Here is a 55,631-nt window from a genome sequence, read left to right as displayed (position 1 = left end):
TGACCGTCGACCGTCTAGGGTTTCAGGTATGGACAGGCGCATCTTCGGCATCGAGAACGAGTACGGCGTGACCTGCACGTTCCGCGGCCAGCGGCGGCTGAGCCCGGACGAGGTGGCCCGCTATCTCTTCCGCAAGGTCGTGAGCTGGGGCCGCAGCTCGAACGTGTTCCTCAGGAACGGCGCGAGGCTCTACCTCGACGTCGGCTCCCACCCCGAGTACGCCACGCCCGAGTGCGACGACGTGATCTCGGTCGTCACCCACGACAAGGCGGGGGAGCGGATCCTGGAGGGGCTGCTCCTCGACGCCGAGCAGCGGCTGCACGACGAGGGCATCGCCGGCGACATCTACCTGTTCAAGAACAACACCGACTCGGCCGGAAACTCCTACGGCTGCCACGAGAACTACATGGTCAGCCGCGCCGGGGAGTTCTCCAAGCTCGCCGACGTGCTCATCCCGTTCCTGGTCACCCGCCAGCTGATCGTCGGCGCCGGCAAGGTCACCCACACCCCTCGGGGCGCCGGGTTCGCGGTCTCGCAGCGCGCCGAGCACATCTGGGAGGGCGTCTCGTCGGCGACGACGCGGTCCCGGCCGATCATCAACACCCGCGACGAGCCGCACGCGGACGCCGAGAAGTACCGGCGACTCCACGTCATCGTCGGTGACTCGAACATGTCCGAGACCACCACGATGCTCAAGATCGCGAGCTGCCACCTGGTGCTGCGGATGATCGAGGAGGGCGTCGTCATGCGGGACATGACGATGGAGAACCCGATCCGCGCCATCCGCGAGATCGCCCACGACCTCACCGGCCGGCGCAAGGTGCGGCTGGCCAACGGCCGCGAGGCCAGCGCCCTGGACATCCAGAACGAATACCTCTCCAAGGCGCGCGAGTTCGTCGACCGCCGCGAGATCACCGACCCGACCATGATCGCCGCCCTCGACCTGTGGGAGCGCGGCCTGAAGGCGATCGAGTCCGACGACCTCTCCCTGGTCGACCGCGAGATCGACTGGGTGATCAAGTGGAAGCTGATCGACCGCTACCGCGCCAAGCATGGCCTTCCGCTGGGCCACGCGCGGGTCGCCCAGCTCGACCTCGCCTACCACGACATCCACCGCAACCGCGGCCTCTACTACCTGCTGGAGAAGAAGGGCGCGGTCAAGCGCGCGACCACCGACCTGAAGATCTTCGAGGCCAAGTCGGTGCCGCCGCAGACCACCCGCGCCCGGCTCCGTGGCGAGTTCATCAAGAAGGCGCAGGAGCGCCGCCGCGACTTCACCGTCGACTGGGTCCACCTCAAGCTCAACGACCAGGCCCAGCGCACCGTGCTGTGCAAGGACCCGCTCAAGGCGTACGACGAGCGCGTCCAGCGGCTCATCGACGGGATGTGAGGACCAACCGCCTCGAAACACTGTGGGGTGGCTTCGCTGCGGGGTAACCACCGGGCGGATATGGTGTCCTCCGCTGTCGTCTGTCTCCATTTCACGTCACGAAGGTTTGCACTGTGCCCACTGCTCCTCGGCCTCGTCTGCGCCACGCGCTGAGCGCGCTGGCCGTCACCCTGCTCATCCCGGCTCTGGTCGCCTGCGGCGGCGAGGAGAAGACGGGGTACGGCGACGAGACCGTCTCCGGCTTCGACGGCGTCACGGTCTCGGCCGCGGTCGACAAGGCGCCCACGCTGAAGTGGGAGTCCGCGATCGCCTATCCCAAGGACCCCAAGGTCAAGACGCTGACCGAGGGCAAGGGTGAGGAGATCCCGGAGGGCCGCGGCGTCTTCGCCAAGATCTACATCGGCAACGCCACCACCCTGGACAAGGAGTGGGCCTACGAGAGCCAGGCCCCCGAGGGTGAGGAGCTCCCGGCCGAGAAGCCGTGGAGCACCATCCTGAAGGGCGCCAAGGTCGGCGACCGGATCGAGGCCATCGTCGGCTCGGCCGACCTGCTCGGCGAAGGCGGCAACCCGCAGATGGGCATCGGCAACCACGACACCCTGCTGGTCGTCGTCGACGTGGTGAAGCCCGCCGCCGACAAGACGCCGAAGGACGTCGACGCCTCCGAGCTCCCGAAGGTCGTCGAGAAGAACGGCAAGCCGACCGGGTTCGACTTCACCGGCATCGCCAAGCCGAAGGCCGACGACGGGCTCAAGCGGGCCATCGTCACCGAGGGCGACGGCGAGGAGATCACCACCGACCAGACGGTCACCGCCAACTACCTCGGCATGACCTACGGCGCCAAGAAGCCCTTCGACGAGAGCTTCAGCAAGGAGGCCGTGCCGTTCGCCCTCAACCAGGTGGTCGCGGGCTGGACCAACGGCCTGGAGGGCGTCAAGGTCGGCAGCCGTGTTCTGCTGCAGATCCCGCCGGAGCTGGGCTACGGTGCAGAGGAGAAGCCGGGCCAGGGCGGCACGCCGGGGATCCCGGCCAACAGCACGCTCTACTTCGTCATCGACGTCGTCAAGGCCGAAGACACCCCGGCGCCGCAGTAGAAGAGTCTCTAGGGGGAGAACACCGTGGCGGCGGGTAAGACCGAGCGGTTGATGAACCTGCTCATCATGCTGCTCGTGCAGCGTGACAACGTGTCGAAGGAGCGGATCCGTGAGGTCCTCTACCCGTCGTCGCACGGTGAGGCGTTCGAGAAGATGTTCGAGCGCGACAAGGAGGAGCTGCGCAGCCTCGGTGTGCCGATCGAGACCGGGGTGATCGACTCCTTCTTCGAGGACGAGATCGGCTACCGGGTCAGCCCCGAGCAGTTCGCGCTGCCGCCGATCACCCTCGAGGCCGACGAGCTCGCCGTGGTCGCCCTGGCCACCAAGGTCTGGGAGAACGCCTCGATGGCGGAGGCGACCACGGAGGCCGTACGCAAGCTCAACGCCGCCGGGCTCGAGACCGACGTCTCGGCGCTGGAGATCGTGCAGCCGCGGCTGGCTGCGGAGGAGGGCTCCTTCGACGTCTTCGTGGCCGCCACCCAGGACCGGCAGGTGGTCGAGTTCGACTACCGCGGGTCACGGGCGGCCGAGCCGTCCCACCGGCGGCTGCAGCCGTGGGGCGTGGTGCGCTACTCGGGCCGTTGGTACGCCGTCGGCCACGACGTCGACCGCGACGACACCCGCATCTTCCGGCTCTCCCGCGTCCTGGGGGAGGCTCGGGCGGTCGGCGAGTTCGACGCCTTCGAGGTGCCGGCCGAGGTCGACGTACGCGATATCGCACGGACTTTGGCGCCGGCACCGCCCACCGGGAAGGCGGTCCTGCTGCTGCGGCAGGGGAGCGGCTACACCCTCCGCCGGGCGGCCGACTCCACCGAGTCCGGGGTGACCGGACCCGACGGCAGCGACGACTGGGACCGCGTGGTGCTGACCCGGGTGCCCGCCGACCTGGTCGGAGCGGTGCTGGGCCACGGCCCCGACGCCTACGTCGAGGAGCCCGAGGACCTCCGCCGCGAGGTCGGTACGCGGCTGGAGCAGCTGGTGGCGCGCCTGGACGGAGCCGCACGATGAGCGCGACGGGTGCGTCAGGCGCGACGGGTGCCAAGGGGCAGGTCGGGCGGCTGCTGACGCTGGTGCCCTACCTCTACTCCCAAGCGGACGACGTACGCCTCGACAAGGCGGCTGCCGACCTCGGTGTCGAGGAGAAGCAGCTGGTCAAGGACCTGCAGGTGCTCTTCATGTGCGGCCTGCCCGGTGGCTACCCCGACGACCTGATCGACGTCGACATCGACGCGCTGACCGAGCCCGACGGCGACCGGGTCATCCGGATCTCCAACGCCGACTACCTCGATCGCCAGCTGCGGCTGACCCCGATCGAGGCCACGGCCGTGATCGTCGCGCTGCGTGCGCTGCGGGGAGGCGCGGTGGCCGCCGAGACCAAGGAGGTCGTCGACCGTACGCTGGCGAAGCTCGAGCAGGCGGCCGCCGAGGGCGCCGCCGCGAGCGTCGACCCCGGCGAGGAGCTGGTCGACACCTCGCTCGTCCAGATCCACGCCGCGATCGCGACCGCGATCGACCAGGGCCGTCAGGTACGCATCGACTACTGGGTGCCGGCGCGCGACGAGGAGTCCTCACGGGTCATCGATCCACGCGCGCTGGTCTCGATCCGCGACATCGAGTACCTCGACGCCTGGTGCCACACCGCCGAGGCGCCGCGCAGCTTCCGCCTCGACCGGATCAGGGGCGCCGAGGTGCTCGACACCCCGGTGGCCACCGACCCCGAGGACGGCGCGAGCGCCGAGGACGCGGCCGGGTTGCTGGAGCGTACGGACTACGGCACGGTCGTCCGGGTGCGGCTGGCTCCCGAGGCCCGCTGGGTCGGTGAATACTATTCGGTGATCGACCCGGTCGAGCTGCCCGACGGCGGGCTCGAGGTGGGGCTGCGGGTCTACGATCAGCGCTGGCTGACCCGCTTCCTGCTCCGGCTGGCGCCCTTCGCCGAGGTCCTCGACGAGCAAACGTTCACCGAATCGTTTGCGGCGACTGCACGGCTGGCTCTCGGCCTGTACCGTTCGGACGCGTAGACTTCTGACGTTCCCCCTAAGACGTAGATGAGGTAGTTCATGTTCACTCCATTGATCGGTATGCCGCAGGGAGCCGAGTGGCTCATCATCTTGGCGATCGTGATCCTCGTCTTCGGCGCTGCCAAGCTTCCTGAGCTCGCCCGCGGCACCGGTCAGGCGCTGCGCATCTTCAAGACCGAGACCAAGGGCCTGCGCGACGAGGACGAGAAGGAGAAGGGCGACAAGGCCGAGAAGCCGGCCGAGCTCACTGCCTCCGAGCAGGAGCGGATCGCCGAGCTCGAGCGTCGTGAGGCCGAGATCAAGGCCGAGCGCGAGCGCCTCTCCGGCAACTGAGGCCGACCTTGTCCATCGCCGGTGTTGTCGCGATCTTCCGCGGCACCCCCAAGCACCCCATCGGCGACGACGGCCGGATGGCGCTCTCCGACCACCTGCGTGAGCTCCGCGCGCGGGTGATCAAGGCATCCCTGGCCCTGGTCGTCGGGTTCGTCGTCGCGCTGTTCTTCTTCGAGCAGCTCTTCAACCTGGTCATGGACCCCTACCTCCAGGCCGTCAAGATGATGGACCAGGAGGGCGGTGCCGCCTCGCTGAGCTCCGTCAACGGCGCCGCGGGCGGCTTCATGCTCTACCTGAAGCTGTGCGGCCTGGCGGCGTTCATCGGCACCGCGCCGATCTGGCTCTACCAGATCTGGGCGTTCCTGATGCCCGGTCTGCACCCGCATGAGAAGAAGATGTCGAGGATCTTCGTGGCCGTCGCCGGCCCGCTGTTCCTCCTCGGTGTCCTGCTCGGCTACCTCACCCTGCCCAAGGGTCTGGAGATCCTGTTCGCCTTCGTCCCCGACGGCCTGACGAACATCGTCGAGTTCAGCGAGTACCTCAGCTTCCTGAGCCGTACGCTGCTGGTCTTCGGCATCGCCTTCGAGATCCCGGTCTTCGTGATCCTGCTCAACCGGATCGGCGTCCTGCCCGGTGCCGCCCTGGGCAAGTACCGCGCCTGGATCATCGTCGGCTCCTTCGTCTTCGCCGCCGTCGCGACCCCGTCGGGTGACCCGTTCACGATGACGATCATGGCCGGCCCGATGGTCGTCCTCTTCGGGATCTCCGAGGTCATCGCCCGGGCGCACGACAAGCGCAAGGCCAGCAAGCGCAAGGACATGATCGGGGATCCTGACGTCCCGTCGGTGATCTGACCACTAGTCTTCACCGGGTGACGCGTCAGATCGCCCTGCTCGCCAACCCCACCGCCGGCCGTGGCCACGCCGACCAGATCCTCGATGCGGTCACCGCGAGGCTGGCCGCCTCGGGGGCAGTCGTCGAGCACCTGATCGGCGACGACGCCGAGCACGCTCTCGAGCTGGCCCGGAAGGCGGCCGCCGATGGGGTCGACACAGTGGTGACCCTCGGCGGCGACGGCATGGTCCACGTCGCGGTCCAGGCGCTGGCCGAGACCGAGGTCAGCCTCGGCGTCGTCCCGCTCGGGACCGGCAACGACTTCGCGCGTGCGCTCGGGATCCCGGCCGGAGACCCGCTCGCCGCCGCCGACGTGGTCGTACGCAACCACTCCCGCCGCATCGACTTGGGCCGAACTGGCGAGACCTGGTTCGCCACCGTCCTGGCCGCCGGGTTCGACGCAGCCGTCAACGAGCGGGCCAACGCGATGAGGTGGCCCCACGGCGACCTCCGCTACACGCTCGCCGCGCTGTCGGTGATCCGCAGCTGGACGCCGGTGCCCTACCGGCTCGAGATCGAGGACGCGACCGGCGCGACCACGGTCCGCGAGCAGGAGGCGATGCTGCTGGCGATCGCCAACACCGAGTCCTACGGGGGAGGTCTGCGGATCGCGGCGGACTGCGACCCCGCCGACGGCCTGCTTGACGCCATCCTCATCAAGCCGGTCTCGCGGATGGAGTTCCTGCGCGTCTTCCCGGGCGTACGCCAGGCCAAGCACCTCACGCATCCGGCTTTCGAGCGCATCCGTGCGCGCCGGATCAAGGCCTCCGCCCCCGGCGTGATCGCCTACAGCGACGGCGAGCGCCTCGGGCCGCTGCCGCTCGACGTCGAGTGCGTCCCTTCCGCTCTCGGCGTACTGGTGCCGCCGCGCGACTGACTGTCGGTGTCGGTCGATAGGCTCGGCACCATGGACGCCTCGCCAGCGGAGAAGTACGCCGCTTTCAAGCGTGACAAGGACTACCCCGTCTTCCGGGACTTTGCCTCGCTCTACGACTTCGGGCTCGACGACTTCCAGGTCGAGGCGTGCAAGCAGATCGAGGAGGGCAAGGGCGTCCTGGTCGCCGCGCCGACCGGGTCGGGCAAGACGATCGTGGGTGAGTTCGCCATCCACCTGGCTCTCGCGACCGGCCGCAAGGCGTTCTACACGACCCCGATCAAGGCGCTCTCCAACCAGAAGTACAACGACCTGGTCAAGCGCTACGGTCCGGATCAGGTCGGCCTGCTGACCGGCGACAACGTCGTCAATGGCGAGGCGCCGGTCGTGGTGATGACCACCGAGGTGCTGCGCAACATGCTCTACGCGGGCTCCCACACCCTGATGGGTCTCGGGTTCGTGGTCATGGACGAGGTCCACTACCTCGCCGACCGCTCCCGCGGCGCGGTCTGGGAGGAGGTCATCATCCACCTGCCCGAGTCGGTCTCCGTCGTCTCGCTGAGCGCGACCGTCTCCAACGCCGAGGAGTTCGGCGAGTGGCTCACCACGGTGCGCGGTGAGACCACCACGATCATCGAGGAGAAGCGGCCGGTGCCGCTCTACCAGCACGTGATGGCGGGCCGGCGGATCATGGACCTGTTCGCCTCCTCCGACGTCGACGCTGCGGCCGGGTTCGTCAAGGAGGGCGCCCCGGTCAACGGCGAGCTGATGAAGCTGGCGCGCGACGACTGGGCGGCCGGACGGATGACCGACCGGCGTACGCCCAAGGACAAGCGCAAGGGCAACGGCAACCGGCGCGTGGGCAACGGGCGTCGCGTCTGGATCCCGTCGCGCGTGGAGGTCATCACAGCCCTGCAGCGCGACAACCTGCTCCCCGCGATCAACTTCGTCTTCTCCCGGGTCGGCTGCGACGCCGCGGTCGGCCAGTGCATCCAGGCCAACCTGCGGCTGACCACGCCCGACGAGCGCGACGAGATCTTCGCCTACGTCGAGGAGGCCTGCGCCGACCTGCCCGACGAGGACCGCCACGTCCTCGGCTACCACGACTGGATCGACGGGCTCTCCCGCGGTGTCGCCGCCCACCACGCCGGGCTGCTGCCGGCGTTCAAGCAGGTCGTCGAGGAGCTGTTCCTGCGCGGCCTGGTGAAGGCCGTCTTCGCCACCGAGACGCTCGCGCTGGGCATCAACATGCCCGCCCGCACGGTGGTCATCGAGAAGCTCTCGAAGTGGAACGGCGAGGCCCACGTCAACCTCTCGCCGGGGGAGTACACCCAGCTCGTCGGCCGCGCCGGCCGTCGCGGCCTCGACGTCGAGGGCCACGGCGTCGTGCTCTGGCAGCAGGGGCTCAACCCGCGTGAGCTCGCCGGTCTCGCCTCGACGCGCACCTATCCGCTGCGGTCGAGCTTCAAGCCGTCGTACAACATGGCGGTCAACCTGGTGCACCAGTTCGGCCGGGCGCGCTCGCGCGAACTGCTGGAGCAGTCGTTCGCCCAGTTCCAGGCCGACAAGGCGGTCGTCGGGCTGGCCCGGCAGGTGCGCAAGGCGGAGGACGCGCTCGAGGGCTACCAGGAGGCTGCGACCTGCGACCGCGGCGACTTCATGGAGTACGCCGCGATCCGCCGCAAGATCTCCGACGTCGAGAAGTCCTCCTCCCGCGAGCGGCGTGCCGACCGCCGCGACGAGATCATCGAGTCGCTCTCGAAGCTGAAGATCGGCGACGTGATCGACGTGCCGACCGGCAAGTTCGCCGGCTACGCGGTCATCGTCGACCCGGGCTTCGACCCCGACGGCCCGCGTCCCTACGTGATCACCCAGGACCGGCAGGCCCGGCGCCTGGCGATGATGGACTTCAACGTGCCGATCGTCGCCCAGACCCGGCTGCGGGTGCCGAAGTCGTTCAACGGCCGCAACCCGCAGATGCGCCGCGACATGGCCTCTCGGCTGCGGGAGAAGACCCGCGACCTGCGTCCGGTGCCCTACGAGGGTTCGCCGACCGCTCGCAAGGAGCGCAAGAGCTCGGTGGAGACCCAGATCTCCGAGCTGCGGCGCGAGCTGAAGATGCATCCCTGCCACGACTGCCCCGACCGCGAGGACCACGCCCGCTGGGCCGAACGCTGGTTCAAGCTCTCGCGCGACACCGACACGCTGCGCCGCCGGGTGGAGGCGCGTACGAACACCGTCGCGCGCACCTTCGACCGGGTCTGCGAGGTGCTGGTCGCCCTCGACTACCTCGAGGGCGAGACGGTCACCGAGCGCGGCACCCACCTGATGCGGCTCTACTCCGAGATGGACCTGGTCGCCGCCGAGGCGCTGCGCGAGGGGCTGTGGGACGACCTGACCCCCTCCGAGCTCGCCGCCGCCCTCTCGGTGCTGGTCTACGAGGCCCGCCGCGCCGACGACGCCACCCCGCCCCGCCTCCCCGGTGGCCGGGTCAAGGACGTCATCGCCGAGACCGTGCGGCTGTGGGGCCAGCTCGATGCCCTCGAGCGCGACCACAAGCTCGACTTCCTCCGCCAGCCCGACCTCGGCTTCGCCTGGGCCGCCTACCGCTGGACCGAGGGTGACGAGCTCGACGACGTCCTCAGCGAGGTCGAGCTCGCCGCCGGCGACTTCGTCCGCTGGGTCAAGCAGCTCATCGACCTCTGCGGCCAGGTCGCCGACGCCGCCGGGGACGTCCCGCTTCGTCGTACGGCCCGGCAGACCATGGACCTGCTCAAGCGCGGTGTCGTCGCATATTCATCGGTGGTCGAGTAGAAGTTCTGCCGATCTGATCCGCATGCGTCTCGTCGTCGCTAGGTTTCCGCCGTGGAGAGTAGACAGATGGCGATCGCGTACATCGGTAGGACCTGGATCGCAGCCGTGGCCGCCGCTGCGGTCCTTGCGCTGGGGATCTGGGGCGTCGGGTTCGCGCTCTTCCGGGGAGCTTTGAACGGACCCGCGTACGGCGCCGCGATCGTCCTTGCAGCTGTCATCAGCGCGGCGCTTCTCTTCGGCAATCGTGTGCGCTTGAGCCGGACCCCCGAGGCGCTTCATCTGGTAGGACCGTTCGGACGGCGCACCGTTCGGTGGGATGACATCGCGGACGTCGATGTCATCCTCGGCGGTCAGTGGGTGCGATGCGCTGATTCCGACGGCCGGATCAGCCTTGTGCTGGCGTCCTCCGCCTGGCACCCGCGTTCCAGTAGCCGTGTCCGGCGCGACAACGAGAGCTTGGCAGACAGCCTTCGGACGGGGATCACTGCATTCTGAGGCGCGATCGAGGGCTCGGTTGGCTGTCGGTGAGCCCGGTGAAATACGATGGGCGGGTGGATGTCTCTCCCTACGATGCCCTGCTGTTCGTCTCTTTCGGGGGGCCGGAGAAGACCGAGGACGTGGTGCCGTTCCTGGAGAACGTGACCCGGGGGCGGGGGATCCCGCGGGAGCGGCTGGTCGAGGTGGGGCAGCACTACTTCGATCGCGGCGGGAAGTCGCCGATCAACGACCAGAACCGGGCCTTCCTGGCAGCGCTGCGCAGCGACCTGGCGGAGAACGGGATCGACCTGCCGGTCTACTGGGGCAACCGCAACTGGGATCCCTACCTGAGCGACACGGTCGCGCAGATGCGGGCGGACGGGATCAAGCGGGCAGCGGTCTTCGCGACCAGCGCCTATTCGTCCTACTCCTCGTGCCGGCAGTACCGCGAGAACCTCTTCGAGGCGTGCGACAAGAGCGGAGACGTCGAGAGCGCGCCGGTGCTCGACAAGCTGCGGCGCTACTACAACCACCCGGGGTTCGTGGCACCGGTCGTCGACGGTGTGCTCGCGTCCCTCGAGGACCTGCCCGAAGACGAGCGTGACGGTGCGCGGATCCTCTTCGTGACCCACTCGATCCCGACCTCGATGAACGACAACGCCGGCCCCGACGGCAACGCGTACGTCGCCCAGCACCTCGACGTCGCCGAGGTGATCGCCGAGCAGGTCGCGCAGCGGCGCGGAGTCAGCCACGAGTGGGACCTCGTCTACTGCAGCCGCTCCGGCGCCCCGCACATCCCGTGGCTCGAGCCGGACGTGAACGACCGCCTCGAGGAGTTGGCCGAGGAGGGCACGAGGGCCGTCGTGATGTGCCCGATCGGCTTCGTCTCCGACCACATGGAGGTCGTCTACGACCTCGACACCGAGGCCATGGCCACCGCCGACAAGCTCGGGATCCACGCCCGCCGCAGCCCGACCGCGGGGGAGGACCCGCGCTTCGTGGCCGCCGTACGCGAGCTGCTGCTCGAGCGTGCCGCTGCGGAGCGTGGGGAGGCCCCTGAGCGGCCTACCGTGGGCGACCTGGGCCCCGGGCCCGACCGCTGCCCCGCAGGCTGCTGCTTCAACCAGCGATCGCAGCTGCCGACCCTGTCCGGAGAGGACTCACCCCAGTACTCCGCGTGATCGGCCGATCAGCCGCGGCATAGGGTCGGCCCCATGACAGAGCATCCAGCGTCGGATCAGCCCGCACCGCAGCGCCCGATTCCCAAGGCCGGAGACCTGCTCGCGCTCGCGGTGGCGACCGCCCGCGCGGCCGCCGATCTCGTTCGCCAGCGGGCCGCCGGCGTGGTCGAGGTGGCCGCCACGAAGTCGACCGCGACCGATGTGGTCACCGAGGCCGACCGGGACACCGAGGCGCTGATCCGGCGGCTGATCTCCCAGGAGCGTCCGGAGGACGCCTTCTTCGGTGAGGAGGGCGAGGAGACCATGGGCACCAGCGGCGTACGCTGGATCGTCGACCCGATCGACGGCACCGTCAACTTCCTCTACGGTCTGCCGAGCTACGCGGTCTCGATCGCGGCCGAGTACGCCGGCGAGGTCGTCGCCGGCGCGGTCGTGGACGTGCCCCGCGGCACCCTCTACGCCGCCTTCCGGCAGCTCGACGGATCGGTCGCCGCGGTCAAGGACGGCGAGCCCATCCGCGTACGTCAGCCCGCCGAGCTCGGGCAGCGGCTGATCGCCACCGGGTTCTCCTACGACGCCGAGCTCCGCCGGGTGCAGGCCGAAGCACTGGTGCGGCTGCTGCCGGTCGTACGTGACGTTCGTCGCATCGGATCAGCGGCACTGGACATCTGCGGGGTGGCCGAGGGAACGCTCGACGGCTACCTCGAGGAGGGGCTGCACCTGTGGGATCACGCCGCGGCCGGCCTGGTCGCGGAAGCCGCCGGTGCTCGCTGGGAGGCGACGACCGGCATCGGCGGTCGCCGGTTCGTCATCGTGGCACCAGCCCACGGCTACGATGAACTACGGAAAGCGGCAGTTCAGGCCGGTTTTCTGCCAGTTGACTCGCTCCCGGGTGTCGTACCCGACTGAAAGCCGCTGGTTGATGTAGATCTATGACCGGCCGGGGGCCGGGAAGGTCCCGGAGCCCCGTCGGTACAGCCGCGTTCACCCACCCGAAACTCGATGCTCATCTATACCCGTGATAGGGAATACCGCCAGATGACAGAACGTTTCGGCGACGCGGATCCGGTTGAGTGTGCGAAATCCGCGTTGATAGTGCACAATCACGGGCCGTGCCGCTGCCCTCGGGGGCGCGCGGGGGGACTGAAGATGAGTGAGAAGGGGAGTGGCGCAAATGGCGACGGACTACGACGCACCGCGTAAAAATGAAGAGGACCAGTCCGAGGAGAGCATCGAAGAGCTCAAGGCTCGTCGTCACGACAAGAACTCGGGCAAGGTTGACGAGGACGAGGCCGAGGCGGCCGAGTCGTTCGAGCTCCCGGGAGCCGACCTCAGCCACGAGGAGCTCGCGGTCGAGGTCAAGCCGAAGCAGGAGGACGAGTTCACCTGTATGAGCTGCTTCCTGGTCCACCACCGCAGCCAGCTGGCTGACGAGAAGAAGATGATCTGCTTCGACTGCGCGTAGCTCAGTCGAAAGCGCCGAGTCGGCGGATCTGCATAGCTTGCGCTAGCAAGCGCTTTGTGCAGATGCGCCGACTCGGCGAAAGCCCGGCGCAAGCCGGGCTGTAAAGCGAAGGCCGCACGGATTCCGTGCGGCCTTCTCGTCTACTTCTCGTCCTTCTCCAGCTGCTTCGGCAACCGACCGACCGACTTCACGTAGTAGTTGGCCGCGCGCCGCTGGGCGAACATCCGCGCGAGCGCAACGGTGGCGCCGGTTGCAGCCGACCAGAGCACGGCCTCCACGAGGCGTACGTCGGGGTCGGCGGGGTTCGCCGGTGGCTTGCGTCCGGTGGACGCCTTCCAGCCGGTGGAGAGGACCTTGTTGGTGACCTTGGCGGCCCCGATTCCGCTGACGAGGGCCATGATCGCCCAGACCTTGTCAGCCTTGTCGGCTTTGTCAGCCTTGGTGGACTTGGACATACCTCGAGCCTAGGCCATGGCCGGGAGGTTGCCGCTCAGAGACTCGCTCGGAGCGCGTTGACGGTCTTCGCGAGCGCCACCGGGTGCCGGGTGAAGAGCAGCCAGTAGGGGGCCGGGTCGGCCGGGTCGTCGATGGTGACCCGAACCGCGCGCTTGAGGTAGGGACGAAGGAGCAGGTACGCCCGGGCGTCGGCGTCGCGGCCGGCGAGGTGACGGGCGTCGGTCTCGTCGAGGGCGACGGCCTCGCCGAGGAAGCGGGCCTCGATCCGGGCCGTGCCGGCCTGCAGCTCGCCCCCGGCCACCGTGATCTTTGCGTTGCCGTAGGCGACCATCGCCAAGACGAACAGGGCACAGCCGGCGGCCGTGATCCCGGAGGCGAGGGTCGGTCCCACCCAGAAGACGGTGATGAACCAGATGAAGGCCAGCAGCATCACGCCCTGGACCCACCACCGCAGCGGCACGGTCAGTCGCTCGTCGTACGCCGGGGTGCTCACGAATCGTGAGTTTTTCACGTCGGTCAAGGGAGTCACGAATCGGGTGAGCCGTAGAGCATCTAAGGTGCGGGTTGTGTCTGATCTCGAAGTAGCCCTGGTCCGTCTCGACGCGGAGCTGCCGCCGCCTGCGTACTCCCACCCGGGCGATGCCGGAGCGGACCTGCGGACGACCGTCGACGTGAGCCTGAAGCCGGGGGAGCGCGCTCTGGTGCCGACCGGGATCGCGATGGCGCTGCCGGAGGGGTACGTCGGCCTGGTGCACCCGCGCTCCGGGCTGGCCGCCAAGCACGGCCTGTCCATCGTCAACGCCCCCGGCACCGTCGACGCCGGCTACCGCGGCGAGGTGAAGGTGGCGCTGGTCAACCTGGACCCCGTCGAGGCGATCGAGCTGCGTCGCGGCGACCGGATCGCCCAGCTGGTGATCCAGCGTGTCGAGCAGGCTCGGTTCGTCGAGGTCTCCGAATTGCCCGAGTCCGTTCGTGGAGATGGGGGATACGGTTCTACCGGGGGCTTCTCCAACCGCTGAGGGATCAGTGTTAGATAAGTCTCCTCAGAGAATCACCGCAACCTGAAAGCAGATGGTCGTGAAGTTCCGTCGCAAGTCCACGCCCTCCCACCGGGGAGAGCCATCTGCACCGGTCGAGGACGGGCCGATGGCCCCCGAGCGGCCGGTGCCGGCGGCTCCCGAGATCGGGCCGTTCGACATCGACTCCGTCCCCGACGGGCTGATCACCGGCGACTGGGTGGACCTCGGCTCGATGATGCTCGCCCCCGCGCCGGGCAAGGAGCTGCGCCTGCAGGTGGACGAGAAGTCCGGGCAGATCGCGGCCGTGATGCTGACCGCCGAGGACGGCGCCATGGAGCTGCGTGCCTTCGCCGCGCCCCGCAACGGTGACCTGTGGACCGAGTCGCTGCCGATGCTGCGCGAGGACGTCCAGCAGCGCGGCGGTGCGACCGCCGACCTGGAGGGCCCGTGGGGCACCGAGCTGATCACCCAGATGAAGGTCAAGCTGCCCGACGGCCAGCCGGCCGTCCAGCAGACCCGCATCATCGGCGTCAACGGCCCGCGCTGGATGCTCCGCGCCACCATGATGGGCCGTCCCGCGATGGAGCCGACCGCCGGCAAGGAGTGGGAGAAGCTCCTCGAGCGGGTCGTCGTGCGCCGCGGCGAGGGGGCCAAGCCCAAGGGTGAGGCGCTCGAGGTGAAGCTGCCGCCCAACGCGCGTCGCGTGGAGAAGTGAGCCGGTAGTGTCCAAGGGTCGGCTGCGCGCGAAGCTCAGCGAGTGGGCGAACACCGCCTCGATCGACGCGAGCGAGATCCGGGCGGCCTACGTCGCCAAGGATGTCGCCTCGATCGCCGACGCGCCCGACCGTGAGCCGGTGCGTCTGCGGGGCACGTTGCGTACGATCACACTGCGGCCCCGCGGCGGTGTCCCCGCCCTGGAGGCCGAGCTGTTCGACGGCTCCGGCACCCTGACGATCATCTGGCTGGGACGCCGGCGCATCGCCGGGATCAGCCCGGGCCGGTCCCTGCAGGTGCAGGGCCGCATCGGCCGTACCGATGGCCAGCGCATCATGTTCAACCCCCGCTACGAGCTGATACCGGACCCCAACGAGTGAGCCAACCACACGTGAGCCCCACCTCTGAGACCCCTGCCGACGGCCAGGGCGACGAGCACGACCACAACCATCCGACGGTCGACACCGTCGAGGCGGTCGTACGCCGCCAGATGTCCGCCGGGCTGGGCGGTGTGCGCGGGATGCTCGAGGCCGGTGTGCCCGGGCTGGTCTTCACCATCGCCTGGCTGGTGTTCAAGGACCTCAAGGTCGCGCTGATCGCCTCGGCGGTGACCGCGGCGGTCTTCCTGCTGGTCCGGCTAGTGCAGCGCTCGAGCCTGCAGTACGTCGGCAACGCCATCTTCGGCATCCTCATCGGCTTCGCGGTGGTGCGGCTGGCCCAGTCCATGGGCGGCTCGGCCGAGGAGCAGGCGCTGGCCTACTTTCTGCCCGGCATCCTGATCAGCCTGGGCTACACAGTCGTGGTCGGCGGCCTGTGCCTGATCGGCTGGCCGATCTTCGGCTTCTTCATCGGCGTCGCCAGCGGCGATCCGCTCGAGTGGCACCAGGACAAGCAGATCGTGAAGCTGTGCACGCGGCTGACCTGGCTGTTCCTGGCCCCCGGAGCGATCGGCGCTGCGATCCAGGGCCCCATCTGGTTCCTGGCCTGGAGCGGTGCGATCGACCGTGACTGGGCGATCCTCGCCCTCGGCATCCTCCGCACCGGCCTCGGCTGGGCGCTGCGGATCGCCTGCTACGGCACCATGATCTGGCTTCTCGCCCGCAACCACACGCCGGTCCAGCAGGCTCGATGAACCTGCGCGGGGCCGTCATTGCCGGCGCTCTCGTCTCGCTCTCGCTGGCAGGATGCGGGAGCCCGACCGTGGGCGGCGGCGGCAAGGAGCCCTTCTCGCTGCCCGTTGGGCCGACCGAGTGGGATGCCACCGCTCCGGCCTGGTACGCCGACGGCACGCTGCACGTGGGGGAGCGGAGCGTCGAGCTCGGTGATCGCGTGGACCAGTTCGTGCTGGGCGCGACCGGCGCCTATTGGATGCGTGGCCAGACGCTGTGGTTCACCAGCGCTGAGGGCGAGACCGAGAAGGTCGAGAAGGTCGGTTGGGGCAACCTGGCGGTGTCGGCGGATCGCTCGGTCTTCGCGACCGTGGACCAGTCGCGCGGCCCGACCGACGAGTTCGGCACCCATGTGCTCCAGGTGGCGGTGTTCGACACCCGCACCGGTGAGCAGCTCTACCGAACTCCCGACCAGGAGCCCGACGGCGGCGCCGATCTGGCAGATCTCTACGGCGAGATCATGCCCCTGCTGATCGGGGTGAGCGACGAGCGCCTCTTCTTCGACCGAACCACCATCGATCTCGAGGACGGCTCCACGACGCAGGCGACCGACGGCCCAGACGGGGAGGTCTACGAAGGTTTTGCCGAGACCCTCTTCCCGGATGGCTTCCACGTCTATCTCGAAGGCGAGGGCCGGCGCCGGGAGGTAGCCGACACGTGGCTATCCGGGGTGGGGCTGCTCTCGCCGGACCGCAGCACGATCTTCGACACCAGCGAGTGGCCCACCCAGGCCGTCGCGTACGACAAAGCCACCGGGGACCAACGCCCGATCGACGCGCCCTGGGGACATTTCACGCTGGCCGGGTGGAGTGATGAGGACACGTTCTTCGGCGTCGCGCAGCGCATCGACCCGAACGCCCTCAACGTGCTGCGCGCCCAGCAGGTCGTCACCTGCGAGGTGCGGACCCTCACGTGCAAGCCGGTGAGCCCGGTGATTCCGACCGACGACGAGGACCAGGGTCAGTATCCGACCTTCCTCGTCGAGGGCGCGGTTAACGAGCTCTGAGCGCGCGGTCGGGATACGGTGCTGCGCGTGGAGCTGCGAGTGGTGAGACCGACACGCGGAAGCGTGTGGCTCTCCCTGCTCGCCACGCTCGAGATCATGACCGGCGCGTCCCTGGCCCACCTGGCCGCGGGTGGGGCGCTGCCGAGCGCCGGCTGGCTCGCGACAGCGGCCGTGGGCGTCTTCGGCTCGGGCCTGATGGTGCTGCAGCGCCGGGTCGGGCTCCTGGGCGGCGCGGTCGCCGCCGGACTGTCCCAGCTGGGACTCCACGAGGTCTTTGCGGCGTTCTCCGCGGCCCCCGGCACCGAGCACCATCACGCGGTCGGCACCTCGCTCGGCTCCGCCGACGGTGCCGCGATGCTCCTGGCCCATGCCTGCGCCGCCGTCCTCTCCGTCGTCGTCTGGCTGCTGCACCGCAGGGCCTTCGCCGTTGCCGTACGCAGCCTCCCGATGCCGCGGGTCGCGGTCGCCGGCCGCCTGCTCGCCGAGGCTGAGCAGCTCGTCCCGCGACCGGCCCTGTGGGCCCACGTCTCTCCGCGAAGGGGACCGCCGAGGCCGGCCGGCCTCTGAAATCCCTCTGCGAGCACCACCGGGTAAGTCCCGGTGGCTGTCTTGCGTACCCGAAGATTCGCGAGAAGAGAAACCTCGAATGTCCGTTCCGACCCAGTCCCAGACCGCACCGCCGGCCGAGCCACAGACGCAGGCGCCCGGCGCCAGGCTCGGCTGGTGGCCGATGATCCGCCCGGTCGTGCTGCGGCTGCACTTCTACGCCGGGGTGCTGGTCGCCCCGTTCATCCTGGTCGCCTCGGTGACCGGGCTGCTCTACACGATCGCCCCGCAGGTCGAGCAGATCGCCTACCACGACCTGACCCACGTCGCCCCGTCAGGCGATCGGGTGACGCTCGCCGAGCAGGTCGCCGCCGCCCGGGCGAGCCACCCCGACGGCGACATCCTCCGCGTCGACGTGCCGCCTGCCGCCGACCGCAGCACCCGGGTCGTCTTCACCGACGAGACCGTGCCCGACGACTACGCCATGTCGGTCTTCGTCAACCCCTACACCGCCGGCGTGGAGGGTCAGGTACGAAGCTACGGGCAGTGGCTCGGCTTCCGCGCCTGGCTCGACGAGCTGCACCGCAACCTCCACCTGGGTGCCTTCGGGCGTCACTACAGCGAGCTCGCCGCGAGCTGGTTGTGGGTGGTCGCCCTCGGCGGGCTGATGCTGTGGATCGGCAGAGGACGCCGAGAGCGGCGGGCGCGCCGGCTGCTCACGCCCGATCCGGCGGCCACCGGACGCTCCCGGGTGATGTCGTGGCACGCCGTCATCGGCGTGTGGGTCCTGCTGGGCGTACTGGCGCTGTCGGTCTCGGGACTGACCTGGTCCCGCTTCGCCGGGGCGAACATCGGCGAGGTGCGTACCGCGCTGTCGTGGACCGAGCCGACACCGGCGTCCTCGCTGCACGCCGGCAGCGCCGCGGACGAGCACGCGCACCACGGCGCCTCGGGGGCCACGGCAGGCTCCGGTGACCCGGATGCGGTCTTCTCCGACGGGGTGGGCGTCGACGGGGTCCTCGCCACCGCGCGGGAGGCCGGGCTGGGCGATCCGCTCTACCTGGTCCCGCCGGCCGACGGCGCCAGCGCGTGGACGGCGGCGGAGAACAAGCGTGACTGGCCGACCCGCTACGACGCGATCAGCGTGGACCCCACCACGGGCACGATGCTGGACCGGGTCGACTTCGCCGACTGGCCGGTCATGGCCAAGCTGACCGACTGGGTCATCGGCGCCCACATGGGCATCCTGTTCGGCATCGTCAACCAGATCGTGCTGGCGGCACTGGCGATCGGCCTGATCGTGATGACCGTGCTGGGCTACCGGATGTGGTGGCTGCGGCGTCCGCGCGACGCGAGCCGGCTGTGGTTCGGCCGGCCGGTGCCGCGCGGCGCCTGGCGCCGGCTGCCGGTGCCCGTGCTCGTGGCCGGCATCGCGGCGACCGCGCTCGTCGGCTGGTTCGTCCCGCTGCTGGGGATCAGCCTGGTCGCGTTCTGCGTGATCGACGCCGCGCTGGGCGCGGTGCGTCGGCGCAGCTGAGTCAGGAGGCGGCGCAGGCGGCGCAGAGGCCGAAGATCTCCACGGTGTGGTTGACGTCGGTGAAGCCGTTCTGCGCCGCCACCTTGTCGGCCCAGGTCTCCACGGCCGGACCCTCGATCTCCACGGCCTTGCCGCAGCTGCGGCACACCAGGTGGTGGTGATGGGTCGTGGAGGCGTCGCCGCACAGCCGGTAGGTGGACTCACCGTCGGGCTTGTGGATCACGTCGGCGAGTCCGTCGTCGACGAAGATCTGCAGGTGGCGGTAGACCGTGGAGAGGCCGATCTTCTCGCCGTTGGCTCGCAGCGTGGCGTAGACGTCCTGAGCGCTGCGGAAGGTGTCCTCGGCGGCGAGAGCCTCCTTCACCGCGGCGCCCTGGTTGGTTGCGCGCCGCTTGACCTGCTGGGTTGGTGCCATGGGCGCCATGTTAGTCGGTATCGGTATGGATCCCGTGTCCAGCAGGGCGGTCGATGACACCGCATCCGGCACCTGTGTCATAATGGGAACGATTCCCAATAAGACGAAAGGCTGCCATGTCCCGCACGTGTCAGGTCACCGGAGCCCGCCCTGGCTTCGGCAACAACCGCCCCTGGTCCAAGAAGGCGACCCGGCGACGCTGGGAGGTGAACCTGCAGAAGAAGACCTACTACGTCCCCAGTCTGGGCCGGAAGGTCACGCTGCGGCTCAGCACCAACGCGATCAAGCGGATCGACGTACGCGGCATCGACGCCGTCGTCGCCGAGATGCTCGCCCGAGGGGAGAAGGTCTGATGGCCAAGAAGTCCAAGATCGCGGCCGAGGCCAAGCGCCGCGAGATCGTGGAGCGGTACGCAGCACGCCGGGCCGAGATCAAGGAGCGCATCCGCACCGCCGAGCCGGGCTCGGCCGAACAGGCCGAGGCCGTCCGCGCCCTGTCTCGCCTGCCGCGCGACTCCTCACCCGTACGCCTGCGCAACCGCGACCAGGTCGACGGCCGGCCGCGGGGCTATCTGCGCAAGGCCGGGGTGTCCCGGATCCGGTTCCGCGAACTCGCGCACAAGGGCCATCTGCCGGGGATCACCAAGTCGAGCTGGTGAGTTCCTAACGAGAATCGTTCCGAGTCGGCGAGGCGCAACCCGGGCGTCATCGGGCTGTGCTAAACACACGCTCCATGAGCGAGCGCAAGCGAGCGACGGTAGGCCTCAGGCCGCCGCGTCCGTACCATTCCTTCCCTTCGACGGAGGCGGCGGCATGAGTACGAAGACCCCAGTGCGGGCAGCCGAGAAGTCTGGGTTCAGGCTGGGGCAGACCGAGGTCGTGGCGATCGTCCTGCTCGTCATCCTGCTCTCTCAGCGCTGGCTGCTGCCGCTGTTGGACCATGACCTGTTCAACACCTGGGGCACCATCTTCGTCGCCATCGTGGTGCAGTCGGCTCCGTTCCTGCTCGGTGGCGTGCTGCTCAGCGCCGTCATCTCGACCTTCCTCTCGGAGAAGGCGCTGAGCAAGATCGTGCCCAAGAGCCCGGCGCTCGGCGTCCCGGTCGCCGGCCTGGCCGGGATCGGGCTGCCGGGCTGCGAGTGCGCGGCGGTGCCGGTGACCAACTCGTTGATCCGCCGCGGGGTGGCGCCGGCGGTCGCGCTGACGTTCCTGCTGGCCGCGCCCGCGGTCAACCCGGCGGTGCTCGTCTCGACCGCGGTCGCCTTCCCCGGCCAGCCGGTGATGGTGCTGGCGCGCTTCCTGGCGTCGCTGATCACCGCGGTGGCGGTCGGCTGGATCATGCTCGCCCGCGGCAAGCTGCTGCTCGAGCGGCTGACCAACCTGGGCCGCGACGAGCACGCCCACGGGCGTTCGTTCCTCGGCAACGTCAGCCACGACTTCCTGCACGCCTCCGGCTTCCTGGTGCTCGGCGCGATGCTGGCCGCGGCGGTCAACACCTTCGTACCCCGCTCGGTGGTCAACACCGTCGCCGGTCAGGCGGTGCTGGGGATCGCCACGCTGGCGCTGTTCGCGTTCATCGTGGCACTCTGCTCGGAGTCCGACGCCTTCGTCGCGGCCTCGTTCACCGCCTTCTCCGACACCGCGAAGCTGGTCTTCCTCGTCGTCGGCCCGGCGATGGACATCAAGCTCGCCTCGATGGAGGCCGGCCAGTTCGGCGTGGGCTTCGCGCTTCGCTTCGTACCCTTGGTGATCATCACGGCGGTCGCCTCCGCCGTCGGCATCGGATGGTGGTTGCTGTGACTCGTACTACTCAGGCTCTGGTCGTCGGGTTTCTTGGCGCAGTCCTGCTGCGGCTCTCGCTCGGCGACGGCTATCTGCGGTACGTCACCGGCTGGATGAAGTGGCCGCTGGTCGCCACCGGCGTGGTGCTGCTCGGGCTGACCGTGTGGATGCTGCTGCGTCCCGCGCCGGACGACCATGGCGGCGAGGACGGGGAGGACGGCGAGGACCACGCCGCGCATGACCACAAGGTCCCGGCGATGACCTGGCTGGCGATCGTGCCCGGCGTGATCGTCTTCGTGGCCAGCCCGCCGTCCCTGGGCGCCTACCTCGCCGAGCGACGTGCCGACGACCCGGTCGCCGCGGCCCCCGATGCCGAGATCCTGCCGCTGCCCGCCTCCGACGGGCCGGTCGACGTCGAGGTCGCCGAGTTCATGTGGCGTGCCGGGGTCGAGGACGGCGCGACGATCAAAGACCGCGACGTACGCCTCACCGGCTTCGTCAGCACCGACGAGAACGGCAACTGGTACGTCACCCGCATCGCCATCGCCTGCTGTGCCGCCGACGCGAGCGCCTCACGGGTGCGGGTGGAGGACTACGACGACGCCCCGGAGCGCGACTCGTGGGTCGCGGTCACCGGTCGCTGGGTCGAGGGCACCGCGCCGGGCGGCAAGTCGGAGACGGCCATCGAGGCCGCCTCCGTCGAGCCGCGCGAGGCGCCGGCCAACACCTACCAGTGAGCACCATGGGCGACCCACGACGCTCGGGTAATCCCGCCCGCCGCGCTGAAGCACAGCGGGGGCCGACCTGGCACGACCGGCTCCCGCATCCGCCGCGTGCTCTGATCGTCGGCGTGCTCATCGCGATCGCGATCGGCGTCGTGGTGCTCACCCGCGACCTCGGCGGTGGAGACGCTCCGGCAGCCTCCGCCCCCTCGGCCGCGACCTCGTCGGCCGCTCCGGTCGCGGCTGGGCCGGTCGCGTCTCTGGAGGAGTTCTGCGGCGCCGTACAGACCATGGCGAACGCCCATGCGACCCAGATGGCCACCCCGAACGACGAGAACGAGACCGCGCTCGGTCTGGCCGCGACGAGCCTGCAGTCGATGGGCGTTCCCGAAGGTACGCCGGCGGCAGCCGTCGAGGGCGTGCGGATGATGATCGAGGACGCTCTGCGCACCGGCCGCGGTGAGGACCCGCTCGAGCGCGGCGAGGCCCAGAACCTCGCCTACGAGCGCCTCGGCGAGTTCCTCACCGAGAGCTGCGGAGCCGCCTGAGGCCGCACCCGGCGATCACCGGCGACGGAGCAGGACCACGGCGTCCTCCAGGGAGGACTCCTCGCCGGACGGGGTGGTCACGGGACGGTGCCGGTGCTCGAGGACGACGGTCTCCCAACTCTCCTCGGGCAGGCCGAGCTCGGCGAGCTCCTCCTTGGCGTCGAGGAAGCGGTGCTCGTGCGCGGCGGCGTCGGCCCACGGCGGTGCGGCTGCGTGGGAGGTGATTAGGAGGTGTCCGCCCGGGCCGACCAGCTCGGCCGCGCGCCGCAGGATGTCGGTGCGCGGCAGCTCGACAGGGGAGTGGAAGAAGCTGGCGGTGACCAGGTCGTAGCTCCCGTCGAGGTCGGCCGGCGAGGAGAGGTCGGAAACGACGAACCTCGCCTGATCCTCGCTCAGCCCCGCAGCCCGCGCCGCCTCGCGTCCGCGGGTGACGGCGTTCTCGGAGATATCGATGCCGGTGGCTCGCCAGCCCTGCTGCGCCAGCCAGATCACGTCGGCGCCCTCCCCGGAGCCCAGGTCGAGCGCCGTCCCGGGCTCGATGCCCGAGGCGATGTCACCGAGCACCGTGTTGACCTTGCCGGACCAGATCCGGTTGCTGCCGGCGTACCTCTCCTGCCAGAAGTCCACCGCGGCGGGGCCGGCCTGGGCACGGTCGAAGTCGTCGGTGACCAGGGTCATGTTCACGACGCTGCCGGCCATGGTGCCGGCGCTCATGCTGATCGGGACGTTGGCCATCGGGTTGGAGACGTTGCCGACCGCCCAGATCCGGTCGCTGCTGGTCTTGCCGGTCGCGTCGACGGCGAGGAAGCTGCCCACCGGTGAGTCGGAGCGGTCGAGGCCGAGGTGGGTCAGGAAGCCGTCGTGCGGGCGCAGGGTGCCGGCGGTGAAGATGGCGCCGACCTCGGTGACCTTCCCGTCGGCCGTGCGGACCGCGGTGACCTGGTCGCCCTCGCCGAGAACCTCGGTGACCGGAGAGGTCACGAGGGTGATCCCGCGGGACAGCAGCCGCTGCTCGTCGGCCTCCTCGAGCGGGCCGAGTCCGGCCGTGAAGACGACGACGTCGTCGCTCCACTGCCGGATGAGCTGCGCCTGGTGCATCCCGAGCGGTGAGGTGGTCAGGACGCCGATCCGCCGATCGCGCACCTCCCAGCCGTGGCAGTAGGGGCAGTGCAGGACGGTGGCGCCCCAGCGCTCGGCCAGGCCCGGGATGTCGGGAAGCTCGTCGGTGACGCCGGTGGCGACGATCGCGATCCGGCCGGTGAGCCGCTCGCCGTCCTCCAGGAGGACGCTCACGCCGTGCTCGGTCTCGTCGAGACGGGCAACGCGCCCGGGACGGATGCCCACGTCGTACGTAGCCAGCTCCTCACGTCCCTTGCGCAGCAGGTCGGTGGGGTCGATGCCCTCGTGGCCGAGTACGCCGTGCATGTGGGCCGCGAAGCGGTTGCGGGGGAGGCCGGAGTCGACCACGAGGGTCCGGCGGCGGGAGCGGCCGAGCATGAGAGCCGCGGAGAGGCCGGCGGCCCCGCCGCCGATGACGATTGCGTCGAAGTGTTCGGTGTGTTGGGTCATGCTTCCAGTTCAGTGGCAGAATGAAGGAACGGCAAGGGTTCTTGCGGAAATGGCAAATGGGAGATGGAGCACATGATCGACGAGCTCAAGCAGGTCGGCCCGCGGATCCGGGCGATCCGGCACAGCAAGGGATGGACCCTGGACCAGCTGGCCGCGATGGCGGAGATGTCGCCGAGCACGCTGTCCCGGCTCGAGTCGGGCAAGCGGCAGGCGAGCCTGGAGCTGCTGATCCCGCTGACCCGCCACCTCGGCGTGGGTCTCGACAGCCTGGTGACGCCGTCGGTCCCGGATCCGAGGGTGCGCCGGCCGGTGATCCGCCGTGACGGCATGGAGATCGCGCCCTTGACGCCGGAGGGCTCGCCGGTCCACACCTTCAAGATCACCTACGACCCGGTGACCGAGGTGCCGGAGCCGCGGGTCCACGACGGCTACGAGTGGCTCTACGTCATCTCCGGCAAGCTGCGGCTGCTGCTGGGCGACCGCGACCTGGTCCTGACCCGCGGTGAGGCGGCCGAGTTCGACACCCGGGTGCCGCACGCCATCTTCGCGACCGGGTCTCGCCCGGCGCAGGTGCTGAGCATCTTCAACAGCGACGGCGTACGCATGCACACCCACACCGCCGAGGGGTGAGTCTCGCCTCGATGTGAGCGAGGCGTGACGCTGTGTGTAGAATGAGAACCGTTATCATTAACCACAGCGGGAGGTCCCCATGAAGCAAGGCATCCACCCCGTCTCCGGGCCGGTCGTCTTCCGCGACCGCTCGGCGGACAAGCTCTTCCTGATGCAGTCGACGATCCTCGAGCGTCTCGCTGACGACCACGAGCGGGTCACCTGGGAGAACGGTGAGAGCTACCCGGTCGTCGACGTCGACGTCTCCAGCGCCAGCCACCCGTTCTGGACCGGACGCGGCCGCGTCGTCGACACCGAGGGACGGGTCGAGCGGTTCAAGCGTCGCTACGGGCGCGGCCAATGAGCGCGCCGCGTCCGCGGTCGCCCCGCAACCTCTCCCGCCCCAAGGTGCCGGTGATCCTGGTGAGCGGGGTCGGGGAGAGTGCGATGCTCTCGGCGACCATCTCGCTCCAGTTCGGCCTCCCCGACGCCGTCATGGTGCGCCACGTCATCGACCCCGAGCGCCAGCTCCTCACCCGCGTCGTCAGTGACCTGACCGGCGTGATCGAGCACGAGGAGATCAACCTCGCCCACGCCTGCGTGGCCTGCGCGATCCGCGAGGACATCGTGCCGACGCTCGAGCGCCTGGCGGCCCAGGGCCGTTGGGGGAGCATTGTGGCCTGCCTGCCGGTCGCCGCCGAGGCGATCCAGGTCTGCCGGGTGCTCGCGTGGGCTCCGCGGATGGCTCCGCACATCTCGATCGCGGCCGTCGTCGCGGCGCTCGAGGGTGCGACCGTTGCCGAGGACCTGCTCGGCCCCGACCTCCTCGACGAGCGTGGGCTGGCCACCTCCGAGGACGACCGGCGCGGTGTCGCCGAGGTCGCCAGCGCGATCGTCGAGTACGCCGACGTCGTCAGCATCACCGAGGTTCCCGATCCCGAGGAGGAGTCGCTGGTCGCGACGCTCGCCCGGCCGGGTACGCCGGTGGTGACCGACCCCTCGCTCCTGGACGCCGCCGGCCTGGTCGCCGGCGTACACCGCCACCACGCGGTCGAGGCCTGGGTCGCGGAGGTGCGCCGCAACGCGCTGCCGCCGCTGCCCGAAGGTGGCGCCTGGCGGCTCGACCTGCGCTCGGAGCGCCCGATCCACCCGGTCCGGTTCCAGGAGGAGCTGGAGCTCCTCGGCGGTGGCCCGCGCCGCTCGCGCGGCTGCTTCTGGGTGCCGACGCGCCCCGACGACATCTGCGTCTGGGACGGGGCCGGTGGCCAGGCGAGCGTGGGCTCGACCCAGAAGTGGGGTCGCACCGAGCGGCTCACCCGGATCGTCGTGATCGGCATCGACGACGAGGCCGACGAGATCCCGCGGGCCTTCGAGCGTGCCCTGCTCACCGACCAGGAGATCGTCCAGCGCGGCCAGATCTGGGAGGAGTCCTGGGACGGGCTCGAGGACTGGCTCGGCCCCATCGGCCGCGCCGCCTGAATCGCATCCATCACCCCGAAGGAGGCCGCCATGGCCGTACCCAAGCGCAAGATGTCGCGCAGCAACACCCGCCACCGCCGGTCGAGCTGGAAGGCGACCGCGGTCGCGCTCGTGCCGGTGACCGTCGACGGCCAGAGCTACGACGTGCCCCGCCGCCTGGTCCGCGCGGTCCAGCGCGGCTACGTCGATCCCGCCAAGCTCCGCTGAAAGGAACCACCCGCATGCCGAAGCGCCCGCCGTCCCCCGTCCGCAAGCGGCGCAAGCCGCAGTTGGCGCCGGACGTGACCTACGTCGACTACAAGGACGTGCAGCTGCTGCGTACGTTCATCTCCGACCGCGGCAAGATCCGCTCGCGCCGAGTCACCGGACTCACCCCGCAGCAGCAGCGCGCGGTGACCAAGGCGATCAAGAACGCCCGCGAGGTCGCGCTGCTGCCCTATACGAGCACGAAGGGATAGATCCCCATGAAGGTCGTCAACTCCATCCGGTCGCTGAAGAACCAGCCCGGCTCCCAGGTCGTACGCCGCCGCGGCCGGGTCTACGTCATCAACAAGCGCAACCCGCGCCTCAAGGCGCGCCAGGGCTGAGTCCGGCTCGCTCTGAACGTCGGCCCCGCAGCTCCGTGAGCTGCGGGGCCGACGTCTGTCTGCACGGCCTCCGCCAACCAAGTTGCAGATGGGAATCATTCTCATTTAGGGTTCGACGTCACCTGACTGGAAGGCAGCAAACATGCACATCCGCCCCCACCTGCGAGGCGTCGCGGTCCTCGCGGCCGTCGTCCTCGCCGCGACCGCCTGCGGCTCGCGATCCGAGAGCCCGGCCGACACGCTGCGCATCGCCGGACCGTTCGAGCTGCACAGCCTCGAGTCGTCCGCGGACGGCTACTTCTTCACCCGGCTCCAGGTCACCGAGACCCTGGTGACGGCCGACATCGACGGTGCTCTCGCACCCGGCCTGGCCACGACGTGGGCAGCCGAGGACGACAACAGGACCTGGACCTTCGACCTGGTCGAGGGCGCCGAGTTCCACGACGGCGAGCCGATGACCGCCGAGAACGTCGTCGCCGTCCTCGAGAAGGTCGAGGCCGAGGCTGCCAGTCCGCTGGCCGACGTCGGCGTCGAGACGATCCACGCGGAGGGCGGCTCGGTGGTGATCGAGCTCGCCGACTCCTACGTCTCCCTGCCCGCGGTGCTCAGCCACTACAGCACCGCGATCCTGGCCCCCTCGGCCTACGACGAGGAGGGGAAGGTCGAGGACGTCATCGGCACCGGGCCCTACCGGATCGAGACGATCCAGATGCCCTCCCGCATCGAGACCGTACGTGTCGCCGACTGGCGTGGCGAGGAGCCCGACGTGGAGAAGGTCTACTTCCAGGCCGTCGGCCGCGCCGAGAGCCGCGCGGTGATGGCCACCAGCGACCAGGCCGACGTGGTCTTCGGGCTCGAACCGGCCGGTCGCGAGCGGGTCGAGAAGACCGACGGCGTGGACATGATCTCGACCCTGCAGCCCCGCACGATCCACATGAAGATGAACGCCGGTGACCCGGCGCTGAAGGACGTACGCGTCCGGCAGGCGATCAGCATGGCGCTGGACCGGGAGGCGATCGCCGAGGCGGTGCTGAGGGAGAAGGAGCTCGCCGCGACCCAGCTGATGCCGCCGACCCTGAAGGACTGGGATGCCGACCTCGACCCGCTGACCTACGACACCGACGGTGCCAAGGCGCTGCTGGCCCAGGCGGGCTGGAAGGCCGGCGTCGACGGCACGCTCACGAAGAACGGCGATCCGCTGCGGCTCGAGCTGCTGACCTACCCCGACCGGCCCGAGCTGCCGGCGCTGGCCACCGCCATCCAGGCCGAGCTCGCCAAGGTCGGCGTGCAGGTGGACGTCGAGGTCTCCAACTCCAGCGAGATCCCGGCCAAGCACGCCGACGGCACCCTTCAGATGGCGCTCGTCGCCCAGTTCTTCGCGTTGGTCACCGACCCGCTGCCGACCGTCGCCGACACCTTCGGCGAGGGTGGGTCCGACTGGGGTGCGATGGGCTGGAGCGCCCCCGACGTCGCGGAGGCCGTGGCCGCGCTGACGACGGGAGCCGAAGGTTCCGAGGGCGCCGCCCACCGCGAGACGATCGTGCGGGCGGCTCAGGAGCAGCTGCCGCTGGTCCCGGTCGCGTGGTACCGGATGAACGCCGCGGTCAGCGACCGGGTCGACGGGTTCGTCCTGGACTCCCTCGAGACCACCTGGCGGATCACCGACGTCGAGCTGGCGTCGTGAGGGCGCGGGTCGTCGGGGGCGTCCTCGTCCGGCGGGCGGCGCAGGCCGTCACGGTGGCGGTCGGCGTATCGGCGCTCTGCTTCGTGATCACCCAGCGGTTGCCGGGGGACATCGCCTACCGGATCGCGGCAGGGCGCTACGGCTACGACATGGTCGACGCGGCCGCGGCCGCCCAGGTGCGCGACGAGCTGGGGCTCGACCAGCCGCTGTGGCAGCAGCTCGGCGCGTGGGTGGTCGACCTCCTCCAGCTCGACCTGGGCCGGTCGCTGGTCACCTCCCAGCCAGTGCTCGAGGAGGTCGGGTTCTACCTGGCGGGCACGCTGCAGCTCGCCGGGCTCGCGATCGTCATCGCGGTCGTCCTGGGTGCCGGGATCGGGGTCGTGGCGGCCCGCCGGCCGGGCGGGATCGCCGACCGGTTCGCGTCGCTGTGGGTCGCCGGCGTACGTGCCGTGCCACCGTTCCTGCTGGGGCTGCTGCTGATGATCGTGCTCTCCGCGCAGCTGGGACTCTTCCCGGCGGTCGGGCACGGCGGCGGGAGCATCGTGCTGCCCGCGCTGACGCTGGGGCTCGGACTCTCCGGGCTCATCGCGCGGGTGACCAGGGACGCCGTGGTGGAGGTCCGCGGCTCCGCGTACGTGGAGTTCGCCCAGACCAAGGGACTGGCCGAGAGGTGGGTGCTGGTCAGACACGTGGTGCGCAACGCGGCGGTCGTGCTGGTGCCGTACCTCGGGGTGCAGTTCGTCGTGCTGATCGAAGGAGTCGTCGTCGTGGAGAGCCTCTTCGCCTGGGACGGGCTGGGCCACTCGCTGGTCCACGCCGTCTTCTGGCGTGACATCCCGGTGCTGCAGGCGTCCGCGCTGGTGCTGGCGCTGCTGATCGTCCTGGTCAACACGCTGGTCGACCTGGCCGTCGCCTGGCTCGACCCGCGGCCGCGGGGACGGGCGGTGATGGCATGAGCATGCTGATGCTGGAACAGACGATCGGGAAGCGGCCGCAGCGGTCGTGGAGCCGGATCGCCGCTGTCGGCGGGCTCGTCCTGATCGCCGTGTTCGCGCTGGTCGGGCCGCTGGTGCTGCCCGACCCCGCGAGCCAGGACCTGGCTCGCTACCTGCAGCCGCCGTCGCTGTCGGATCCGCTCGGGACCGACGACTACGGGCGAAGCGTCGCCTCACGGGTGGCGCACGCCACCCGGGTCTCGCTGCTTCTCGCGCTGGTGTGCGTGGCGACCGCGCTGGTGCTCGGCTGTGTCGCCGGGGTCGCCTCGGCCTGGTTCGGTGGCTGGGTCGACGCGCTGCTGCGCTCGGTCTCGGAGGCCTTCGTGGCGGTACCGGCGCTGCTCGTGGTGCTGTTGGTCTCGGCGCTCGCCGCGCCCGGGAGCATGGTGGCGCTCTACGTGGGACTCGCGCTGGTGCAGTGGGTGGAGTTCTTCCGGGTGGTACGAGCGCGCAGCGCCCTGGTGCTCGGCTCACCCGCAGTGGAGGCGGCGGGGTTGCTGCAGCTCGGCTGGACCCACGTCGTCCGCCGCCACCTGTGGCCGGCGCTGCGCCCGCTGCTCGTGACGCTGGCCTCGCTCGGCATGGTCACCTCGATCCTGGCGATGTCGACGCTCGGCTTCGTCAAGGTCGGTCTCCAGCCGCCACGCGCGGAGCTGGGCCTGATGATCACCGAGTCGTTCCCGTTCTACGACGCGGCGCCGTGGATGCCGCTGGCCCCGGTCGGGGTCCTGTTCCTGCTCACCGTCTGCCTGCTCGGACTGCGATCCCCGGAGGAGGGGCGATGAACCTGAAAGCCACCGGAGTGGTCGTACGCACCGGATCGCTGGTCCTCGCCGACGTACCCGAGGTGCGGATCGAGGCCGGGTGTGCGCTCTCGATCGTCGGCGAGAGCGGCTCGGGCAAGTCGGTGCTCGCCCACGCCCTCATGGGTACGCTGCCGCCCGAGCTGGCTGCGGTCGGGTCGCTGACGATCGGGGACGAGTCCTTCGACCTCGCCGACCGCGGTGGCCGGCGGAAGCTGTGGGGCCGCGAGGTCGCCCTCCTTCCGCAGGAGCCCGCGCTCGCGCTCGACCCGACCATGCGGGTACGCGCCCAGGTCGCCGAGGGCGCGCCGGGCTGGTCGCCCCGCAGCGTCTCCGCAGCGCGGGCGGCTGATCACCGGCTGGGCCAGGTCGGGCTGGCCGGATCGGGCGGCGCCTACCCGCACACGCTCTCGGGCGGCATGGCCCAGCGGGTGGCGTACGCCGCGGCGACCATCGGCGGGGCCAGGCTGCTGATCCTCGACGAGCCGTCCAAGGGTCTCGACCGGGCCTCGGTCGACCAGCTCGCCGACCTGCTGCTCGGCCACATCGACGAGGGCGGCCTGCTGCTCACCATCACCCACGACCTGCGCCTGGCCCGCCGGCTCGGGGGAGAGGTGATGGTGATGCGCGAGGCGGCCGTGGTCGAGTCCGGGCCGGCTGAGGAGGTGCTGGTCGCGCCCACCGGCGACTACACCCGGCGCCTGCTGGCCGCCGAGCCCTCACGCTGGGACCACCCCTGGATGCGGTCGCGGGCGCCCGGCGGGAGCGAGCTCCTGGTCGGCGCCTCGGGGCTCGCGAAGGCGTACGCTCATGGGCCGGTCTTCGAGGGCCTCGACCTCGAGATCAGGGCCGGTGAGCGGCTCGCGATCACCGGGCCCAGCGGTGCGGGCAAGACGACGCTCGGCAACGCGCTGCTCGGGCTGACCCGGCTCGACGCGGGGTCGGTGACGTACGGAGAAGGGGTGGGCCGGGGAAGGCTGCAGAAGCTCTATCAGGACCCGGCGCTCTCCTTCCCGCAGCAGGTGAGCCTGGAGAAGGCGCTCGGCGACGTGATGCGGCGCCATGGTGTGGGCGAGGCGGAGGTGCGTGCGTCGCTGGAGCGGCTCGGTCTGCCGTACGAGATCCTGCGTCGCCGACCGGGGCAGGTTTCCGGCGGTGAGCTGCAGCGGATCGCGGTGGTGCGGGCGATGCTGACGCGTCCTGCGCTCGTCTTCGCCGACGAGGCCACCTCGCGGCTCGACCTGGTCACCCAGGAGCAGACCGTCGACGCGCTGATGAGCGAGATCGACGAGAGCGGGGCCGCGCTGCTGCTGGTCACCCACGACACCGACCTGTCGGCTGCCGTCGCGGACCGGGAGGTCGCGCTCTGAGAGCTCTCTGCTGAGGACGATCCTCCGAGAGCAGTCATCAAATAAGGGAAAGGCCGGGTCATGACGACCCGGCCTTTCTTAGGTGTCCAGGGACTCAGCCCTTGGCGACCCGCTCCTTGAAAGCGGAGCCGGCCTTGAACGCCGGGCCCTTCGAGGCCGGGATCTTGATCTCGGCGCCGGTCTGCGGGTTGCGGCCGGTGCGAGCCGAGCGCTCGCGCGACTCGAACGTACCGAAGCCGGGCAGCGTGACCTTGTCGCCGTTGGCAACGGCCGCGCTGATCGCCTCGATGGCGGCACCCAGGGCGGCGGAAGCCTGCGTCTGGGTGATCTCGGCCTGCTTGGCGATTTCGCTCACCAGGTCGGTGCGGTTCATGCGATCTCCTTTAATCGTTGATCAGAGCCGCAAAGGTTGACGAGATGCGGCTCGTCGCCAGCGTAGGCCAGTCCTACGGATCTTCAACCTTCACGCGCCGCGTGTTCCGCGTGGTTACGGGCTCTGCGGGGGTTCGGGGCGACTTCTGGGGCCTCGCGAGAGCTCATCTCGACCACCCGGTCCATCCCGGCGAGAGTCTGCGGACGGTGGGAGACGACCAGCATCGTGGCCGGAAGTGTGCCGAGCAGGTCGGTGACCTGCCGCGCGGAGGCCTCGTCGAGGTCGGCGGTGGGCTCGTCCAGCACCAGGATCCGCGGACGCTGCAGGACGGCGCGCGCCAGCCGCAGTCGTGCCCGCTGTCCACCGCTGAGGCGGAGGCCGCCCTCGCCGACGTGACTCTCCGCCGTGACCGTGTCGGCGAGGCCGAGCCGGGCCAGCAAGGCCTCGATCTCGGCGTCGGTCGTCGTGGGACCGGCGATCGCGTCGCGTACGGTGCCGGAGAAGAGTGCGCCGTCCTGCTCGACCGTGGCCAGTGCGGCCCGGAGCGCGGCGTCATCGACGGCCGAGATCGGTACGCGGCCGCCGGCCGGGTCGGTGAGCTCGACGGTCCCGGTGTCGGGGTCCCAGAGCCGGCTGGCCAGCGCCACGACGGTGGACTTGCCCGCTCCCGAGGGCCCGCGGAGCCCGACGTGCTCCCCGGGCGCGAGGGTGATGCCGAACCCGTCCAGCACCCACCGGTCGTCGTAGCCGAAGCCCACCTCGCTCATCCTGAGGCCGAGCGGCCCCTCGGGAAGGGGCGCCTGCGGGGTGTCGCGGGTGAGCACGGACCGGCGGGCGAGCTCGGTGCCGACCCGGGCGGCGGCCGCGCGCAGCGCAGGCAGGCGGGCGCAGGTCGCCGCGGCCTCGGCCACCGGGGCGACCGTCGCGAGCGCGAGGACGACCAGGGCGGCGACGTGCTCGGCCGCGAGCTCACGGCCGAGCACGCTGACCAGCACGCCCACACCGGCGAGCGTCACCGCCGCCTCGCGTGCTCCGGCGAGCAGGCGATGGGTGGTCTCGAGCCGGCCAGCGGCCCGGGCGGCCTCGGCACCGGTCTCCCTGACCTGGCGGCGGACCGGTTCGTGGATGCCGTAGCCCAGCACCTCGCGGAGGCCGCCGAGCACGTCGACGACACGGTCGGAGAGGGCGCCGGTCGCCTCGACGCCCTCGAGTCCGAGAGCTTCCAGGCGGCGCCGGCCGAGCGGGACCGTCGCGAGCACGAGCGCGAGCGCTGCGAGGGTGACCAGCGCGAGCACGGGCTCCACGACGGTGAGGAGGACCAGTCCGAGAAGCGCGTTGACCGCCGCCGCGACGAGCTGAGCCACGGTGTGGGCGTAGAAGAACTCCAGGCGCTCGGTATCGGCCATCGCGGTGGAGGCGGCTCGGCCGACGTTCTCGCGGCGCCTGGTCGGCAACGCGACCGCGTAGCGGTCGAAGAGCGCCATCCGCAGCCGGGCGAGCACGCGGAACGCGAGCGCGTGGGAGGCATCCATCTCGCCCCAGGTCAGCAGCGCTCGGAGGATCACCAGGCCGGCCAGCAGGGCCCAGAACCAGCCCGGCGGGGCGTCGCGGAGGACGACGGCGCGCCCGACGACGGCGGCGAGCAGCACCGAGATCGCCCCCAGGCACACCTGGCTGACGACCACCAGCACGGTCGTGGCGACGATGGCGCGGCGCTCGCCGCCGAGATGACGGAGCAGCCCGGTGAGCGGCCGAGCGGGGGCCGGCGCGGTCATACGTGGCTCCTGTCGAGCAGCGGTGTCAGTCGGCCGTGGCTGAGCTCGAGGATCCGCTCGACCCCGTCGAGCGACTCCTCGCGGTGGGCGACGACGATGACGATGCGGTCGGCGGAGAGCCGTGCGAGCGTGGCGGTGACGGTGCGTGCCGAGGCCGGGTCGAGAGCGCTGGTCGGCTCGTCGGCGAGGAGGACGGGGCGGTCCGAGAGGACGGCCCGGGCCAGCGCGATCCGCTGGCGCTGCCCGCCCGAGAGGCTCGCTCCGGCGCTGGCGATCGGCGTGTCGAGACCGGTGGGGAGGGTGCGTACCTCCTGGTCGATGCCGGCGGCCGCGCACGCCTCCCACAGGTCGGTCTCGTTCGCGTCCGGGCGGGCGACCCGGAGGTTCTCGCGCACGGTTCCCTCGAAGAGCACGGGTCTCTGCGAGACCACCGCCACGTCGGACGTACGCACCGGGCGACCGTCGAGCAGGACCTGGCCGCCGGTGGGGGAGAGGTGGGTCAGGACCAGGTCGAGGAGGGTGGTCTTCCCGGCGCCGCTGGGGCCCACGACTGCGGTGACGGTGCCGGGCTCGAAGCGCTCCCGGACGCCCTCGAGGATCGGCGGCCCGTCGGGGTAGGCGAACGAGACGTCGTCGAGGACGAGCGCCGCCGTGGGCGACGCGGTCCGGTCCGCCCCGGCCGGGCTGGTTCCCGGGGTGTCGTGGTGCTCGCCGACGCCGAGCCTGCGGAGCGCCGGGACGGCGGAGGTCCCGAGGTAGCCCGCGTGCCAGGCGCCGGAGAGGTCCCGGATGGGCCGGAAGACCTCGCTCACCAGCATCAGCGCCAGGTAGAGCTCGGCCGGCGGCACCCCCGTCCCGGTCACGCTCGCGACCAGCGCGAGCCCGGCAGCGGCGACGGTGCCGCCCTGGACGGCGAGGTCGATGAGCGCGGTGTCGAGCAGCGAGGTACGCATCACTCTCACCGTCGCGCGGTGCAGCTCCTCGCTCCGGCGCGCCATCCGGGCACGGGTCTCCGCGACCCGTCCGAGCAGGCGCAGGGTCGCCATCCCGCGCAGGGCCTCGAGCAGGTCGGAGCCGAGGCCCTCGTAGGTGTCCCAGTGGTCGTCCGAGCGTCGTCGCATGAGGCGCTTCCACAGCAGCGGCGCGGTCAGCGCGCCGGCCGCGGCCAACCCGGCGGCGAGCCCGGCGAGCGGATGCACGAGGATCAGCAGGACCGTCACCACCGGGATCAGCACGAAGGCCTGGGCGAGCGCCGGCAGGTAGCGGGTGACGTACGCGTCGACCCCGTCGACCCCGTCGACGAGCGCCGTCCTCAGACCGCCGTCCCGCCGGCCGGGGTCGTGCAGGGCCTCAGGGACCAGGACGCCTCGCAGTGCCTCGTCCCGCACCCCGAGGCGTACGTCCTCACCCAGCCGCGCCGCGGCGGTCGCCTGCACCCAGGACAGAAGCCAGCGCACCGCCACGATCCCGGCGATCCACAGCGCTGCCGCGACCGCACGGTCGTCGTCGTGATCGACCACCGCGAAGAGTCCCTGGGCCAGGGCATAGGCCTGCGGGAGGTAGGTCGCGGTCATCAGGACCTGCAGCCCGACGGTGGCCGCGGCAGGGGCGGGATGTCGCAGCGCTGTGCGCAGAAGCAGCGTGTCCACCATCATGTGGCGGCTCCGTTCTCGAGGATGGCGATGGCATGGACCAGCGGCCGCGCGGCCATCGGAGGAGTGCAGAACCCGGAGACGGCGCGGACGCCATGGCCTCGGGCGGTCAAGGAATAGGTGTGGCGGGCGGCCTGGCGATGGATCTGCCACAGCCGGGCGTAGCCGGTGGCGTCGAGCCGTGGCGGACGCGGCCAGCTGATGACGCGGTCGGCGCCGAGCACCCAGGACTGGCCGCTCTGCCGCGCCACCTGGAAGCCGGGCGGGGTGCGGGGGATCTGGTCGCGGTGCTCCCGGAAGCCATCCAGCCCAGGGCTGCGCCGCGAGCAGAGCGCGGCGGAGGCGACCTCGTCGAGGTGCGGGTCGCGCGGCAGTCGGATCCGCGCCAGGGCGATCTCGGGCACGAGGCCGCGCTCGAGCCACCATGCGGCCTGCGCCGCTCGGGGCAGGCCGAGGGCGCGACGGGCGGCCGCGAGATCGGACCAGCCCTCGGGCAGGCGGGCATCCGGCACCAGCAGGAGCAGCGCCTCGAGCGCGTACGCCGCATCAGCGACCCACAGCGGCCACGACCGGTGACGGTAGCGGCCGAAGGTGCGTCCCGGCTGGACCGTGAGGACGATCTCGACCTCGTCCGGTGCGAGCCCGCTCGGTCCTCGCGGATCGGAGCGACGGACGAGCGTCTCGGCCGACGGGTCGTAGACATAGCGGCCAGGTGGCGTCACCAGGTGCCACTGCACGGGATAGGCGCCACCCGCCGAGGGGACCGCCCGGCGCGGGATCGTCGTCGGGGTCCCGTCGGCGCGCGGGTGGCGACCGCGCGCCCGCCACAGTCGGTGGATGGCCGTCGCTGCCGTGCCGCTGATCTCGACGAGCTCGCCGGGCCAGCGGTTCACGCGGGGCCCGGGAGGCAGCGGCTCGCCCGGGAGGTCGGGCGAGAATGCCGTCGCGAGGAGCGCGGCGCTCGAGGTCATGTCGCGTCTCCGGATCACATGTGGGGCGGCGGGCACAGGGCCAGTGGCTCATCGAGATCGACCGGGTCCCAGCCGCGGCGCCGGGCGGCCTCGCCGAAGCGCGGCATCCCGAGGTAGCGGAAGGCGGCCGGGGCGTTGGGCACCAGTCCGGTGACGAAGGTGCGTACGACTCGCAGCGGAGTCTGTGCCACATCCCGTGTCGTGAGATCCCGCGTGATGACCCGATGACCGCCCTCGTGCAGCCGACGGCGCACCTCGGCGACGTCGGTGGCGGCGACCTCGGAGATCGGGACGGTGCCCAGCGCGGGCGCCGTGAACCGATCGGCGAGCCCGTGCACCCGCGGATCGAGCCAGACCTGGACATGGGCACCGAGATCGCGTACCCGGGCGAAGTCAGGCCCCGCCGAGTCCAGGTAGCGGCGGTCCTCGCGATGGTCGAGGTAGAGGCCGGGAGCCATCAGCCCGGCACGTACGGCCTGGAAGACCCAGCCGTCGGCGTCACGGCAACCGAGCGTGTAGATCCAGGTGTGGACCGCCTCCAGCACCGCCTTCCGCACGGCCCGGACCGGGTCGGTGGACGCCGAGAAGCCGGCGGCGTAGACACCCGTGTCCCGGTCGCGCACGAGGGCGGCCATCGCCGGCGCGAGCTCGGTGGGCATCCGGACGACGTGTACGTCGAGCGGCGCGCCCTCCAGATCGGCGCTCAGTCCCGGGACCGAGCCGGGGTCGATCCCCTGGGCCCGCCCGCCGTGGTGCCACCACACCTCGAGGGCGTCGCGCTCCACGACCTCGAGAAGGCCGCGGTCGTGGGCGTCGGCGGCACCCTGGCCGGTGGCGATGCCGGCGTAGCTGAGGTGGAAGACGCGGTCCAGGTGGGCGAACCGCCGCTGGCGCCAGTTGAGCCCGATGAGGGCGTGCGGCATCCAGATGTCGCTCGCCGGATCGGCCCAGCCCTCGGCCGGCTGCTCCTGGCAACGGCTCCACAGCGTCGGCAGCTCGTCGTCGAGCGCGCGATAGGGGAAGTCGGGCCGGGTCAGCTGCGCCGTGCTCCAGCGGGGGAGGTCGTCGAGGTCGACGACCCGCAGGCCCTGCTCCCGCAGCTCGGCCGCGGTCCCGGTCCGGTAGTCGGCGGGGTCGAGGCGGTCGGGGATGAAGTTGCCGCAGTAGCGCTCGACCCCCTCCGCGATCGCCGCGATCCGGGCACCCGCGACATCGCCGAAGGTGGTGCCGAGCGAGACCCGGTCGGCCGGCCAGTCGCCGAGCCAGCGCGCATCGGAGACCTCGGCGGTCAGCGAGGTGTAGCGCAACGGCGCCCGTTCGGGGCGCAGCACTTCCCGCACTCGCCGGATCAGTCCGGTCTCCTTGTCCACCAGACGCTCGACGTCCAGCGGTGGCATCGCTGACGTGGTCATGCGTATCCTCTCTCGGTTGCCGGCACGGTCGTGGCGAGCCGCCGCCCGGACCAGGCCCGGGAGGCGACATCGAGCCGGAGCTCCTCCCCGGGAGCGGGCTCGGCGTGGGTCAGCCAGCGCAGGATCATCCGGCCGGGGGAGCCGGCAGCGTCGTACGCCGCCCGCAGCGCGGGGTCCGTGGTGCCGATGCCGAGGTCGTGGCCCCAGGGGCCGCTGACCAGGGCGCTGCCGGCCCCGCTGCGGGTACCCCACCCGGCGACCAGCCGGCGGGCGTACGTGTCGAACGGGTCGGCGTCGCCGGTGACGACCAGCAGCGGAGCGGTGACGTCCCCGAAGTGGTCGGGAACATCGAGCGGCGGGGTGGCCCACAGCTCGCGGAACGCGTCGAGACCTGCCGGGTCCCAGCCGAGACGAGCCGCGGCTGCCATCGGTCCCTCGCGGTCGGCGACCGCGGCCGCGGCCCGCAGGACGGACGGGTCCAACGCCGCCTCGTCCTCGCGCGCGAACCCGTGGATCGCCCACCAACCGAGTCGGTCCAGATGCTGCGGGATCCCGTCGCCCGAGTAGGCGGTCTCGTACGCCCCGAGGGCCGGCACCACGGCGACCACGCGGGTCACCCGAGCATCCGTGCGAGCGGTCTCGAGGGCGGTGTGGGCGGCATAGGAGGCGCCGTAGGTCACCACGGGTGTTTGCGGGCAGCGCTGGTGCAGAGCATCGACCGTGTCCGACCCGTCGCGGGCCTCGGCGGAGTAGGGCCGCCAGGTGCCGGCGGAGGAGTAGCGGCCGCGTACGTCCTGGACCAGGCAGTCGAAGCCGTGACGCGCCAGCGACCTGGCCAGCGGCAGGTGCGCGCGGGCGTCGTACGGCGTCCGCACGAGCACGACCGCACGTGCGGCGCCGACCGAGCCGACGAGCCAGCCGCCGAGGACGACGCCGTCTCGGGTGGTGACCGGGAAGGGGCTGGCCTGCGAGTCGGTCACCGCGCGGCCTGCGGGCGCGGCGCCGGTTCGTCGAAGCCGAGGACGGTGTGGGTGCGTTCGCGCAGGCCGTCGCCGACGACGCGCAGCAGACGCCGGTGCTCGACGAGTGCGGGGTCGTCGGCGGCCCAGTCCTCCAGGATGGCCAGGCAGCGAGCGACCGTTAGGGTCAGCGTCGCGCGGCGGAGCGGCCGTGGGTCGCGGTGGCCGCTCGCGAGCCACGAGGAGAGCTCGGGGGCGGCGGGGGAGGCGGCCAGCCGGCGGCGGGCGACCTGGTCGGGGGTCGCCTCGCTGCCGTCGACGACGAGCGGGAAGATCAGCATCCGGCCGCCCTCGCGCCGACCGCGCAGCAGCACTGCTCCGTCGGCCAGGAGGTGCTCGAGACGCTCGTCGAGCTCGGCGTCCCGCCGCTGCGGGACCTCGCGTACGTCGACGACGGCATCGGTGTGCGGAGGCGTACGCGCCCCGTCGTCGCGGACGACCTCGGCGCCCGAGCGCGCGAGCTCGGCGGCGAGTGCCCGGCCGAGCCGGCCGCGGCCGAGGACGAGGAGGCGGCGCCGGCCCTCGGGCCATCGTGAGGCCAGGGCTCTCCGGTCGCGCTCGAGCGCGGCGCGGCGTACCCGGAGCAGGTAGCGGTAGGTCGGCACCCGGCCGGGGCCGGGCAGGTCGTGCAGCCTGAGGAAGTCGCCGGAGCCGGTACGCAGCGCCGGCATGTCGGTCGAGACGCGGACCTCGCCGCGGGCGGCTGGGAGTGGGCGCCAGTCGTGTCTGGGGTACATGGGGTCTCCTGGCTGCTCGGTGGTCATGGTTCGGACAGGGCCGGGGGTGCCGGGCTCGTCAGCCCGGCACCCCCGCGATCAGACGGTGGCCAGGTCGCCCGAACGGCACTGAGTGCTCACCCGTCGGCGATCAGTCGAAGGGGTTCTCGACCAGCGCGTTGGAGTGGGTGGCGGAAAGGTGCGCCAGCTGCTCGGTGTCCTCGATCTCGCTCACGATGTCGTTGTTCATCGGCTGTCTCCTCTGTCGGATCGTTCGGCCCGGCGTCGCCGGGGCCCGCTGGTGCGGACAGCGGCAAAACGTATATGAGAATCATTCCCAATACCAGTAGTGTGTCCGACCATGAGCCCCACACTCGTCCTCGCGGACCATCGCGCCAGCCGCTGGCAGACCTCCCAACCCGGTGATGCGCCCGGTCCGTGGTCGACGGCGACGCTGGCCGAGCACGCGGGCGTCCTCACCCTCCCGGCGGGCGCCCCGGGCGGGGCGCGGGCGGTGTTCGCGGACGACGCGCTCGGCACGCTCGTGGTGATCGACGGCGCAGGTCAGGCGCGGAGAGTGCCGATCGCGATCCCCGCCGAGCACCTGGCCTGCGACCCCACGGGGCGCTACGTCGTCGTCACCACGGGTCTGGGCGCCTCCTGGGATCCGTGGAGCGATCTGGTCACGGTCGTGGACCTGGCCGACCCGAGCGGCGCCACCGCCGTGCGGGTGCGGGTCCGCGCCGGCGAACCGGGCGTCGTGATCGTTCCGGATGCCGGAACAGGAGAGCCGATGATCGTGCTGCGACACCGCGAACCCGGCGAGGCGGAGGTCATCCCGCTGCACGACCTGCTCCGGGCCGGGCCGCACTGCCCGGTCGTACGCGGCGAGCGCCTCGAGCTCGCGGGCGACCTCGGGCACGGCGACGCCGCTGACCAGCGGACCGGAGTCGTCCACCTGTCCACCGAGGTGGGCATCGAACGACTCCGGGTCACTGATGGCCGGCCTGAGCGCCTGAAGACCTGGCCGTGGCCGGTGCCCGGACGGGCGTATTTCCTCCGGCTCGACCCGGCGCTGGGGATCGTCTGCTCCGTACGTGGAGCCGATGCCGACGCCGAGCAGTGGCACACCTGGACGAACCATCTGGTGCGCTGGAGCCTGGACGGAGCGGTCGAGGTGACCCGGACCGGTGACGGCCTGGTGTTCCGGCCCGACGCCACCGGTGGAACGGTCGCCTGGACGGTCGTGCATCCCGACGGCGACCGGCTGGCGATTCTCACCGACGGCCGGCTCACCGAGATCGAGCTACCGCCCATGAGCGCGGCCCCGCGTCCCGGTGTCGCGCCATGGGATCCCGTCGGGGACAGGTCCGCACAGCGGCGGGCGTTGGCGCTGGTCTCCGGCGACCTGGCCGCGGTCACTCGCGGAGGCGACGGGGAGCTCCACCTCGTCCGCCGCTCGGGCATCGAGTCGACCGTCGACCTGGGATCCCCCTGTGACGAGGGCGGGCACCTGGCCGTCATCAGGCCATCCGAGACCTGGGTCGACGGGGTAGGACGGTGAGGCGCGGGAGCGTGCGCGACGCGCTGCGTCGTGCCGAGCGGTCAGGTCGTCCCGGACTGCCGCTGGGCCGCTTCCGGCTCTCCCGACGCTCCGGGGACCTGCTTGCCGTCCTGGTCGACGAGGACGGCGGGCTCGTCTTCGACCCGGGCGTCAGGATCCAGGGCTTCGCGCCGTCGCCGGACGGGCACCTGGTCGCCCTCGAGGTCAGCGACGACGGCTCCGAGAACGGGCGCGTGGTCGTCGTGGACACGTCCTCGCGGACCTCGACCGAGCTCGGCGCCGTGACGGTGCGGCACACGCGGATGGCCTGGACCGGCGCGGACCTGTTCCTCGTCGACACCCTCGGCCGCTGCCTGCAGGTACGGCACGGCGAGCCGCCACGGACGCTGTTCACCACCGCTGCCGGCGAGCGCGCGACCCCGGTCGGCGTCGGCGGCACGATGGTCGTCGCCCGGACCGACGAGGCGCGGACCCGGCTGGTCGGCATCGATGGCTCGGAGATCCTCGAGCTCCCCAGGGTCCGGAGCATCAGCGCCGCGGCGGACACGTTGCTCGCGGTGACCGGCGACGAGCTGGTGAGTCTCCGCTTGCTTGGAGGGACATCTGCACGATGTCTTCTGGAGACCCTGGCCGGAGTCCCCGTCCATGCCCAGGCGGTTCCCGGGGGTTGCCTGGTCCACCTGGTCCGGGACGGGCACTCCACGGTCGTCCGCCTCGCCGCCGATGCCGGAGTCCTCGCGCCGACGCAGACCGTTGCCATCTCGGAGCAGCAGGACGTACGTACCGTCTCCGGCCTCTCCTGGGCGCAGGACCGCGCCTGGGTGCGGATCGAGTCGCCGGCCGCGGCGCCGCGGGTGATGCCGCTCGAGCAGGCGGCACGCTCGACGAGCGAGGGCCAGCGGTCGCGGCTGGTCACCGTGACCGCTGAGGACGGCGCCGAGATCGAGCTCATCCTGACCGGAGAGCCCGGCGGCCCGACCCTCCTGGAGGTCTACGGCGGATTCGGGATCGTCGATCTCCCGGCCTTCGAGCCGTCGGTCGCCGCCTGGTGCGAGCTCGGCGGGCTGCACGTGAGCGCCCGGCTGCGCGGCGGAGGCGGGGTGGGCACGACGTGGCACACCTCGGGGCAGGGCGCGGGCAAGACGCGTACGGTCGCCGACGCCGTCACCGTCGCCCGCGAGCTCGTCCGCCTCGGCCTGACCCGGCCGGAACAGCTGGTGCTCGCCGGGGCCTCGCTCGGCGGACTGGTCGCCGTCTCCGCGGCGCTCGCCGAGCCGGGCCTCGTCGCCGGGGTCGCCTGCACGGCCGCGCCGCTCGACCCGCACCGCATCGGCGAGCACCCGGGCGCGCGGCACTGGACCGAGGAGTTCGGCGACCCGAGCGACCCGGCGGTGCGCGCCGCCATGGACGACTACTCGCCGTTCGAGCGCGCCCGCCGGTTCCCGGGCGGACGCTGGCCCCGCTTCCTGCTGACCACCTTCGCCGAGGACTCCCGGGTCGCGGCCGCGCCCACCGACCGGCTCGCGGCGGCGCTGACGGCTCGCGGCGCGGAGGTCGTACGCAGCCACCGCCCCCGGATGGGCCACGGCGGCAACCACCTCGACGCCGTGCACGACTTCGCCGCCTCCGTCCTCGACTTCGCCCTCGACTCAGCCCACGTCTCCACAGGAGTGTGATGACCCCCACCGATACCTCCGTGACCACCGACGACATCTCGCCACCGGTGCTCTCGCGGCCCGGCCCCATCCCGGTGCCCGCCTCGATCGCCCGGCGCAGATGGCGCGCCCGGGTCCTGACCGTCGGGCTCGCGGCCGCCCTCCTCGTCGTCATCGCGCTGTCCGCGTCGTCGGGCACCGTCGACCTGAGCGCGCTCGACGCCGCCAGGCTCGTCACCGGGCACCTGCTGCCCGGGATGCCGTGGATGAGCGACGGCACCTACACCGTGCTGCAGGACCAGGTGGTGTGGCAGTTCCGGCTGCCACGTGCGTTGCTGGCCGCGCTGGCCGGAGCGGCCCTGAGCCTGGCCGGGGTCTTCATCCAGGCAGTCGTACGCAACCCGCTGGCCGAGCCGGCGATCATCGGCGTCTCCTCGGGAGCCGGTGTCGGCGCGGTCTCCGTGGTGGTCCTGGGAGCGGCGGCGGTCGGGGCCTGGATCGGCACCGCGGCGTTCCTGGGAGCCGCGGTCGCCACCGCCGCGGTGTTCTGGGTGGCGTACAAGAACGGCAGCATCGCCCCGCAGCGTCTGGTGCTGACCGGGGTCGCGCTGGGCACGTTCTTCAGCGCGATCACCAGCTATCTCACGCTCACGACCGAGGCGCAGAACGTCTTCAGCGTGATGTTCTTCCTGCTCGGCTCGGTCTCCGCCGCGACGATGACCGATCTGGCCGGTCCGCTGGTTGCCCTGGTGGTTGCTCTCGGCGTCTCGATCACGACCGGGCGCGCGGTCAACGCGCTCCAGGTCGGCGACGAGACGGCCACGGCGCTGGGGGTCCGGGTCAACCGGCTGCGGTCGGTTCTGCTGCTCGCGGCCGCGCTGCTCACCGGCACCGTCGTCTCGGTCGCCGGCGGCATCGGCTTCGTCGGTCTGGTGGTCCCGCACATCGCCCGGGTACTGGTCGGCTCCGACCACCGGCGGATCGTCCCGGTGGCGGTGTTCGGCGGCGCCCTGTTCCTGTGCGGCGCGGACCTGCTCGCCCGGACTGTCTCGGCACCCGCCGAGGTGCCGCTGGGCATCATCACCGCGCTGATCGGGGTGCCGTTCTTCCTGTGGCTGATGCGCGGGCGGGCCGCCGACGAGCAGGGGATAGCACGATGAGGCTCGAGACGCTGGACCTCACCCTGCACCGGGGCAGCCGGGAGGTCGTCACCGCGGCCTCGGTCGTGGTCGAGCCGGGTGAGGTGCTCGGCCTGCTCGGCGCCAACGGGAGCGGCAAGTCGACCATCCTTCGGGCCTGCTTCGGCGCCCTCCGGCCGGTCTCGGGCCAGGTCCGTCTCGACGGGACCGACGTCGCCGCGATGGGCCGGCGCGAGATCGCGCGCCGGGTCGCGGTGATGGCCCAGGAGCCGCCGGACGAGTTCGGGCTCACGGTGGCCGAGAGCGTGCTGCTGGGACGTACGCCGCACCGCGGGGTGCTCGGTCGCGACAGCCCCGAGGACTGGCGGGTGGTGAGCCGGGCGATGGAGCTGGCGGGCGTCTCCACGCTGGCCGACCGGCCGGTCCACCGGCTCTCGGGCGGTGAGCGGCAACGTACGTTGCTCGCCCGGGCGATCGCCCAGGAGGCCGAGCTGCTGCTGCTCGACGAGCCGACCAACCATCTCGACGTCTCCTACCGGTTCGAGCTGATGCACACCGTCGCGGAGCTCGGGATCACCACCGTGGTCGCGCTGCACGAGCTCGACCTGGCGCTGGCGTACTGCGACCGGGTCGCGGTGCTCGACCGCGGACACGTCGTCGCGCTCGGGAAGCCCGTGGACATCCTCACGCCCGAGCTGGTGCGCGAGGTCTTCGGTGTGGAGGCGAGCCGGATCACCGATCCCGAGGCCGGCACCCCACACCTGCTCCTGCGCGGGACGTCCGCGCGGGTTCGAGAGAGGAACACATGAACACCACCCCACTGCTGCGCACCGTCCCGGTGGCAGCGCTCACGCTCCTGGCAGCGACCGGATGCGGCGGCACCGGCGTCCAGAACGACGCCGCCGCGAAGGGCGAGGCCGCCGAGGGCTACCCGGTGACCGTGGAGAACTGCGGCCGCGAGATCACGGTCGAGTCGGCCCCGAAGCGCATCGTCGGGCTCAGCCCGGCGCAGACCGAGCTGCTCGTACGCCTCGGGGTCGGCGACCGGCTCGTCGGCCAGGCGCAGACAGCCATGCACGAGCTCCCCGCGGACGTCGCGGCGGACGCGAGCGATGTGCCCGAGCTGAGCACGGACGCGCCGCCGGCGCGCGAGCAGCTCCTCGACGTACGTCCCGACGCGGTCGTCGCCCCGACCGAGTACGAGTTCACCGCCGAGCAGGGTTTCGCCACCATCGACCAGCTCACCGACGCCGGGGTGACCACCTACGTCGCCGCCGGCGGCTGCCCCGAGCGCCGCTCCACCGGTGAGGTCACCGACCTGTTCACTGACCTGGAGGCACTCGGCAGCATCTTCGGGGTGTCGGGTGCCGCGGACGAGCTGGTCGCCGAGACCCGGGGCGAGCTCGAGGCGGTCGAGAAGGCCGTGCAGGACCGTCCCCGGCCCACGGTCGCCCAGCTCTTCGTCGAGGGCAAGACGCTCTCCGCGATCGGCGCCGGGGTGGAGTACGACATGATCGAGCGCGCCGGCGGCGAGAACGTCTTCAGCCCCGACGAGGAGCTCTTCGCCCAGTTCTTCTCCGCGGTCGTCTCCCCGGAGGAGGTCGCCGCGCGCAACCCCGACGCCATCGTGTTCGCCGTCCGGGAGCCGTCCGAGGCGGGGCGGGTCGAGGCGTACCTGCGCAAGACCTTCCCCGACGTCACCGCCGTCAAGGAGGACCGCTTCATCGCCCTGCGCACCCCGGACACGTTCCCGGGCACGCTCGGCAACGTCACCGCGGTGCGGACGATCGCGGAGGGCCTGCACCCCGACGCTTTCTGACCCTGATCGACGCCGGCCGGCGGGTCGTCCTCGGGGACGGCCCGGCAGCCGGCTGTCCAGGTCTACTCGCGGGCGAGAAGCCGCCAGCCCTCGGCCTGCGTACGTTCGCGCCAGAAGTCCAGGTACCGCCCGCCGTGAGCCAGGAGCTCGGCGTGGGAGCCGCGCTCCACGATCCGGCCGCCGTCCAGGACGACGATCTGGTCGGCGGCGACGACGGTCTGCAGACGGTGGGCGATGACGATGACCGTACGGTCGGCGGAGAGCGCGGTGAGCGCCTCCTGGACCGCGGCCTCGTTCTCGGCGTCGAGGGCGGCGGTCGCCTCGTCCAGCAGGACGACGGGGGCGTCCTTCAGCAGCGCCCGGGCGATCGAGACCCGCTGCTTCTCACCGCCCGAGAGCGTGGAGCCGGCCTCACCGATCCGGGTCTCCCAGCCGTGGGGGAGACGGTCGACGATGTCGTCGACCCGGGCCAGCCGCGCGGCCTCCCTCAGCTCCCCGTCGGCGGCGTCGGGGCGCGACATCATCACGTTGTCCCGCAGGGTGCCCTCGAAGAGGTAGACGTCCTGGAAGACGATCGAGACGCGCCGCATCAGTGCCTCGGTGCCCAGATCGCGTACGTCGACCCCGCCGAGCATCACCGAGCCCGACGTCACGTCGTGGAACCGGGCGACCAGGCGCAGCAGGGTGCTCTTCCCGGAGCCCGATGGTCCGACCACGGCGGTCAGCGAGCGTGGCGGCGCGGTGAGGGAGACCTCGTCGAGGACCCGGGTGCTGTTTTCATGGGAGCTGGTGTCGTAGGAGAAGGCCACGTCGCGCAGCTCGATGCCGCTGTCGGCCGGCTCGGCCGGCGTGGAGGGCTCGGGGAGCGGCTCGAGGTCGAGCACGTCGAGGACACGTCGCAACGAACCCTCGGCGATCCGCAGCGCGCTGGAGAGCTCGCCGTAGTCGATGAGCGACTCCACGAACCGCACGGTGAGGACGAGGAGCCCGATCGCCGTGGCCGGAGCGAGCGACCCGCCGAGACTGAGGTGGACGGCCAGCGCGATCACCAGGGTGAGCAGCGCCTGGATGGAGAGCAGCTGGATCCCCAGGCCGCCGAACCCGGTCACCAGCAGCCGTCGCGACGCCCGCTTCTGCTCCCGCAGCGCGTTCTCGACCAGCTCGTTGCCGTGCACGGTGCGGCCGAAGACCCGCAGGGCGGGCTGGTTGAGCGCGAACTCGACCACGCGCGCCGAGCCCTCCGCCATCGCGGCGTCGTAGGCGCCCTCGCCGCGGCCGACGATCGTCGCCAGGAGCCGGGTGGTGGCCAGCACGGCGACGACCCCGACGAGGAGCGCGAGCGCCAGGCGCCACTCCAGGAACGCCATCGCGACGACCACCGTGACCGGGCTGACCACGGCGGCGATCAGCGGCCGCAGCAGGTGCCCCGGCACCGAGGCGATGTCGGTGGCACCCTTGGAGGCCATCCGGGAGAGCTGCCCGGTGCGGTCCTGGTCGTACCAGCCCAGCGGCAGCCGTACGGTGTGGTCGCCGAGCCGGGCCAGCGTGATGTCGAGCAGGTCGCAGGCAAGGTCGTAGCCGTCCAGGTTGCCCACCGTCAGCGCCACGTGGTGGGCCACGAAGAGGCCGGCGAGCACGCCCAGCCAGGTGGACGTGGCGTCCCAGTCCTGGCGCAGCGCGGCGTCCAGGACCGGCACGACACAGGCGAAGGCCAGGCCCTGGAGTACGCCGGTGGTGACGAACATCGCCACGACGCGGGCGAGCTGGCGCCGATGGGCGTGATCGAGGAGGTCGGCGAGCAGACGGGCGATGGTGATCATGCCGACTCCTCTTCCTCGCCGCTGTCGGTCGAGCCGCCGGAGCCGCTAGGCGAAGGCGTGTCGAGACCAACACATCCTCTGTCCACGCTCATCACGACAGTGTTGGTCTCGACACGCTCGGCCGCAGGCGGCCTCACGGCTCGACCGGCGGGGGACGGGTGGGCGCGCTGGTCGGCGGCCCAGAGCCGGGCGTAGCGCCCGCCCCGGGCGAGGAGCTCCTCGTGGGTGCCGCGCTCGGCGACCCGGCCCTCGTCGAGGACCACGATCTGGTCGGCCGCGGTGACCGTCGAGAGCCGATGCGCGATCACCAGCAGCGTACGTCCGGCGACCAGGCGCGACAGTGCCCGCTGGACGAGCGCCTCCGACTCGGGATCGGCTGCCGCGGTGGCCTCGTCGAGGACGAGGATCGGGGTGTCGGAGAGGAGGGCGCGGGCGATCGCGACCCGCTGCCGCTCGCCGCCGGAGAGCTGGCCGTCCTCACCGACCACCGAGTCGTAGCCTCGCGGGAGCTCGTCGATGCGGCCCGCGATCTGGGCGGCCTCGGCCGCGCGGCGTACGTCCTTGTCCGGTGCCTCGGGATGGGCGAGCCGGATGTTGTCCCGGATCGAGGTACGCAGCAGCCCGGTGTCCTGGAAGACGAAGGAGACCTGCTCGTAGAGCTGTGCGCTCGTCATCTCGCGCAGGTCCACCCCGGCGATCGTGATGCGGCCGGAGGTGGGGTCGGCGAAGCGGGGCAGCAGCTTGGCCAGCGTCGACTTGCCCGAGCCGGAGTGGCCCACGAGCGCGGTCACGGTGCCCGGTTCGAGGACCAGGTCGATGTCGTGGAGCACCGGCGGTGCGCCGGGCGAGTAGGCGAAGGAGACACCGTGCAGCTCGACCCGGGAGGAGTCCGGGGCCGGGCACGGGCCCGCCGGCTCCGGGAGCTCGGGCTCGGCCAGCAGGCGCTGGATGCGCCGGGCCGCCTCGGTGGCCTCGCGCAGCTCGCGGGCGGCGTAGCCGGCGACGGTGACCGGCGCGGTCATGGCCAGGCCGAGGACGAGGAAGGGGACCAGGTCGGGCCCGGTGATCCGGTCCGCGCGGAGCATCCAGACCCCGGCGCCCAGGACGAGCACGAGGGTCAGCGCCGGCGTCAGCGCGAGCTCCATCAGCAGCATCCCCAGGGCGGAGTGTCGCATCCAGGCGCGGTTGAAGCCGCCGAACCGGGTGGCGACCTCGGCCAGGCGCCGGTGAGCCTGCCCGGTGGCGCCGAAGGTCTTGATCTCCGCGATCCCGCCGGTGTTCTCGACCGTGGCCGCCGCCAGCTCGGCCAGTCCGGCGTCGTAGTCACGGTAGAGCGCGGCGGCGCCCCGCAGCGAGATCCGGAACCCGACCAGCCCGAGCGCGAGCGGGACCAGGGTGACCAGGGCGAGCGGCGGGGAGACGATGAAGAGGTAGCAGGCGACGACGGCAGGCAGCGTGAACGCCGCGGTGAGCTCCATGACCGAGTGGGCGACCAGGTGGTGCAGCGCGGCGACGTCGTCCTGCACCGCCTTCTTCACCGTGCCGGAGTTGCGTTCGGTGAACCACGCCAGCGGCACCCGGCCGAGCCTGGCGACCAGCAGCCGGCGCAGGTGGATCGAGAGGTCGAGGTCGGCGACGTGCGAGAGCCACGACGAGCCGAGCACCGTCGCCAGGCGCACCAGCAGCGCCGCCACGCTCACCCAGACCACGACCCACGCGCGGTCGGCATCGACATCGGCGCCGGACGCCGCGGGCAGCAGGATCCGGGCGAGCTCGACGATCCCGACCAGCGGCACCAGCCCGGCGACGGTCGAGACGACCATCAGCACCAGGCTGGCGATCAGCCTTCCCCGGACAGGACGAAGCGTCTGGAGGAGGGGGGAGCGAGCCAACTGTTGTCCTGCCGAGATCGAGGGTTGCTGCGTACGAGATCTTCGGCGTCAGCCGCCGTGGCCGGTGGGCGCGAGAAGACGCTCGAGCTCGTCCTCCTTCTCGGTGGGCACGACGAAGAGGAGCTCGTCGCCCTGCTCAAGAGGCTGCTCGGGAGTGGGTACGTAGACCTGACCGTCACGCAGGAGCGTGACGAGTGCGCAGTTCTCCGGGAACGGCACCAGGCCGGTGGGCTTGCCGACGTAGGGGGAGTCGGCGGGCAGGGTGATCTCGACCAGGTTGGCCTGGCCCTGCCGGAAGGTGAACAGCCGCACCAGGTCGCCGACGGTGACGGCCTCCTCGACCAGCGCGGACATGATCCGCGGGGTGGAGACGTTGACGTCGACGCCCCAGGCCTCGGTGAAGAGCCACTCGTTGTTGGGGTGGTTGACCCGGCCCACGGTGCGTGGCACGCCGAACTCGGTCTTGGCCAGCAGCGAGCAGACCAGGTTGGCCTTGTCGTCACCGGTCGCGGCGATCACCACGTCGCAGTTGTCGAGCCTGGCCTCCTCGAGCGAGGAGAGCTCGCACGCGTCGGCGAGCAGCCACTCCGCGTCGGCGACCCGCTCGGGCTTGATCGAGCCCGGGTTCTTGTCGATGAGGAGCACCTCGTGGCCGTTGGTGATCAGCTCACGGGCGATGGACCGGCCGACGGCTCCGGCCCCGGCGATTGCGACGCGCATCAGTCTTCCTCGGGGCCGTTCTTGATGGTCTTGTACGCCTGCGCGGTGTTCTCCTCGCGCATGACGATGTGGAGCACGTCGCCCTCCTGGATGACGCTCTCGCGGACGGGGATGATCCCCTCGCCGAGCCGGTCGATCCAGGCGATGCGGCTGCCGGACTGGCGCTGGAACTTGATGGTCCGCTCGCCGACCCAGGGCTCGGGCATGATGACCTGGTCGATGCGGATGTTGCCCGACATGTCGCGGAAGTCGGGCTCGGCGCCGGCCGGCAGCAGGCGGCGGAGCACCTGGTCGGCGGTCCACTTCACCGTCGCGACCGTGCTGATCCCGAGGCGCTGGTAGACCTCGGCGCGGCCGGGGTCGTAGATGCGGGCCACGACCTGCTGGATGCCGAACTCCTCGCGCGCCACCCGGGCGGAGATGATGTTGGAGTTGTCGCCGCTGGAGACCGCTGCGAACGCCTCGGCGCGCTTGATGCCGGCCTTGAGCAGCACCTCCCGGTCGAAGCCCATCCCGGCGACCTTGTCGCCGTTGAAGCCCGGTCCCAGCCGACGGAACGCATCGGAGTTCTGGTCGATGACCGAGACCGTGTGGTTGCGGTCCTCGAGGCTCCTGGCCAGGGTCGAGCCGACGCGGCCACAGCCCATGATCACTACGTGCACCGTGTCATGATTGCACTCGCCCGGGCCGCGCGTCGCCTACGCCCTCGAAGTTGGCGTGTTCGGATGTGCGTAGCGATCCGGAAGCGCGAGGAAGCGGCGATGTGCCGTAGCGTCTGCGGTTGTGGGTGTTGGTGATGTCTCCAAGCGGATCCTGATCGGTCGCAAGCTCCGTAGCTCTCAGCTCGGCGAGACGCTGCTGCCGAAGCGCATCGCGCTACCCGTTTTCGCCAGCGACGCCCTCTCCTCGGTGGCCTACGCGCCCGACGAGATCTTCATCATGCTGGCGGTCGCGGGAGCCTCGGCGTACGCCTGGTCCTGGAAGATCGGCCTGGTCGTCGCCCTGGTGATGCTGACCGTGGTCACCTCCTACCGGCAGACGGTGCACGCCTACCCGAGCGGCGGTGGCGACTACGAGGTCGCGACGGTCAACCTGGGGCGCAAGGCGGGCGTCACCGTGGCCAGCGCCCTGCTGGTCGACTACGTGCTGACGGTGGCGGTGTCGATCTCCAACGCCGCGCAGTACGCCGCCAGCGCGATCCCCAGCCTGATCGGCCACGAGGTGCTGGTCGCCTCGATCGCGATCGTGCTGCTCACCGCGATGAACCTGCGCGGCGTACGCGAGTCCGGGACGTTCTTCGCGGTCCCGACCTACCTGTTCATGTTCGCCATCCTCGGGATGGGCCTCTACGGCCTGTTGCTGCTGGTGAACGGCAACCTGCCCGAGGCGGAGAGCGCCTCGCTCCAGATCCGTCCCGAGGAGGGCTGGGAGGGCACGCTCAACCAGGTGGCGCTGATCTTCCTGCTCGCCCGCGCGTTCTCCTCCGGGTGTGCGGCGCTGACCGGTGTCGAGGCGATCTCCAACGGCGTACCCGCCTTCCAGCGGCCGAAGAGCAAGAACGCCGCCACCACGCTGCTGCTGCTCGGCCTGATCGCGATCACGATGATGATGAGCATCATCGTGCTCGCCAACCAGATGAGCATCCGCTACGTCGACCCGCACGCTCTCGACAACCTCCGCACCGCCGCCGGCGACGCCGTGCCGGCCGGCTACGAGCAGCACCCGGTGATCTCCCAGATCGCGGCCGGGGTGTTCACTGACTTCCCGCCGGGCTTCTACTTCGTCATCACCGTCACGGGCATCATCCTGGTCCTGGCCGCCAACACCGCCTTCAACGGCTTCCCGGTGCTCGGCTCGATCCTGGCCAAGGACGGCTTCGCGCCCCGGTCCCTGGGCGCGCGCGGCGACCGGCTCGCCTACAGCAACGGCATCGTGTTCCTGGCGGTGCTGGCGATCGCCCTGATCGTCATCTTCGACGCGCAGACCACCAAGCTGATCCAGCTCTACATCGTCGGCGTCTTCGTCTCCTTCAACCTCAGCCAGCTGGGCATGATCCGCCACTGGACCCGCCATCTCGCCACCGAGCGCGACCCGAGCGAGCGGCGCCGGATGCAGCGTTCGCGGGCGATCAACACCTTCGGTCTCGGGATGACCTCGGTCGTGCTGGTGATCGTGCTGATCACCAAGTTCCTCGCCGGTGCGTGGATCACGATCCTGGCGATGGGCTTCTTCTACGTGGTGATGCTGGGGATCAGGCGCCACTACGACAACGTCGCTCGCGAGCTGGCCGCCGACGAGCAGGACAAGGTCATGCCGACCCGGGTCCACGCGATCGTGCTGGTCTCCAAGCTCCACAAGCCGACGCTGCGAGCGCTGGCCTTCGCCCAGGCGACCCGGCCCAACGCCCTCGAGGCCGTCACGGTCTCGACCTCCGACTCCGACACCGCCGAGCTGCTGAAGCAGTGGGACGAGCGCAACCTGCCGATGCCGCTGAAGGTGCTCCACTCGCCCTACCGCGAGCTGATCCGCCCCGTCGTCGAGTACGCCTCGGCGATCCGTGACGCCAACCCGCGTGGCGTCGTGGCCGTCTACATCCCCGAGTACGTCGTCGGCCGCTGGTGGGAGCAGCTGCTCCACAACCAGACGGCGCTGCGGCTCAAGGGCCGGCTGCTGTTCACCCCGGGCGTCATGGTCATCTCCGTGCCCTACCAGCTCGCCTCCGGCAAGGAGCGCGCCGAGGAGCTGCGCGAGGAATACTGGCTCGCGCCCGGCCTGCGCCGCGGAAGCGGACGCCGATGAGCGGGCGTCGGCGTCCGGCGCCGCAGCGCGGGCGTCGAGCCCGTCCGAAGGCGTCCAAGGGCGAGTCGTACGTCGGGCGGCGCTTCGAGGTCGAGGTCGGCCCGGTCGCCCACGGCGGCCACTTCGTCGCCCGCGTCCCGCTCGACGACGCATCTCGGGTGGTCTTCGTACGCCACGCCCTCCCCGGTGAGCAGGTGGTCATCGAGATCACCGAGGGCACGGCCGGAGACAGGTTCTGGCGCGGGGACGCGGTCTCGGTGGTCTCGGCCGCACCGGAACGGGTCGTTCCGCCGTGTCCGTACGCCGGTCCCGGCCTCTGCGGCGGCTGCGACTTCCAGCACGTCTCGGTGGCCGCTCAGCGTGAGCTGAAGGCGACGGTGGTGCGCGAGCAGCTGGTCCGTCTCGGTGGCCTGTCCGCCGAGGACCCGCTGGTCGCCGGCCTGGTCGTCGAGGCCGTCCCCGGTGACGAGGACGGGCTGCGCTGGCGGACGCGTCAGCGCTACACCACCGCCCCGGGCGGCGGCCGAGGCATGCGGAAGTACCGCTCCCACGACGTCATCCCGGTCGACGACTGCCTGATCGCCACCGCCGACGCCCGCGAGCCGGGCGCCGGGACGGTCGTCGAGACGGTGGAGGTCGGGGGAGCGGAGCACTCCTTCGAGGTCTCCGCCGACGGCTTCTGGCAGGTCCACCCGGGCGCGCCCGCGGCCCTGGTCTCCGCGGTGCTGTCCGCCCTCTCACCCGCCCCGGGCGACACCGTCCTGGACCTCTACGCCGGCGTCGGCCTCTTCTCCGCCTTCCTCGCCGACCGGGTGGGCCCCACCGGCCGCGTCGTCGCCGTCGAGGGCGACCCCACCGCCTCTGCGCTCTCGGTCGGCAACGTCCCCGCCGCCGAGGTGAGCGCCGGCGACGTCGCCACCGTCCTGGGCCGTCTCGAGGACGGCCCCTTCGACCTCGTCGTCCTCGACCCGCCCCGCGAGGGCGCCCGCCGCAAAGTCGTCGAGGCCGTCGTCGCACGTTCGCCTCGGAAGGTCGCGTACGTCGCCTGCGACCCCGCCGCGCTGGCTCGTGACGTCGCGATCTTCGCCGAGCACGGCTACCGGCTGCGTACGCTGCGCGCCTTCGACCTTTTCCCGATGACGCATCACGTCGAGGCGGTCGCACTTCTGGAGCGGCACGGAGGGTGACCCTCGAGGCTGGGCATCCGACCGTTCGAGGCGCTGCCTGGCGTGTCCCCCAGTCGGCTCGCACACGTCTGGAGTCGTAGGCGCACATCGGGATCTCGACGCCTCACCCGACCAGGGCGACCTTCCGGGGGCGGCCGCGTCGCCAGAGCAGTCCGCGGTTCGCGCCAGCTGGAGCGCCGGAAACTGACCACGGCTCCAGCCTTGGAGATCAACGCGCCTCGGCGTACCCGCCGAAAGAACGAGAGCGAGTTCATCCCATCGGCCAGGTGAACTCCGGCCTCCGGGCCGAGGCGCCCGCCGCCGGGCTCGGCGATCGTGGACGTACCGATCCTCACCACGACAAGGAGCCCTGATGAGAGCACATCGACCCACCATCTCGACGCTGGATGAGCAGCCGATGCCGGTGAGAGCCAAGCTCGCCGCAACATGGACGAGCTTCGTGTTCCTCTACGCCTACGTGGACATCCTCAACTTCTTCACGCCCGGCGTCGTCGAAGACATCCTCGACGGCAGGGTCTTCGAGTTCGATCTCTCCCAGACCTTCTCGACCGCGGCGCTGACCCTCGTGTCCATCCCGATCCTCATGGTCGTGCTGTCGATGACGCTGCCCGCCCGCGCGAACCGCATCACGAACCTCGTCGTGGCCTCGGTGTACGTGCCCGTCACCGTCTTCAACATCGTGGGCGCGTCCTGGTTCTACTTCTACGGCCTCGGCATCGTGCTGGAGCTGTCCCTTCTCGCCCTCATCGTGCGGTACGCCTGGACCTGGCCTCGCACCGAGCGGTCGACGACGAGCCAGGACCGTGAATCCGGTCGAACCCGACAGCTCAGCTGATATCGGTTGCGCGTCTCGACTATCGGCGTTGAGATGCTCCCGTGAGCGATGACCTGTGGGGGACCGACCGGCTCGACCTGACGGCGTACCTGGAGCGGATCGGGGTGCCCGAGCCACCCGGCCCGTCGCGGGAGGCGCTGGAGGAGATCTACGACGCCCACCTGCGTACCTTCACCTTCGACAACATCGACGTGCTGCTCGACCAGCATCCCGGGGTCGACCTGCCCGACGTGCAGGGGAAGTTCGTGGGCCGGGGGAGGGGTGGCTACTGCTTCGAGCACGGCACGCTGTTCGCGGCGGTGCTGGACCGGCTGGGCTTCGCCGTTGAGCGGCGGCTGGCGCGGGTGGGCGCCGACCCGACCGCGGCCGGACGTACGCATCTGGTGGTCGTCGTCGATCTCGACGGCGAGCGGCTGCTGGCCGATCCCGGGTTCGGGCTGAGCGTCTGGCGCCCGATCCCGATGGTCGACGGCGCGGTCGACGAGGTCCGGGGCATCAGCCACCGGGTGCGGTGGGGCGAGCATGGCTGGGCGCTGGAGCGCGCCAAGGACGACGGCTGGGAGCTCATGCACACCCATGACGAGGCTTTGGTCGTGCCCAGCGACGTCGCGCTCGGCCACCACTACACCAGCACCCACCCGACGGTGCACTTCCGTCACCGGATGATCGCCACCAAGCTCCTCGAGGACCGACACATCAGCCTCACCCACAACACCGTCACCATCCGCCGC

59 protein-coding genes (1 of these 59 cut by a window edge) are annotated in these 55,631 nt (G+C 71.1%); 43 read left to right on the top strand and 16 right to left on the bottom strand.

Annotation, left to right across the window (positions count from 1 at the left end):
* Positions 1–28: 28 nt before the first annotated feature.
* The 12 genes from pafA (at position 29) to ABTX24_RS10365 (ending at position 12,543) form a co-directional block, all read left to right on the top strand.
* Positions 29–1,390, top strand: a complete 1,362-nt coding sequence (gene pafA, locus ABTX24_RS10420) for a Pup--protein ligase (protein ID WP_141804837.1) — start codon at positions 29–31, stop codon at positions 1,388–1,390.
* 113 nt (positions 1,391–1,503) lie between these two features.
* On the top strand, positions 1,504–2,484 hold the full coding sequence (locus ABTX24_RS10415) for an FKBP-type peptidyl-prolyl cis-trans isomerase (RefSeq protein WP_350720360.1): 981 nt from the start codon (positions 1,504–1,506) through the stop codon (positions 2,482–2,484).
* A gap of 24 nt (positions 2,485–2,508) precedes the next feature.
* Positions 2,509–3,492, top strand: a complete 984-nt coding sequence (locus ABTX24_RS10410) for a helix-turn-helix transcriptional regulator (protein ID WP_350720358.1) — start codon at positions 2,509–2,511, stop codon at positions 3,490–3,492.
* The gene (locus tag ABTX24_RS10405) at positions 3,489–4,505 is read left to right on the top strand and encodes a helix-turn-helix transcriptional regulator (RefSeq protein WP_350839363.1); all 1,017 of its coding nucleotides are present in this window, start codon (positions 3,489–3,491) and stop codon (positions 4,503–4,505) included. Before ABTX24_RS10410 ends, ABTX24_RS10405 begins: the two co-directional genes overlap by 4 nt.
* Positions 4,506–4,544: 39 nt before the next feature.
* Positions 4,545–4,838: a twin-arginine translocase TatA/TatE family subunit gene (gene tatA, locus ABTX24_RS10400; protein WP_141804833.1), complete on the top strand. Its 294-nt coding sequence runs from the start codon at positions 4,545–4,547 to the stop codon at positions 4,836–4,838.
* 8 nt (positions 4,839–4,846) lie between these two features.
* Positions 4,847–5,692 carry a twin-arginine translocase subunit TatC gene (tatC, locus tag ABTX24_RS10395; protein WP_350839361.1) on the top strand — a complete coding sequence of 282 codons (846 nt, stop codon included), beginning with the start codon at positions 4,847–4,849 and terminating at the stop codon, positions 5,690–5,692.
* 17 nt (positions 5,693–5,709) lie between these two features.
* Complete coding sequence (locus tag ABTX24_RS10390; protein ID WP_350839359.1) at positions 5,710–6,609, top strand: diacylglycerol/lipid kinase family protein; 900 nt, start codon at positions 5,710–5,712, stop codon at positions 6,607–6,609.
* 30 nt (positions 6,610–6,639) lie between these two features.
* Complete coding sequence (locus ABTX24_RS10385; RefSeq protein ID WP_350839357.1) at positions 6,640–9,420, top strand: DEAD/DEAH box helicase; 2,781 nt, start codon at positions 6,640–6,642, stop codon at positions 9,418–9,420.
* 66 nt (positions 9,421–9,486) lie between these two features.
* Positions 9,487–9,915, top strand: coding sequence for a PH domain-containing protein (locus tag ABTX24_RS10380; RefSeq protein ID WP_350839355.1), 429 nt, complete (start codon positions 9,487–9,489; stop codon positions 9,913–9,915).
* A gap of 56 nt (positions 9,916–9,971) precedes the next feature.
* Positions 9,972–11,078 carry a ferrochelatase gene (locus ABTX24_RS10375; RefSeq protein ID WP_350839353.1) on the top strand — a complete coding sequence of 369 codons (1,107 nt, stop codon included), beginning with the start codon at positions 9,972–9,974 and terminating at the stop codon, positions 11,076–11,078.
* Positions 11,079–11,111: 33 nt separating this feature from the next.
* A complete protein-coding gene (locus tag ABTX24_RS10370) occupies positions 11,112–11,987 on the top strand; it encodes an inositol monophosphatase family protein (protein WP_350839352.1) in 876 nt (291 codons plus the stop codon).
* A gap of 265 nt (positions 11,988–12,252) precedes the next feature.
* Positions 12,253–12,543 (top strand): DUF4193 domain-containing protein, encoded by a 291-nt coding sequence (locus ABTX24_RS10365; RefSeq protein ID WP_040755057.1) that lies wholly within the window; start codon positions 12,253–12,255, stop codon positions 12,541–12,543.
* Positions 12,544–12,683: 140 nt separating this feature from the next.
* On the opposite strand, the gene ABTX24_RS10360 is transcribed toward ABTX24_RS10365, so the two are convergent.
* Entirely contained in the window at positions 12,684–12,998 is a 315-nt protein-coding gene (locus tag ABTX24_RS10360; RefSeq protein WP_160023040.1) for a DUF4235 domain-containing protein, read from the bottom strand.
* Positions 12,999–13,033: 35 nt separating this feature from the next.
* Positions 13,034–13,492, bottom strand: coding sequence for a DUF3093 domain-containing protein (locus tag ABTX24_RS10355; RefSeq protein WP_350839350.1), 459 nt, complete (start codon positions 13,490–13,492; stop codon positions 13,034–13,036).
* Positions 13,493–13,565: 73 nt separating this feature from the next.
* Between ABTX24_RS10355 and dut the strand changes: the two genes are divergently transcribed.
* The 7 genes from dut (at position 13,566) to ABTX24_RS10320 (ending at position 18,990) form a co-directional block, all read left to right on the top strand.
* Entirely contained in the window at positions 13,566–14,018 is a 453-nt protein-coding gene (gene dut / locus ABTX24_RS10350; protein WP_350720342.1) for a dUTP diphosphatase, read from the top strand.
* A gap of 52 nt (positions 14,019–14,070) precedes the next feature.
* Positions 14,071–14,733, top strand: a complete 663-nt coding sequence (locus ABTX24_RS10345) for a DUF3710 domain-containing protein (RefSeq protein ID WP_160023046.1) — start codon at positions 14,071–14,073, stop codon at positions 14,731–14,733.
* A gap of 7 nt (positions 14,734–14,740) precedes the next feature.
* Entirely contained in the window at positions 14,741–15,112 is a 372-nt protein-coding gene (locus tag ABTX24_RS10340) for an OB-fold nucleic acid binding domain-containing protein (protein WP_160023048.1), read from the top strand.
* Between the two features lie 11 nt (positions 15,113–15,123).
* A complete protein-coding gene (locus tag ABTX24_RS10335; RefSeq protein ID WP_350839348.1) occupies positions 15,124–15,864 on the top strand; it encodes a DUF3159 domain-containing protein in 741 nt (246 codons plus the stop codon).
* The gene (locus ABTX24_RS10330; protein WP_350839347.1) at positions 15,861–16,907 is read left to right on the top strand and encodes a hypothetical protein; all 1,047 of its coding nucleotides are present in this window, start codon (positions 15,861–15,863) and stop codon (positions 16,905–16,907) included. Before ABTX24_RS10335 ends, ABTX24_RS10330 begins: the two co-directional genes overlap by 4 nt.
* Positions 16,908–16,949: 42 nt before the next feature.
* Positions 16,950–17,474, top strand: coding sequence for a cell division protein FtsQ (locus tag ABTX24_RS10325; RefSeq protein WP_350839345.1), 525 nt, complete (start codon positions 16,950–16,952; stop codon positions 17,472–17,474).
* Between the two features lie 79 nt (positions 17,475–17,553).
* Entirely contained in the window at positions 17,554–18,990 is a 1,437-nt protein-coding gene (locus ABTX24_RS10320; RefSeq protein WP_350839343.1) for a PepSY-associated TM helix domain-containing protein, read from the top strand.
* A gap of 1 nt (position 18,991) precedes the next feature.
* On the opposite strand, the gene ABTX24_RS10315 is transcribed toward ABTX24_RS10320, so the two are convergent.
* Entirely contained in the window at positions 18,992–19,405 is a 414-nt protein-coding gene (locus tag ABTX24_RS10315; RefSeq protein ID WP_160023058.1) for a Fur family transcriptional regulator, read from the bottom strand.
* A gap of 116 nt (positions 19,406–19,521) precedes the next feature.
* Between ABTX24_RS10315 and rpmB the strand changes: the two genes are divergently transcribed.
* The 5 genes from rpmB to ABTX24_RS10290 all read left to right on the top strand — a co-directional run bounded on the left by rpmB (position 19,522) and on the right by ABTX24_RS10290 (position 22,456).
* On the top strand, positions 19,522–19,758 hold the full coding sequence (gene rpmB, locus ABTX24_RS10310; RefSeq protein WP_350720330.1) for a 50S ribosomal protein L28: 237 nt from the start codon (positions 19,522–19,524) through the stop codon (positions 19,756–19,758).
* Complete coding sequence (rpsN, locus tag ABTX24_RS10305; RefSeq protein ID WP_160023062.1) at positions 19,758–20,063, top strand: 30S ribosomal protein S14; 306 nt, start codon at positions 19,758–19,760, stop codon at positions 20,061–20,063. Before rpmB ends, rpsN begins: the two co-directional genes overlap by 1 nt.
* A 154-nt stretch (positions 20,064–20,217) precedes the next feature.
* Positions 20,218–21,204 (top strand): permease, encoded by a 987-nt coding sequence (locus ABTX24_RS10300; protein WP_350839341.1) that lies wholly within the window; start codon positions 20,218–20,220, stop codon positions 21,202–21,204.
* Positions 21,201–21,923, top strand: coding sequence for a TIGR03943 family putative permease subunit (locus tag ABTX24_RS10295; RefSeq protein WP_350839339.1), 723 nt, complete (start codon positions 21,201–21,203; stop codon positions 21,921–21,923). The genes ABTX24_RS10300 and ABTX24_RS10295 overlap by 4 nt, the downstream gene beginning before the upstream one ends.
* A 5-nt stretch (positions 21,924–21,928) precedes the next feature.
* A complete protein-coding gene (locus ABTX24_RS10290) occupies positions 21,929–22,456 on the top strand; it encodes a hypothetical protein (RefSeq protein ID WP_350839338.1) in 528 nt (175 codons plus the stop codon).
* A 15-nt stretch (positions 22,457–22,471) separates the two neighbouring features.
* Here the strand turns inward: ABTX24_RS10290 and ABTX24_RS10285 are convergent, their stop codons facing one another.
* A complete protein-coding gene (locus ABTX24_RS10285; RefSeq protein WP_350839336.1) occupies positions 22,472–24,025 on the bottom strand; it encodes an FAD-dependent oxidoreductase in 1,554 nt (517 codons plus the stop codon).
* Between the two features lie 72 nt (positions 24,026–24,097).
* On the opposite strand from ABTX24_RS10285, the gene ABTX24_RS10280 reads away from it, so the two are divergent.
* From ABTX24_RS10280 to ABTX24_RS10235, 10 genes are all read left to right on the top strand, one after another.
* Positions 24,098–24,655: a helix-turn-helix domain-containing protein gene (locus ABTX24_RS10280; RefSeq protein WP_350839334.1), complete on the top strand. Its 558-nt coding sequence runs from the start codon at positions 24,098–24,100 to the stop codon at positions 24,653–24,655.
* A 79-nt stretch (positions 24,656–24,734) separates the two neighbouring features.
* On the top strand, positions 24,735–24,998 hold the full coding sequence (locus tag ABTX24_RS10275; RefSeq protein ID WP_350839332.1) for a type B 50S ribosomal protein L31: 264 nt from the start codon (positions 24,735–24,737) through the stop codon (positions 24,996–24,998).
* A complete protein-coding gene (locus ABTX24_RS10270; RefSeq protein ID WP_350839331.1) occupies positions 24,995–26,113 on the top strand; it encodes a CobW family GTP-binding protein in 1,119 nt (372 codons plus the stop codon). The genes ABTX24_RS10275 and ABTX24_RS10270 overlap by 4 nt, the downstream gene beginning before the upstream one ends.
* A 30-nt stretch (positions 26,114–26,143) precedes the next feature.
* Positions 26,144–26,320, top strand: a complete 177-nt coding sequence (gene rpmF / locus ABTX24_RS10265; RefSeq protein ID WP_350839329.1) for a 50S ribosomal protein L32 — start codon at positions 26,144–26,146, stop codon at positions 26,318–26,320.
* Positions 26,321–26,334: 14 nt separating this feature from the next.
* Positions 26,335–26,571: a 30S ribosomal protein S18 gene (gene rpsR, locus ABTX24_RS10260; protein ID WP_350839327.1), complete on the top strand. Its 237-nt coding sequence runs from the start codon at positions 26,335–26,337 to the stop codon at positions 26,569–26,571.
* A 6-nt stretch (positions 26,572–26,577) separates the two neighbouring features.
* On the top strand, positions 26,578–26,700 hold the full coding sequence (gene ykgO, locus ABTX24_RS10255) for a type B 50S ribosomal protein L36 (RefSeq protein WP_160023080.1): 123 nt from the start codon (positions 26,578–26,580) through the stop codon (positions 26,698–26,700).
* 142 nt (positions 26,701–26,842) lie between these two features.
* Positions 26,843–28,384, top strand: coding sequence for an ABC transporter substrate-binding protein (locus tag ABTX24_RS10250; protein WP_350839325.1), 1,542 nt, complete (start codon positions 26,843–26,845; stop codon positions 28,382–28,384).
* Positions 28,381–29,340, top strand: coding sequence for an ABC transporter permease (locus tag ABTX24_RS10245; protein WP_201451002.1), 960 nt, complete (start codon positions 28,381–28,383; stop codon positions 29,338–29,340). Before ABTX24_RS10250 ends, ABTX24_RS10245 begins: the two co-directional genes overlap by 4 nt.
* Entirely contained in the window at positions 29,337–30,164 is an 828-nt protein-coding gene (locus ABTX24_RS10240; protein ID WP_350839323.1) for an ABC transporter permease, read from the top strand. The genes ABTX24_RS10245 and ABTX24_RS10240 overlap by 4 nt, the downstream gene beginning before the upstream one ends.
* Positions 30,161–31,552, top strand: coding sequence for an ABC transporter ATP-binding protein (locus ABTX24_RS10235; protein WP_350839321.1), 1,392 nt, complete (start codon positions 30,161–30,163; stop codon positions 31,550–31,552). Before ABTX24_RS10240 ends, ABTX24_RS10235 begins: the two co-directional genes overlap by 4 nt.
* A 94-nt stretch (positions 31,553–31,646) precedes the next feature.
* On the opposite strand, the gene ABTX24_RS10230 is transcribed toward ABTX24_RS10235, so the two are convergent.
* From ABTX24_RS10230 to amiA, 8 genes are all read right to left on the bottom strand, one after another.
* Entirely contained in the window at positions 31,647–31,925 is a 279-nt protein-coding gene (locus tag ABTX24_RS10230) for an HU family DNA-binding protein (protein WP_160023086.1), read from the bottom strand.
* Positions 31,926–32,008: 83 nt separating this feature from the next.
* Positions 32,009–33,700, bottom strand: a complete 1,692-nt coding sequence (locus ABTX24_RS10225; protein WP_350839319.1) for an ATP-binding cassette domain-containing protein — start codon at positions 33,698–33,700, stop codon at positions 32,009–32,011.
* The gene (locus ABTX24_RS10220) at positions 33,697–35,355 is read right to left on the bottom strand and encodes an ABC transporter ATP-binding protein/permease (RefSeq protein ID WP_350839317.1); all 1,659 of its coding nucleotides are present in this window, start codon (positions 35,353–35,355) and stop codon (positions 33,697–33,699) included. Before ABTX24_RS10220 ends, ABTX24_RS10225 begins: the two co-directional genes overlap by 4 nt.
* A complete protein-coding gene (locus ABTX24_RS10215) occupies positions 35,352–36,323 on the bottom strand; it encodes a nitroreductase family protein (protein WP_350839316.1) in 972 nt (323 codons plus the stop codon). Before ABTX24_RS10215 ends, ABTX24_RS10220 begins: the two co-directional genes overlap by 4 nt.
* A gap of 14 nt (positions 36,324–36,337) precedes the next feature.
* The gene (locus tag ABTX24_RS10210; RefSeq protein ID WP_350839314.1) at positions 36,338–37,735 is read right to left on the bottom strand and encodes a YcaO-like family protein; all 1,398 of its coding nucleotides are present in this window, start codon (positions 37,733–37,735) and stop codon (positions 36,338–36,340) included.
* Positions 37,732–38,715 carry a CocE/NonD family hydrolase gene (locus ABTX24_RS10205; protein WP_350839312.1) on the bottom strand — a complete coding sequence of 328 codons (984 nt, stop codon included), beginning with the start codon at positions 38,713–38,715 and terminating at the stop codon, positions 37,732–37,734. Before ABTX24_RS10205 ends, ABTX24_RS10210 begins: the two co-directional genes overlap by 4 nt.
* Positions 38,712–39,491 carry a hypothetical protein gene (locus ABTX24_RS10200; RefSeq protein ID WP_350839310.1) on the bottom strand — a complete coding sequence of 260 codons (780 nt, stop codon included), beginning with the start codon at positions 39,489–39,491 and terminating at the stop codon, positions 38,712–38,714. The genes ABTX24_RS10205 and ABTX24_RS10200 overlap by 4 nt, the downstream gene beginning before the upstream one ends.
* Positions 39,492–39,621: 130 nt before the next feature.
* Positions 39,622–39,720, bottom strand: coding sequence for a streptamidine family RiPP (amiA, locus tag ABTX24_RS10195; protein WP_241248494.1), 99 nt, complete (start codon positions 39,718–39,720; stop codon positions 39,622–39,624).
* A gap of 111 nt (positions 39,721–39,831) precedes the next feature.
* Here amiA and ABTX24_RS10190 point away from each other — a divergent pair, with 111 nt between their 5' ends.
* From ABTX24_RS10190 to ABTX24_RS10170, 5 genes are read left to right on the top strand one after another with little or no spacing between them, the layout of a single operon-like run.
* Positions 39,832–41,034, top strand: coding sequence for a hypothetical protein (locus tag ABTX24_RS10190; protein ID WP_350839308.1), 1,203 nt, complete (start codon positions 39,832–39,834; stop codon positions 41,032–41,034).
* An 11-nt stretch (positions 41,035–41,045) separates the two neighbouring features.
* A complete protein-coding gene (locus tag ABTX24_RS10185; RefSeq protein WP_350839306.1) occupies positions 41,046–42,710 on the top strand; it encodes a prolyl oligopeptidase family serine peptidase in 1,665 nt (554 codons plus the stop codon).
* Positions 42,710–43,849, top strand: a complete 1,140-nt coding sequence (locus ABTX24_RS10180; protein ID WP_350839304.1) for a FecCD family ABC transporter permease — start codon at positions 42,710–42,712, stop codon at positions 43,847–43,849. The genes ABTX24_RS10185 and ABTX24_RS10180 overlap by 1 nt, the downstream gene beginning before the upstream one ends.
* Entirely contained in the window at positions 43,846–44,637 is a 792-nt protein-coding gene (locus tag ABTX24_RS10175; RefSeq protein ID WP_350839302.1) for an ABC transporter ATP-binding protein, read from the top strand. Before ABTX24_RS10180 ends, ABTX24_RS10175 begins: the two co-directional genes overlap by 4 nt.
* Complete coding sequence (locus ABTX24_RS10170) at positions 44,634–45,647, top strand: ABC transporter substrate-binding protein (protein WP_350839301.1); 1,014 nt, start codon at positions 44,634–44,636, stop codon at positions 45,645–45,647. Before ABTX24_RS10175 ends, ABTX24_RS10170 begins: the two co-directional genes overlap by 4 nt.
* Positions 45,648–45,709: 62 nt before the next feature.
* Here ABTX24_RS10170 and ABTX24_RS10165 read toward each other — a convergent pair whose 3' ends face one another.
* Genes ABTX24_RS10165 through ABTX24_RS10150 form a run of 4 tightly spaced genes read right to left on the bottom strand, consistent with a single transcriptional unit; the run spans position 45,710 to position 50,741 of the window.
* Entirely contained in the window at positions 45,710–47,467 is a 1,758-nt protein-coding gene (locus ABTX24_RS10165; protein ID WP_350839299.1) for an ABC transporter ATP-binding protein, read from the bottom strand.
* A complete protein-coding gene (locus tag ABTX24_RS10160) occupies positions 47,464–49,359 on the bottom strand; it encodes an ABC transporter ATP-binding protein (protein ID WP_350839298.1) in 1,896 nt (631 codons plus the stop codon). The genes ABTX24_RS10165 and ABTX24_RS10160 overlap by 4 nt, the downstream gene beginning before the upstream one ends.
* A 48-nt stretch (positions 49,360–49,407) precedes the next feature.
* Positions 49,408–50,079: a potassium channel family protein gene (locus tag ABTX24_RS10155; protein ID WP_091041412.1), complete on the bottom strand. Its 672-nt coding sequence runs from the start codon at positions 50,077–50,079 to the stop codon at positions 49,408–49,410.
* The gene (locus ABTX24_RS10150; protein ID WP_160023110.1) at positions 50,079–50,741 is read right to left on the bottom strand and encodes a potassium channel family protein; all 663 of its coding nucleotides are present in this window, start codon (positions 50,739–50,741) and stop codon (positions 50,079–50,081) included. Before ABTX24_RS10150 ends, ABTX24_RS10155 begins: the two co-directional genes overlap by 1 nt.
* 121 nt (positions 50,742–50,862) lie before the next feature.
* On the opposite strand from ABTX24_RS10150, the gene ABTX24_RS10145 reads away from it, so the two are divergent.
* From ABTX24_RS10145 to ABTX24_RS10130, 4 genes are all read left to right on the top strand, one after another.
* Entirely contained in the window at positions 50,863–52,878 is a 2,016-nt protein-coding gene (locus ABTX24_RS10145; RefSeq protein WP_160023112.1) for an APC family permease, read from the top strand.
* Positions 52,875–54,065, top strand: coding sequence for a class I SAM-dependent RNA methyltransferase (locus ABTX24_RS10140; protein ID WP_350839296.1), 1,191 nt, complete (start codon positions 52,875–52,877; stop codon positions 54,063–54,065). The genes ABTX24_RS10145 and ABTX24_RS10140 overlap by 4 nt, the downstream gene beginning before the upstream one ends.
* 352 nt (positions 54,066–54,417) lie before the next feature.
* The gene (locus tag ABTX24_RS10135; protein ID WP_350839294.1) at positions 54,418–54,900 is read left to right on the top strand and encodes a DUF6326 family protein; all 483 of its coding nucleotides are present in this window, start codon (positions 54,418–54,420) and stop codon (positions 54,898–54,900) included.
* A 41-nt stretch (positions 54,901–54,941) separates the two neighbouring features.
* Positions 54,942–55,631: the 5' portion of an arylamine N-acetyltransferase family protein gene (locus ABTX24_RS10130; protein ID WP_350839292.1), read on the top strand. 132 nt of this gene lie beyond the right edge of the window; only the first 690 of its 822 coding nucleotides appear in the window; it begins with the start codon at positions 54,942–54,944; the stop codon falls past the right edge of the window.

The sequence above is a fragment of the Nocardioides sp. NPDC127514 genome, assembly GCF_040302125.1.
Classification (GTDB): domain Bacteria; phylum Actinomycetota; class Actinomycetes; order Propionibacteriales; family Nocardioidaceae; genus Nocardioides.
Note: the sequence above shows the minus strand (reverse complement) of the source record. Positions and strands in the feature narration are given on the sequence as shown.

Bases quoted from the DNA above. Each gene is read 5' to 3' on its own strand.
- pafA (WP_141804837.1), top strand. From the start codon at position 29: ATGGACAGGCGCATCTTCGGCATCGAGAACGAGTACGGCGTGACCTGC.
- ABTX24_RS10405 (WP_350839363.1), top strand. From the start codon at position 3,489: ATGAGCGCGACGGGTGCGTCAGGCGCGACGGGTGCCAAGGGGCAGGTC.
- tatA (WP_141804833.1), top strand. From the start codon at position 4,545: ATGTTCACTCCATTGATCGGTATGCCGCAGGGAGCCGAGTGGCTCATC.
- ABTX24_RS10385 (WP_350839357.1), top strand. From the start codon at position 6,640: ATGGACGCCTCGCCAGCGGAGAAGTACGCCGCTTTCAAGCGTGACAAG.
- ABTX24_RS10380 (WP_350839355.1), top strand. From the start codon at position 9,487: ATGGCGATCGCGTACATCGGTAGGACCTGGATCGCAGCCGTGGCCGCC.
- ABTX24_RS10370 (WP_350839352.1), top strand. From the start codon at position 11,112: ATGACAGAGCATCCAGCGTCGGATCAGCCCGCACCGCAGCGCCCGATT.
- ABTX24_RS10365 (WP_040755057.1), top strand. From the start codon at position 12,253: ATGGCGACGGACTACGACGCACCGCGTAAAAATGAAGAGGACCAGTCC.
- ABTX24_RS10360 (WP_160023040.1), bottom strand. From the start codon at position 12,998: ATGTCCAAGTCCACCAAGGCTGACAAAGCCGACAAGGCTGACAAGGTC.
- ABTX24_RS10345 (WP_160023046.1), top strand. From the start codon at position 14,071: ATGGTCGTGAAGTTCCGTCGCAAGTCCACGCCCTCCCACCGGGGAGAG.
- ABTX24_RS10330 (WP_350839347.1), top strand. From the start codon at position 15,861: ATGAACCTGCGCGGGGCCGTCATTGCCGGCGCTCTCGTCTCGCTCTCG.
- ABTX24_RS10320 (WP_350839343.1), top strand. From the start codon at position 17,554: ATGTCCGTTCCGACCCAGTCCCAGACCGCACCGCCGGCCGAGCCACAG.
- ABTX24_RS10315 (WP_160023058.1), bottom strand. From the start codon at position 19,405: ATGGCACCAACCCAGCAGGTCAAGCGGCGCGCAACCAACCAGGGCGCC.
- rpmB (WP_350720330.1), top strand. From the start codon at position 19,522: ATGTCCCGCACGTGTCAGGTCACCGGAGCCCGCCCTGGCTTCGGCAAC.
- rpsN (WP_160023062.1), top strand. From the start codon at position 19,758: ATGGCCAAGAAGTCCAAGATCGCGGCCGAGGCCAAGCGCCGCGAGATC.
- ABTX24_RS10300 (WP_350839341.1), top strand. From the start codon at position 20,218: ATGAGTACGAAGACCCCAGTGCGGGCAGCCGAGAAGTCTGGGTTCAGG.
- ABTX24_RS10290 (WP_350839338.1), top strand. From the start codon at position 21,929: ATGGGCGACCCACGACGCTCGGGTAATCCCGCCCGCCGCGCTGAAGCA.
- ABTX24_RS10285 (WP_350839336.1), bottom strand. From the start codon at position 24,025: ATGACCCAACACACCGAACACTTCGACGCAATCGTCATCGGCGGCGGG.
- ABTX24_RS10280 (WP_350839334.1), top strand. From the start codon at position 24,098: ATGATCGACGAGCTCAAGCAGGTCGGCCCGCGGATCCGGGCGATCCGG.
- ABTX24_RS10275 (WP_350839332.1), top strand. From the start codon at position 24,735: ATGAAGCAAGGCATCCACCCCGTCTCCGGGCCGGTCGTCTTCCGCGAC.
- ABTX24_RS10270 (WP_350839331.1), top strand. From the start codon at position 24,995: ATGAGCGCGCCGCGTCCGCGGTCGCCCCGCAACCTCTCCCGCCCCAAG.
- rpmF (WP_350839329.1), top strand. From the start codon at position 26,144: ATGGCCGTACCCAAGCGCAAGATGTCGCGCAGCAACACCCGCCACCGC.
- rpsR (WP_350839327.1), top strand. From the start codon at position 26,335: ATGCCGAAGCGCCCGCCGTCCCCCGTCCGCAAGCGGCGCAAGCCGCAG.
- ykgO (WP_160023080.1), top strand. From the start codon at position 26,578: ATGAAGGTCGTCAACTCCATCCGGTCGCTGAAGAACCAGCCCGGCTCC.
- ABTX24_RS10250 (WP_350839325.1), top strand. From the start codon at position 26,843: ATGCACATCCGCCCCCACCTGCGAGGCGTCGCGGTCCTCGCGGCCGTC.
- ABTX24_RS10240 (WP_350839323.1), top strand. From the start codon at position 29,337: ATGAGCATGCTGATGCTGGAACAGACGATCGGGAAGCGGCCGCAGCGG.
- ABTX24_RS10235 (WP_350839321.1), top strand. From the start codon at position 30,161: ATGAACCTGAAAGCCACCGGAGTGGTCGTACGCACCGGATCGCTGGTC.
- ABTX24_RS10230 (WP_160023086.1), bottom strand. From the start codon at position 31,925: ATGAACCGCACCGACCTGGTGAGCGAAATCGCCAAGCAGGCCGAGATC.
- ABTX24_RS10225 (WP_350839319.1), bottom strand. From the start codon at position 33,700: ATGACCGCGCCGGCCCCCGCTCGGCCGCTCACCGGGCTGCTCCGTCAT.
- ABTX24_RS10220 (WP_350839317.1), bottom strand. From the start codon at position 35,355: ATGATGGTGGACACGCTGCTTCTGCGCACAGCGCTGCGACATCCCGCC.
- ABTX24_RS10215 (WP_350839316.1), bottom strand. From the start codon at position 36,323: ATGACCTCGAGCGCCGCGCTCCTCGCGACGGCATTCTCGCCCGACCTC.
- ABTX24_RS10210 (WP_350839314.1), bottom strand. From the start codon at position 37,735: ATGACCACGTCAGCGATGCCACCGCTGGACGTCGAGCGTCTGGTGGAC.
- ABTX24_RS10200 (WP_350839310.1), bottom strand. From the start codon at position 39,491: ATGTACCCCAGACACGACTGGCGCCCACTCCCAGCCGCCCGCGGCGAG.
- amiA (WP_241248494.1), bottom strand. From the start codon at position 39,720: ATGAACAACGACATCGTGAGCGAGATCGAGGACACCGAGCAGCTGGCG.
- ABTX24_RS10190 (WP_350839308.1), top strand. From the start codon at position 39,832: ATGAGCCCCACACTCGTCCTCGCGGACCATCGCGCCAGCCGCTGGCAG.
- ABTX24_RS10180 (WP_350839304.1), top strand. From the start codon at position 42,710: ATGACCCCCACCGATACCTCCGTGACCACCGACGACATCTCGCCACCG.
- ABTX24_RS10175 (WP_350839302.1), top strand. From the start codon at position 43,846: ATGAGGCTCGAGACGCTGGACCTCACCCTGCACCGGGGCAGCCGGGAG.
- ABTX24_RS10170 (WP_350839301.1), top strand. From the start codon at position 44,634: ATGAACACCACCCCACTGCTGCGCACCGTCCCGGTGGCAGCGCTCACG.
- ABTX24_RS10165 (WP_350839299.1), bottom strand. From the start codon at position 47,467: ATGATCACCATCGCCCGTCTGCTCGCCGACCTCCTCGATCACGCCCAT.
- ABTX24_RS10155 (WP_091041412.1), bottom strand. From the start codon at position 50,079: ATGCGCGTCGCAATCGCCGGGGCCGGAGCCGTCGGCCGGTCCATCGCC.
- ABTX24_RS10140 (WP_350839296.1), top strand. From the start codon at position 52,875: ATGAGCGGGCGTCGGCGTCCGGCGCCGCAGCGCGGGCGTCGAGCCCGT.
- ABTX24_RS10135 (WP_350839294.1), top strand. From the start codon at position 54,418: ATGAGAGCACATCGACCCACCATCTCGACGCTGGATGAGCAGCCGATG.